Raw genomic sequence first — 57412 nt, 5'->3', positions numbered from 1 at the left:
GTGGCGGTGCTCAGTCAGTTGGCCAAGGGCCTGCAGGCGATGCATCGGCGCGATACCCTCCACCAAGATATTAAGCCCGACAATGTAATGATGGACGGTGATGGCAGGGTGCGCATTATCGACTTTGGCAGCTGCCATGTGGCTGGCTTAGCTGAGATCGCGGTGCCGTTAGAGCGTGATCATATTCTGGGTACCGCGCAGTATTCAGCGCCGGAGCACGTATTGCGCAAACCGCCGAGTGCGCGGGCTGACCAGTTTTCCCTGGCTGTCGTGGCCTTTGAAATGCTCAGTGGAACCCTGCCCTATGAGGGCAAGTTGGAGCAGTGCCGCAGCGCTGGTGATTACTCGCGCCTGCAGTACGTCTCTGCCAGTGATTACAACCCGCATATTCCGTATTGGATGGATCGCGCGCTAAAGCGTGCGTTGAGTATTAACCCCGACCTGCGGTATCACGACATCGCAGAGTTTATGCACGATCTTCATCACCCCAACCCCAGCTATCAGGCCAGGGAATTTCAGCCCTTGGTTCACCGCAACCCCCTGCGGTTTTGGCAGGGCGTCAGCGCCGTCTTGCTCGTGGCGCTGCTATGGAGCTTGAGCCGATAGCGAAGGGCTTTTGCTGGGCAGCGTGGCGGCATGCAGTATTGTGGTGCGCCAAACCAGTCGTTTGCACACATTTACAGGCAATATTTTAGGGCGCGGTCGTCTTGTTATGAGGCGCCGCTAAAGGCGCGTCGTCGTGTTTTGGGGCGGCTCTGGCTTTTTAGGTTTTTTGAGCGAGTTATTTTTCTCTAACGTATTGAAAATTATAAAAATAAATTAATTTTTTTGATCTCTCCGCGGCTGGCATACCGCTTGCTAAATATCCCTGCGATGGGCGACGTCGCCCAAACCGAATGCCCACAATAATAGGTGTTAGAGATAAACGGCGTTCTCAATTCGGCCTGATGGTCGTGGTGCTGCCGGCATTGTGTCGGCCGATAAAAAATAGTGTAGGAGAGAACTGCATGAGAGTTATTGCAAACGCCGTACTGCTAGGAGCCGTGGCGGCAACCTTGCCAGCCACCTCATTTGCCGATTCCCTTGCCGACGCGTTGGCAAACGGCAAGGTGTACGGTGACTTTAGGCTGCGTTATGAAGCGGTGAGCCAGGACAATGCCCTGGATGATGCCAGTGCCCTTACCCTGCGTAGCCGGCTGGGATATCAGACCGCCGCCTATCAGGGTTTTTCCGCGCAACTGGAGTTTGAGGATAGCCGCATCGTCGCGGGAGAGGGCGAGTTCAGTGCGCCGCCAGCCGGGTATAAAGCCGGGCAGTACTCGGTGATTGCCGACCCGGAAACAACCGAGCTGGATCAGGCCTTTCTGCGCTACCAGCACGGTGGGCTAACGGCCAAATTAGGGCGACAGGTCATCACCTACGATGGCCATCGATTTGTTGGGCACGTGGGTTGGCGTCAGGATCGCCAGACCTTTGATGGCATCTCACTTAACTATAAAGCCAACGATGCATTGTCGCTGAGCTACGCCTACTTGGGGCAGCGCAATGGCATCTTTGCCGAACAGGCGGATAAACAGGCCAAAGATCACTTGTTAAACCTGCGTTTCAACAGTGCGGTGGGCACGGTGACGGCCTATTCCTATTTGTTGGAACTGAATGAGGCGGGCGAAGATCGTCTCGATACCACTGGTGTGAGCGTGAAGGGGGCGAAGCCCCTGGCTGAGGCAAAGCTGCTATACCACGCTGAGTTCGCTCGCCAGCGGGCCGACACGCCGCTGCTCGATGCCGATGCGGAGTATATGCTGCTTGAAGCCGGGGTCGCCGCCGCGGGTTTAACCGCGAAGGTTGGCTACGAAGTACTGGGCAGTGACGACGGCAGCTACGGCTTTGCCACGCCCCTGGCGACGCTGCATAAATTCAACGGCTGGGCCGATATTTTTCTCAAAACACCGGCCGGGGGTTTAGTTGACCGTTACGCCTCGCTGGGCGGCAGTCTTGCCGGTGGGAAGTGGGCGCTGATTTATCACGACTACCGCGCCGACGATGACGCCGCGGGTGCCGATGCCTACGGCAGTGAAGTTAACGCGGTGTACAGCCGAAAATTTGCCAAACACTATTCGGTGGGAGTGAAGTACGCCGCCTACTCAGCCGATGAGCTGGCAGCCGATACCGATAAGTTATGGTTTTGGTTGGGCGCGGCGTTTTAACCCTGTTGCGCCCGCTTTTGCGCAATGTCATAGCCGGCCTCTGGCCGGTTTTTTATTGCTTGAGCGTATTAATGGTAGGCGCAAGCCAGCCGTAGAGCTTACTCGGGTGCAGTGATACCATGCCCAGCTAAATTCGACGGTCGAAGCACGAGCAATGCATATTCATATCCTTGGTATCTGCGGAACCTTTATGGGCGGGTTGGCCATTCTTGCGCGCGAGCAGGGGCACCGCGTTACCGGCTCTGATGCCAATGTGTATCCGCCGATGAGCACCCAGCTCGAAGCCCAGGGTATTGCGCTGATGGAAGGCTACGACCCGGCGCACCTCGACCCCGCGCCGGACCTTGTGGTGGTGGGCAATGCCATGTCGCGGGGCAACCCGGCCGTGGAATATGTTTTAGAAAGAGGTTTGCCCTATACCTCGGGGCCGCAGTGGCTGAGCGAACATGTGTTGCAGGGGCGCTGGGTGCTGGCTTGTTCCGGCACACACGGCAAAACCACCACCAGCAGTATGTTGGCGTGGATATTAGAGAGTTGCGGCTATGAGCCGGGCTTTTTGATCGGCGGTGTGCCCGCCGACTTCGGACTGTCTGCGCGTATCGGCAAGTCGGACTTCTTTGTGATCGAAGCCGATGAGTACGACAGCGCTTTCTTTGATAAGCGCTCCAAGTTTATTCACTACCGTCCGCGCACCTTGATCATCAACAACCTGGAATTCGATCACGCCGATATTTTTGATGACCTGCACGCCATTCAGCGTCAGTTTCACCACGTGGTGCGCACCGTGCCCGGCAGCGGCCGCATTATCACCCCGGCGAGCGTGCCCGCAATTGAAGAAACCCTGGCAATGGGTTGCTGGAGTGAGCGCGAGCAGCTGAGCGTTAGCGGCGATACTGCCGAGTGGCAGCGCGGTGAATGCAGCGAGGACTACTCGCAGTTTCGCGTGCTGCATCAAGGGCAGGATCAGGGGCAAGTGTGCTGGCAGCACACCGGCGAGCACAATGTGGCCAACGCATTGGCTGCCATCGCGGCGGCGCGGCATGTCGGTGTCCTGCCAGCTGACAGTATCGATGCGCTCAGTCAGTTCCAGGGCGTGAAGCGCAGAATGGAGCTGCTCGGCTGCGTAGACGGCGTGTCGGTCTACGATGACTTTGCCCACCACCCCACCGCCATTGAAACCACCTTGCAAGGCCTGCGCGGTCGTGTGCAGAAAAACGGGCGAATTATTGCCCTGATAGAACCGCGCTCGAATACCATGCGTATGGGCATCTACAAAGACCGCCTGGCAGCCTCGACGGCCTCGGCAGATCGCGTTATTTGGTATCAGCCACCCGGACTGGACTGGTCGCTTGACGGCGTGATCGCCAACAGTCCCGTGCCCGCCGAGTTAAGTCGCGACCTCGATGCCTGTCTCCAGCAGCTGGTCGCCATGCTGCGCAGCGGTGACCACGTGGTCATCATGAGTAACGGTGGCTTCGGTGGTATCCACCAGCGCCTGATGACGGCGCTTAATAACAGGGCCTAATTATGAAAGCGGTAACCTTGGCAATGACCGGCGCATCGGGCGCGCAATACGGTTTGCGCCTGCTCGAATGCCTGCTGGCCGCGGGCTGTCCGGTTCACTTTATGATCTCCAAGGCGGCGCTGTTAGTCGTGGCAACAGAAACCGACGAGCCCCTGCCAGCCAAACCCCAGGCCCTGCATAAACATCTGGTGGAGCGCTTTGGTTGCCCGCCCGATCAGTTGCAGGTGCACGGGCCGGAAGACTGGATGGCCGCCGTGGCCTCGGGTAGCGGCGCGCCAACCCGTATGGTGGTCTGTCCGGCAAGTACCGGCACCTTGTCAGCCATTGCCTGTGGCGCCAGTAATAATTTAATTGAACGCGCCGCCGATGTTGTGCTCAAAGAGCGGCGTCAGTTAATTTTGGTGACGCGAGAGATGCCCTTGTCGAGCATTCATCTGCAGCATATGCTCAGCCTCAGCCAAATGGGCGCGACCATTATGCCGGCGTCGCCAGGCTTTTATCGGCGCCCGACAAGCGTGGATGAGATCGTCGATTTCGTCGTCGCGAGAATATTGGACCACCTCGACGTAGCGCAAACGCTGCTGCCGCGCTGGGGTGAATAACGGCCGTTACCGGCCCGGACGCAGAGACCCTGCGCCCGATAATGACAATAAGGAAACACCATGACTGGGCGGCTTGCCAACGCATACCAGACACTGATTCTCCGCAATGCTACCTGGGTGTTGCTGCTGTTGATGGCGGTGACCGGATTCCTGGGTAGCCATATACCCGCGATGAAGCTCGATGCCTCCTCCGAGGCTTTGGTGCTGGAAGGGGATACGTCGCTGGAGTATTTCCGCGAAATCAGCAAGCGCTACCAGACCGAGGACTTCTTGCTGGTCACCTACCAACCCGAGGGCGACCTGTTCGCGCCCCAGCAGCTGGAAACCATCGCCAAGCTGCGTGATGACCTGGCGAAGCTGCCGCGGGTGTCGAGCATTAATTCTATTCTCGATGTGCCCTTGTTGCAGAGCCCGCCGGTGAGCCTGGGTGATGTCACCGCGGGTGAGATTCCCACCCTGGGCGACGGCACTGCCAATGTCGACATGGCGCGCGAGGAATTTGCCAACAGCCCTATTTATCGTTCGCTGCTGACCAGCCCCGATGGTACGACCACCGCGCTGCAGGTGAACCTGGAGCGCGACCAAAAATTCTATGAGCTGCTGGACGCCCGCGATGTGCTGCGCGCCGACGCGGCGCAGCGCCCCCTGACTCTGGACGAGCAGGCAAAACTCGAGGCGGCCGAGCAGGCCTTTGATGACTACGTCACCGAGATTCACGGCCGCCAGGAAGCGCTGGTTGCGCAGGCGCGAAGCGTGCTCGACAACTATCGCGACGGCGCCAAATTGTTCCTCGGCGGTGTGCCAATGATCACCGTGGATATGATCGACTTTGTAAAAAGCGATCTGAAAGTGTTTGGTACCGGGATATTGGTGTTCATTGTGGTCTTACTGGTGGTGATTTTCGGCAGCCCGCGCTGGGTGCTGATTCCGCTGCTGAACTGCGTGGCCACGGTCACCTTCATGCTTGGGCTGCTGGCCTTTATGGACTGGCGGCTCACGGTTATTTCCGCCAACTTTGTCGCGCTGCTGCTGATTATTACGCTGGCTATTACCATCCACTTGGTAGTGCGCTACCGGGAAATTTCGGCCCTGTCGCCGCAAAGCAGCCAGCTGCAGCGAGTGAGCGACACCGTTCGTCTGATGGCGCGGCCCTGTATCTACACCGCCCTCACCACGCTGGTGGCCTTTGCGTCACTGGTGGTCAGCGGTATTCGTCCGGTCATTGATTTCGGTTGGATGATGACCATGGGGGTGATGGCGGCGCTGATACTCAGCTTCCTGATTCTGCCCTGTGTACTGATGCTTTTGCCCGCCCGCGAAGAGAAAAACGGCGCCGGTGGCGAGGGCGCTTTTACCCGCTATTTTGCTGTTGCTACCGAGCGTTTTGGCGGCACCATTGTGGTGGTGTCGGTAGCCTTGCTGGCGGTGAGTGCCTGGGGTATCTCACAGCTTAAAGTGGAAAACCGCTTCATCGACTACTTCCACGAAGACACCGAAATTTATCAGGGCATGGAGACTATCGATGCCGAGCTGGGCGGCACCATCGGGCTGGATATTATTCTCAATCGCCCGAGTGAATCGTCCGCGCCGGCGGTTGCCGACGGTGCGCCTGCCGCCAATGATGCCCCTGTCGACAATGCCGCCGCCGAGCAAGCGGGCGAGGAATTCGATGCCCTGTTTGGCGACGCCGAATTCGACGAGGCTGACGACAGCTTTGCCGCTGAGCAGGGCGACGACTTTGCCGATGATTTCGCTGGCGACTTCGATGCGGGCTTTGACGATTTCAGTGCCGGCGACGATTTTGGCACCGGCGCTGCAAGCCCTCAGAGCGAGTGGTTTACGGTGGCGGGCATGCGCCGTATCCAAGAGGTGCACAACTATCTGGACAGCTTGCCCGAGACGGGCAAAGTACTGTCCCTGGCCACCTTCTACGAGCTGATGCAGATGATTATGGGGAATGTCGACGACCTGCAATTGGCGCTCGCTCAGCGCTCACTGCCGACGTCGATCAGCAGTATTCTGCTCGACCCCTACTTGTCTGCCGAGGTGGATCAGGCGCGGATTAGCCTGCGGGTGAAGGAAACCAGCCGCAGCCTGGAGCGCGATGCCTTTCTTAAGGAAGTGCGCAGGCACCTGATCGACGAGCTGGGTTTTGAGGAAGAGCAGGTGCGCCTGACGGGCTTGTTGGTGCTCTACAACAATATGTTGCAGAGCCTGTTTACCTCGCAAATTTTGACCTTGGCGGCGGTGTTCGTTGCCATCCTCGCAATGTTTATGGTGCTGTTCCGCTCATTTAGTCTGGCGATGATCGCGCTGACACCCAACCTGCTGGCCGCCGGTGCGGTGCTTGGTGGGATGGGGCTGGCCGGCATTCCGCTGGATATGATGACCATTACCATTGCGGCGATCACAGTGGGTATTGGCGTCGACGACACCATTCACTATGTGCACCGCTTCCGGGATGAATTCCCCCGCGACCGCAACTATCTGCAAACCATGTATCGCTGCCACGGCAGTATCGGCAAGGCGATGTACTACACCTCGGTGATTATCGTCTTTGGCTTCTCCATTCTGGCGCTGTCGAACTTTACCCCGAGCATCTACTTCGGCTTGCTCACCGGTCTGGCAATGATCGCTGCGCTCATGGGCGCGATGTTGCTGTTGCCGAAATTGATCCTGATGATTCAGCCACTGGGGCCGGAAGGTAATGCACGCTGAGCAACAAGATCACTACCCACTGTTTCCGCTGGGTGGTGTGTTATTTCCCGGTGGCCGCATGGCGCTGCGTATCTTCGAGCGCCGCTATCTGGATTTGCTGCGCAATACCCTGCGCGACGACGGTCACTTCGGCATTGTTCACCTGCACGCCGGCAGTGAGGTCGACGGTAAGGGCGATGAGCCGCGTATCGCCGCCGTGGGCTGCCAGGCCCGGGTAGTGGACTGGGATCAAACCGAAGACGGTTTGTTGTCGGTGGTGGTTGAGGGCGGCCCGCGTTTTCGCCTGCTGCACAGCTACCGCGACGACGCCGGGCTGAATCGCGGCCGCGTTGAATGGCTCAGCGAACAGGCGGATATTCCTCTGCCAGAAGAGGCTGAAGAGTTGTCTGCCTTGTTGGCGCAGTTGTTGGAGCACCCCCATGTGCAGCGCATGGGTTTCTGTGCCGAGGTGAGCGGTACCGGTGAGCTGGTCAACCGACTCGCCCAGTTACTGCCGCTCAGTCCAGAGGATGTGTATCCGCTGCTGGAGATAGACGAACCGCTGCACCGGCTAGACGCCCTGCACGACCTGCTCGAGAGCCTTTCACAATAGCCAGCCTCTGCATCGCCACCGATAGTGAGTGCCGCCGCATTCCGGTATACTGTGCGTTTTTTCCGCCCCAGCACGGGCGGGCAGTTCGCGCAGTATTCAAGGGGATTCGCGTCGATGGAAGTCAAACAGTATATGCAGCAACTCGGACAGCAAGCGCGCGCGGCTTCGCGGGTGTTGGCCGCGGCCGATAGCGGGGCAAAAAACCGCGCGTTGCTGGCCATTGCCGAGGCGGTAGATGCTGCCCGGCAAACCATTGCTGACGCCAACAAAAAAGATTTACAGGCCGGTGAAGCGGCGGGCCTGGATGCCGCATTATTGGACCGCTTGGCACTCACGCCAGCGCGTATCGACGGCGTGATCGAAGGCCTTCAACAGGTGGCGGCGCTGCCCGACCCCGTTGGTGCCATCAGCGACATGAACTACCGCCCCAGTGGTATCCAAGTGGGTAAAATGCGCGTGCCCCTCGGTGTGGTCGGCATTATTTATGAGTCGCGCCCCAATGTTACCGCCGAGGCAGCAAGCCTGTGCTTGAAGTCGGGCAATGCGGCGATTCTGCGCGGCGGCTCCGAAGCTATTCATTCCAATCAGGCGCTGGCGGCGTGTATTCGTCAGGGCTTGGCGGTGGCCGGGCTACCTGAAACGGCGGTGCAAGTGCTGGAAACCACCGACCGCGCAGCTGTGGGCGAGTTGATTACCATGCCCGAATACGTGGACGTGATCGTTCCCCGTGGCGGCAAAGGCCTGATCGAGCGGATTTCGCGCGATGCTCAGGTAACCGTTATCAAACATCTCGATGGCATCTGTCATGTTTACATTGACGATGCTGCCGATGCCGACAAAGCGCGCGCCATTGCCCTGAATGCCAAGGCCCAGCGGTTTGGCACCTGCAATACCATGGAAACACTGCTGGTTGCCGAAAGCCGCGCCGAAGAATTACTGCCCGGCATCGCCGAAGATCTGCAAGCCGCCGGTGTTGAACTGCGCGGCTGCCCGCGCACCCGCCAGGTATTGATGGGCGCCGTTGAGGCCAGCGAAGAAGACTGGGCGACAGAATATCTGGCGCCGATCTTGTCGGTGAAGGTGGTGGCCGGTATTGATGAGGCGATGGACCATATCGCCCAGTACAGCTCGGGCCACACCGAATCGATTGTTACTGAGAACTACACCCTGGCGCGTCGCTTCCTGCGCGAAGTCGATTCCAGCTCGGTAATGATCAATGCCTCCACGCGTTTTGCCGACGGCTTCGAATACGGCCTGGGCGCCGAGATTGGTATTTCCACCGACAAAATTCACGCCCGTGGCCCGGTCGGTCTAGAAGGACTGACATCGCAAAAATGGGTGGTGTTCGGCGACGGCCATGTGCGGAGCTAAGCACCCTTGACGGCAACTCTGCGCAAGCATTGTTTGGTATTTGGTGGCACCTTTGACCCCATTCACCACGGCCACTTGCGCTCAGCGATTGAGCTGCGCGAGCTGCTGCAGGCCGACGAGCTCAGGCTGATGCCCAGCCACCAACCGCCGTTGCGCGGCCGCCCCGGCGGCACGGCCCAGCAGCGATTGGAAATGGTGCAATTGGCCGCCGCCAATGAACCGGGCTTTGTTGTCGACGACCGCGAGCTCAGCCGCGATGGCGCGTCCTACACCGTTGACAGCTTGTGCGAGCTGCGCAATGAACTGGGCGACGGCGTTGGTTTAACGATGGTGATGGGCAGCGATGCCTACGCCAAACTGCACCGCTGGCACCGTTGGCAGTGCCTGCTTGATTACGCCAATGTCTGGGTGATCGAGCGCGCCGACCATCCACTGCAGGCCGATGGCGAAGTTGCTGCCGCAATGGACGCCCGCCGGCTCGCCAGCGTTGAGCAATTGCGCACGCGCGCTGCCGGTGGTTTTTTCAGCAGCCGCCTGATCCAATTACCTATTTCCGCCACCGATATTCGCGCCCGCGTTGCTGCCGGGCGCTCTATTCGCTACCTGCTGCCCGATGCTGTGGCAGAGCGTATCGCCCATTGGGGGCTTTATCAGAACATGCAAACAGGAACACAAAGTTAATGGCCGTTGAGCAATTGAAAACGCTGGTGATCGACGCACTGGAAGAAGTAAAAGGGCGCGATATTACGACGCTGGACGTACGCGGAATCAGCGGCGTAACCGACTACATGGTGGTGTGCAGTGGCACCTCGAATCGCCACGTTAAGTCGCTGGCAGACAATGTCTGGGTAGAAGCCAAGAAAGCAGGTTTTACCCCAATGGGCATGGAAGGTCAGCAGACCGCCGAATGGGTGCTGGTTGATTTTGGCGATGTGGTTGTACACGTGATGCTGCCCGAGGCGCGTCTGTTCTACGACCTTGAGCGGCTCTGGCAAGTACCGGCGGCAGACGGCGAATCAAGCGACGGCGGCGATGAGAGTTAGCCTGCTCTGTATCGGCGGCAAAATGCCCGACTGGGTTGAGGCTGGTGTGGCGGAATACCGCAAGCGCCTGCCTCAGGAAATCCAGTTGGATATTCGCGAGTTGCCGCTGGCCAAGCGTGGCAAAAACACCGATATTCGCCGCGCCATTGCTCAAGAAGGCGAGGCGATGCTGGCGGCCATTCCCCGTGGTGACAAGATTATCGCGCTGGATGTAAAAGGCCGCTCTGTTAGTACCGAGTCGCTGTCAAAATCCTTGGCGGCATGGCGCATGGAGGGCGATAACGTCAGCATACTGGTCGGCGGTCCCGACGGTTTGGCTGCGCCCTGTCTGGCGGCGTCCAGTGAAAAATGGTCGATGTCTGCAATGACCTTGCCGCACCCACTGGTGCGGGTTATGTTTGCCGAGCAGCTCTACCGCGCCTGGACTATCCTAGCTAATCATCCCTATCACCGTTGAGTCATGGCCACCATACCCCGACGCCAGACCCTAAAAAACACCTACCGAGAGCGCTATGTTTACCGGCGCCGAATGTTTGTGTGCATTGTGTTATTGATGGTGATGACCGGGGTGTTGGTGTCGCGCTACACCCAGCTTCAAATCCTCGACTACGACATTTACAAAACACAGTCTGACCGCAACCGCATTCAGCTGATGCCGATAGCGCCCAAGCGCGGCCTGATCTTTGACCGCAATGGCATACTGCTCGCGGAGAATATTCCCAGCTATACACTCACGGTGATTCGCGAGCGCGTTGACGAGCTGGATGAAACGCTGGCCATTATTGGCGAGCTTATCGAACTCAGCGACGACGATATCGAGCAATTTAAAAAACGCCTGCGTCGGCGTCGGCCCTACGAGGAAGTGCCGCTTAAGTTCCGCCTCAGTGAAAAAGAGATCGCCATTATTGCCGTCAACCGGCACCGCATTCCCGGTGCCGATGTCGACGCCCAGCTGGTGCGCCACTATCCTCAGGGTGAGTTATTTGCCCATGTGCTGGGCTACGTTGGCCGAATCAGTGAGCGCGAGCAAGATACCATCGACCCTGTTAACTACAGCGGCACCCACCACATCGGCAAAATTGGTCTGGAAAAATACTACGAAGACCTGCTGCACGGCACCGTCGGCTACCAAAATGTGGAGAGCAATGCCCACGGCCGAATTCTGCGCGTGTTAGAGCGCCACGATCCGCTGCCAGGCGGCGATATTCAACTGCATATTGATGCGCAGGTGCAGAAAGTTGCCTACGACGCCATGGCCGGACGGCGCGGCGCCGTGGTGGCCATCGACCCCAAAACCGGGGGCGTGATCGCCATGCTCAGCACGCCGAGCTACGACGCCAATTTATTTGTTGGCGGCATTAGCGGCAAAGACTACCGCGCCCTGCAAAACGACAACGACCTGCCGCTGTACAACCGCGCCTTACAGGGCCAGTACCCGCCGGCCTCTACCGTAAAACCGCTGTGGGCGCTGGCTGGCATGTATTACGGCGTGGTAACGCCAGCCACGCGCTACGCTGACCCCGGGTTCTTCAGTCTGCCCAACGACACCCGGCGCTACCGCGACTGGAAGCGCGGCGGTCACGGCGCCTCGGTGAATATGGATCAGGCCATTGCCGAAAGCTGCGATGTGTACTTCTACGAGCTGGCCTACAAGCTGGGTATTGATCGCCTGCATGACTTTGGCACGCGCTTTGGCTTGGGGGATGTCACTGGCATCGATAACACCAACGAGCGCGGTGGGCTGTTGCCGTCGCGGCAGTGGAAGCGCGACACCCGCGGCAGCCACTGGTACCCCGGCGAAACCATCAACGTGGGCATTGGGCAGGGCTTTATGTTGGCAACGCCGCTGCAGATCGCCGTGGCCACCTCGGTGCTGGCGTCGCGCGGTGAACTGCGTGCACCGCGGCTGTTAGCCGCCGTCGGTGGCGAACCGGTTGAGGCGCCGCTACTGGGCAAAATGGAAGATGTCCCCGAAAGTCAGTGGGATGCGATCCAGCATTCCATGGAAGAAGTGATTTACGACGTGCGCGGCACCGGTCGCTCGCTGCGCAAAGGCCTGCAATATCGCATGGCGGGGAAAACCGGTACCGCTCAGGTGATTAGTATTGCCGCCGGGGAAGAGTACGACTCGGAGTCCCTGGAAAAGCGCAAGCGTGACCACGCCCTGTTTGTTGCCTACGCCCCGTCGGAAGACCCGCAAATTGCCGTCGCCGTAATTATTGAAAACGGCGAGAGTGGCGGCGGTGTGGCCGGGCCAGTTGCGCGCGCGGTGATGGACGCGTATTTATTGAATTCGCCGGATGTGGCGAGCGGAGAGCAGCAATGAGCCAGTCCGATTTTCTGCGCCAGTTGCCCAGTGGCGCAGGTCCTATGTACAGCCAGCGTACACTGTCCCAGCGCCTGCGTATCGACCCGGTAATGTTGTTTCTGCTGTTGTTGTTAAGCGGTGTGGGTTTAATGGTGCTGTACAGCGCCAGCGATGAAAACGCTGCGGTGGTGTTGCGGCAGGGGCGCTTCCTCTCCGTTGCCTTTGTGGTGATGGTGCTGGTGGCTCAGCTTCACCCGGAACAGTTACAGCGCTGGGCGCCGTTTGCTTTTATTGGCTGTATTTTACTGCTGATCGCCGTGCATTTTATGGGGGTTGGCGCGAAGGGCGCGCAGCGCTGGCTGTCGCTTGGCGGCTTTCGCTTTCAGCCCTCGGAGTTGGCAAAACTGATTATGCCGATGACCGTGGCCTGGTACTTGTCGTCGCATCCACTGCCGCCGAGCTGGCGCTATACCGCGGCGAGTTTGGTGATTATTTTTGTGCCCACCGTGCTGGTTGCCACCCAGCCCGACCTGGGAACCTCCATCCTGATCGCCGCCTCGGGCATGTTCGTACTGTTTTTGGGGGGCATTAGCTGGACCTTTATCTTCTCCGCCTTTGGCCTGCTGTTGGCCGCCGCGTGGCCGATGTGGGAGTTTGTCCTGCACGACTATCAGCGCCGCCGAATCCTGACGCTGCTAAACCCAGAGAGCGACAAGCTGGGCGCGGGTTGGAATATTATTCAGTCCAAAACTGCCATCGGTTCCGGCGGCTTCGAGGGTAAGGGCTGGCTGATGGGCACCCAGTCTCATCTGGACTTCCTGCCGGAGAGTCACACCGACTTTATAATTGCGGTACTCGCCGAAGAATACGGCCTGCGCGGGGTGTTGCTGCTGTTGCTGTTGTACGCCTTGATCATTGGCCGCGGCATCTGGATCTCCACCCAGGCAAAACATTGCTTCGGTCGCTTATTAGGCGGGAGTATTATCCTAACTTTCTTTGTCTACGTATTTGTAAATATGGGCATGGTCTCCGGGCTGCTGCCAGTGGTGGGTGTGCCCCTGCCGCTGGTCAGCCAGGGCGGTACATCATTGGTGACATTGCTGGTGGGTTTTGGCATCTTGATGGGGATTTATGCCGACGAGCGATTGGTGCATCAGTAAACGCGCTATCGGCCGCTGTTCACGGGCCTTCAATAAAAGAGAGAATACACAGTGATTTTACGCAAATTGATTTCTTCGCCGCTGCGCTGCCTTGCTGCCGCCGTGGCTATGTCGACGCCGCTGCTGGCGTCGGCCGATTACAGCCAGCACGACAAGGCCACTGAATTTGTCGACAAAGTGGTCGAAAAACACAGCTTTGACCGCGACTGGGTGGTCAATATTCTGCAGCAGGCAGAAAAGAAGCAATCCATTATCGACGCCATGGAGCGACCGGCCGAGTCGGTAATGACCTGGGCGCGCTACCGCAAAATATTTATTCAGGACTCACGCATCAAGCAGGGCGTGAAATTCTGGCAGGAACACGCCGACACGCTGGCGCGGGCGGAAAAAGAATTTGGTGTTCCCGCTGAAATGATCGTTGGCATTATCGGTGTGGAAACCCGCTACGGCCGCAATAAAGGCAGCTACCGCGTGGTGGATGCGCTGGCGACTCTGGGTTTCGACTTCCCCCGCCGCAGCACCTTCTTCCTCGGTCAGCTGGAGCAGTACTTGTTAATGGTACGTGAGCAGGACTTTGACCCACTCAGCTTCAAAGGCAGCTACGCCGGTGCAATGGGTTATGGTCAGTTTATTCCCAGCAGCTATCGCGCCTACGCCGTCGACTTCGACGACGACGGCCAGGCAGACATAGTGAACAATCCCGTTGATGCCATCGGCAGCGTTGCCAACTACTTTGCCGAGCACGGCTGGCGCAAAGGTGAAACCGTGGTTACGCCAGCGGTATTGAGCGAGCCGGTAGATGAAACCCTGTTTAACGCGGGCCTGAAGCCGGTAAAAACCCTTGCCGAGTTGAAGCTGGGCGGTATCAGCAGCAATCAAGCGCTGGATGAAAGCATGAAGGCCACGGCAATGAAGTTCGACGGTGCCAAGGGCGACGAGTACTGGGTAGGGCTGAAAAACTTCTACGTGATTACGCGCTACAACCACAGTTCTATGTACGCATTGGCCGCGCACCAGCTCAGCCAAAAAGTGGCCGAGGCCTACCGCAGTGAAGTCGCGCAGAAATGACGCGACGCTTATCTTATGGCCTGCTGTTGTTACTGCTGCTGCAGGCCTGTAGCCAGCCGGCAATTCGTCAAAGCGGGCCCGTCGAACCACCGGTAACACCCACCGAGAACGACGGCGCCCCGCTGCACGACGTCGACCCAAATAGCCTCGCCGATGCCACGCCGCGCCCGGAAATCATCCGTATGGCCGGCAACAGCAACCCCTACAAAGTGCTGGGAAAAACCTACCACTTGGTGGACGACCACCGGGGCTTCAAACAGCGCGGCATCGCCTCGTGGTACGGCACCAAGTTTCACGGCAAAGCCACCGCCAATGGCGAGACCTACAGCCTCTACCAAATGTCGGCGGCGCATAAAACACTGCCCATTCCGGTGTATGTGCGCGTGAAAAATTTGGAAAACGGTCGCGCAACAATTGTTCGCGTGAATGATCGCGGGCCATTCCATTCAGACCGCATTATCGACCTCTCCTATGCTGCCGCGGTTAAGCTCGGCTTTGCGCGCAAAGGCACGGCCGCAGTGGAAATTGAGGTGATTGACACGGATAATATCGACGGCGCAGAAAAAGCCGCTGCCGATTACTATTTGCAGGTGGCCGCTTTCTCGCAACTGGACTCCGCCCAGGCCCTGAAAGATGCACTCGGCGTCGGGTTGGCCTACCCGGTATCCATCGCGAGCCAGGCGTCGTCGGAGCCGGTGATTCACCGCGTGCGCATTGGCCCGCTACCAGACTACGCAACGGCACAGGCGGCGCGCAAAGCGTTGCGCAGTCGCTGGTCTGGTGAACCGCAGTTACTGGTCGACGAGCGTCAATAGGGCGCCGTCGCGATAAATTAGCTAACGAAAACTCATCGAAAAAGGTTTTGTTTTGAAACGCTTAGTGTTGTTGATTGTCTCCGCCCTGGTCTTTGCCAGCCACGCTGCCGCCCAGCAAAGCCTGGTGCCAGCGCCACCGGCTATCTCCGCGTCTGGCTACTTGCTAATGGACGCCGACAGCGGAGAGGTATTGATTGAACACAATGCCGATGAGCGCCTGCCCCCCGCCAGCCTCACCAAACTGATGACCAGCTATGTGCTGTCCTACGAGCTGGAGCAAGGTCAGGTGAGCAACAGCGACCTGGTTACGATCAGCAAAAATGCCTGGGCGCAAAACCCCATCTTTGCTGGTTCATCGCTGATGTGGATCGAAGTTGGCAAGCAAGTCACCCTTGGCGATCTGCATAAAGGTGTGGTGATCAGTTCGGGTAACGACGCCAGTGTTGCCGTGGCCGAATACCTCGCCGGCAGCGAAGATGCCTTCGCGGGCATAATGAATCAGCACGCGCAAATGCTGGGTCTGGAAAACACCCACTTTGTTAACTCCCACGGCTTGCCGCACCCCGAGCACTACACCTCGGCACGCGACCTGGCCATTCTGGCGCGGGCGATCATCGACTTTCCCAATGAGTACGCGCTGTACAGCGAAAAAGAGTTTGTCTACAACAACATTCGCCAGAACAATCGCAACGGCCTGTTGTGGACGGACCCCAGCGTCGATGGCCTGAAAACCGGCCACACCAATGAAGCAGGGTACTGCTTGGTGACGTCTGCCAAGCGTGAAGGCATGCGCCTTATCTCCGTGGTAATGGGCGCCTCCAGTGAGCGGGTTCGCGAGCGCGAAACGCAAAAGCTGTTGTCCTACGGCTTCCGTTATTTTGAAACCCACCACCTGTATTCGGCCGGCACTGAGCTGACCAAGGCCAAGGTGTGGAAGGGCGGCAGTGCCGATGTGGCGCTGGGCGTGCAAGACGATGTCTATCTGACCATTCCCCGCGGCAAGGCCGACGACCTGGATGCGCAGTTAATTGTTAACGAGGTGCTTACTGCGCCCATCGCCGCCGACAGTGAATACGGCGAGCTGCAAGTAAGCCTGGACGGCAAGTTGGAAGTGAGCGTACCGCTGGTGGCACTGGAGTCGGTGGAAGAGGGCAGCATCTTCAAACGCCTGTGGGACAGCATCGTGCTGTTCTTCCTGAGCCTGGTGTCGTGAGGGTAAAAGCATGACGCAGCAAGAACCACCGAAAATTGAATTCCCCTGCGACTATCCCATCAAGGTGATTGCCGACAATCACGAGGAAGCGCGGGGCAAGGTACTGGCGGTGATGGAACAGCACGCCGCGCCACTGGCCGAAGGCTGTGTTACCGAGCGGCTGAGCCGCGAAGGGCGCTTTATGTCGCTCACCGTGACCATTGTGGCCACCGGCAAAGACCAGCTTGAGCGCATCCACGTAGACCTGAAGGCGACCGGCGTCGTTAAAATGGTAATGTAGTGAGCGAGAAAATCCTCTATCAGCGCCGCTTGGCCGGGCTGCAAGACTACCAGCCAGTGTGGCAGGCCATGCAGGCCTATACCGATCAGCGCGATGCCGACAGTCCCGATGAACTGTGGTTTTTAGAACACCAGGCGGTATTTACGCAGGGGCAGGCTGGCAAGGCCGAACATATTTTAATGCCCGGCGACATTCCCGTGGTGCAAGTGGATCGCGGCGGCCAGGTTACCTACCACGGCCCCGGCCAGTTGGTGGGCTATGTGCTTATTGATCTGCGGCGGCTCGGTATTGGCGTGCGTGACTTGGTTACCGCCATTGAGCAAAGCATTGTCGACGCCCTTGCCGAGCTGTCCATTGCCGCTCACCCGCGTGCCGACGCCCCCGGTGTTTATGTGCAAAGCGGCGCTAAAATTGCCCAGCTGGGCCTGCGTGTGCGGCGCGGTTGCAGCTTTCACGGCTTGAGCCTGAATGTCGATATGGACCTGTCGGTGTTTCAGCGCATCAACCCCTGCGGCCATGTCGGTATGGAAGTTACCGACATTCTTCGCCAGGCTCCGCAGCAAAACAGAGACATGGTAAGGCTGATGGACAGCCTGTCGCGTCAACTAGCCACGCGTCTGGGCTACAGCAGTAGCCCCGTGCTGGACGACAATCAACTACCCGAGCTGTAGTCGCAGCCCGGCAGAGGTAATAGCAATGAGCGAGACAAGCCAAGGCCAAAAACGCCCCGCCGCCAAAAAAGTGGTGCAGGGCGAAAAACTGCGCGGTGCCGAAAAAGTCGCCCGTATTCCGGTCAAGGTCATTCCCTCGGTCGAACTGCCGGTTAAACCGAGCTGGATTCGCGCCAAGCTGCCCGCCAGCCCGGAAATCAGCCGTATTAAGCAAATTCTGCGCAAACACAAACTCGCCTCGGTATGTGAAGAGGCTGCTTGCCCCAACCTGGGCGAGTGCTTCAGTGGCGGCACCGCCACCTTTATGATCATGGGCGAAATCTGTACCCGTCGCTGCCCCTTCTGCGACGTTGCCCACGGCCGCCCCAATGCCCTGGACGAAAACGAGCCTCGCGAGCTGGCCGAAGCCATTGCTGAAATGCAGCTGAAGTACGTGGTCATCACCTCGGTAGACCGCGACGATCTGCGCGACGGCGGTGCCCAGCACTTTGCCGACTGCATTCGCGAAACCCGTCAGCGCAGCGAAGGTATTCGCATTGAAGTGCTCGTACCCGACTTCCGTGGTCGCATGGACGTGGCGCTGGATATACTCGAGCAAGAAGCGCCCGACGTGTTCAACCACAACCTGGAATCGGTACCCAGCCTCTACAAAAAAATCCGCCCGGGTTCCGACTACCAATGGTCGCTCGACCTGCTCAAAAAATACAAAGAGCGCCGCCCCGACGTGCTTACCAAGTCCGGCCTGATGCTTGGCCTCGGTGAAAGCGCCGACGAGCTGATTCAGGTAATGAAAGACATGCGCGCCCACAACATCGACATGATCACCCTCGGGCAGTACCTGCAACCCAGCCGTGACCACCTACCCGTGGACCGCTTTGTTACCCCCGAAGAATTCGACGAATTCGGCCGCATCGCCGAAGAACTCGGCTTTAAAAGCGTTGCCAGCGGCCCGATGGTGCGTTCCTCTTACCACGCCGACAAACAAGTCGATCTTAGCCTGCTGAAGTAACTCAGCCCTCAGCAAGCAAGCCGCTCAAGGGGCTGCGCACACCGTGCGCGCCCTGCTTGAGTACGTGGGTATAAATCTCCGTTGTCTTAACGTCGCTGTGGCCCAGTTGCTGCTGAACCGTGCGAATATCCGCGCCTGTCTGCAGTAAATGGGTGGCGAAACAGTGGCGCAGAGTGTGCGACGTCACATTCTTACGCAGTTTGGCGCGCAACGCGGCGGCGCGAATATATTTGTTAAGGGCCGATTCGTCGAAATGATGGCGCCGAATCAGTTTTTCATAGGGATCGATGCTGAGTCTACTGGCGGGGAAGAGATACTGCCACGCAAGGCTCTTGTTGGCGTTGGGGTACTTTCTTGCCAAGGCATCAGGCATCCATACGCCAGCAAAACGCGTGTCGGCTATATCCGCTATTAAGTAGCGCTCAACAACGATTATCTGTCGGCGTAGCGCGGGTATGAGTTCAGGCGCTAACGTCACCAGACGATGCTTGCCCCCTTTGCCCTGCCATATCTGCAGTTGCAAATTATCGAAGTCGATATCCTTAACGCGTAGGCGCAATAGCTCCATACGGCGAAGGCCAGAAGCGTACAGCATAGACACCATCAGTTTCGGTGTGCCCTCCAGTGTATTGAGCAGGCAGGCGACCTCCTTTCTGGTCAATACCACCGGCAGTTTGCGTTGTGGCTGAGCGCGTCGAAATTGAGCAATACTCCCTAAGGGTTGTTCGAGGTATTGGTTATAGAGAAACGCCAAGGCGTTGAGCGCAATGGCTTGCGTTGCCCCGGAAACGCGACGTTCACAGGCGAGATAATTAAGAAAAGCCTCCACCTCTGCGCCAGCCAACTCTGCCGGGTGGACCTTGCCATTAAAAATAATGAAAGACTTGATCCAGTAGCTATACGACTTTATCGTACGTAGGCTGTAGCGACGCACTAGCATGTGCTCCCGCAATGACCGAAGGAATGGTGAAGCGCTCATAATGACAATCCCTGTCTTTAATCTGTATGTACATACAGTATATCCCGTTGCATCCTTCTTGCCAGTGAAATGGCCCTGTTATTGGTCGCGACAAAACCAGGGTTCAAAATACTCTATAAAAAACAATGCATTAATAAAGGGTAGAAAAAGAGCCGGCGTGATAGATGGCCGCCCGATAATATTTATTATGTGGCCGCAGGCCACATAAACAGGCTGTTATACGTTTTCTTGAGGGCTACCGGGTTTGAAATTTGGCACGTCCAATCCAAACATTATTGACACCATCGGCATAGAGAATGGCTGTGTCGTCTTGAGTCTGATTCAAGGAGTCAGTGTCGATGAAAGCAGCATACGAGATCTACAGTATAAATTTAATGTCTATCTTTCCTATATCTTAGATGGCCAGCTAGAAGAGGAATATCCCCACTTTTCGAGTAATTCGGCAAGAATAGATCTTTTGTTTCAATACGAGCCCACAGGCATTGCAAGGGATTTCATAGATAAAGCGGTGCATCAATGTGCCAGCGAAGGAGTAGGAGTAAATTTAGTTGTCGGAGCAGTCAACGTATAACAAACGGCTGTTGTCGCCCCTTCGGGGCTGGGACGGCCTTTCCGCCGCTTCGCGGCTACAAGCCCGCCCCAAAGCCGGGCGTTATACCCCTTTGCAAAAGGAGTGCTAGTTCATGGCAACTAAAAAAGCACCAACCAAAACGCAAGCTAGCAAGGCTGGGAAGACCCTCAGCACCTCTAGTAGCTCTAGGGCAAAGTCCGCAGCTGCAAAGACACTGGCGAAGAAATCCGCCACCGCCCGCAAGGTGCACTCGGCGCCGAAATCAGGGCCAGTAAGCCGGGCCAACGTGAAGAAAGCCGTGAAAACGGTTTCCTCGAGCAGAAAGACCACGACTTCGAAGCGGAAGTAGCATGGCTAGTACAGACTATGCTTCGAGCGTGTTTTTCAACTGTCCATTCGATGATCGCTACGAGGAACTTCGGGATGCCATGGTGTTTGCAATCTACGATTGCGGGTTCGTCCCGAGATGTGCACTGGAAGAAGATAATGGCGGCGATGTTCGATTCGATAAGATCAAAAAGCTAATCGAGGATTCAAAGTTCGGTATTCATGATATTTCTAGAACCGAGCTTGATCAGATCGATGAGAATACCGCTTTGCCTCGCTTCAACATGCCGTTGGAGTTGGGGGTATTTATCGGCGCGAAGCGCTTTGGTGACGCTCGACAGAGAAGCAAGAATTTACTAATCCTGGACCGTGACCCGTATCGATATCAGATATTCATTTCAGACATTGCGGGCCAAGACATACGAAGTCATGGAGATGACGCGAACAACTTGATCTCACATGTCAGGAACTGGCTCAATACTGCATCGGGCCGGAAAACGATCCCCGGGGGGCAAGAAATTCAACGACGTTATCGAGAGTTTCGGGAGCAGCTACCACATCTAGCTGCTGCTTTGCGCCTCGAACTAGAAGAGCTCACCTACAACGACTATTCAAACATTGTTTCAGAGTGGCTTCAGGAAAACGCGTCATGACGGGGTATAACAAATCGCTGCAGCTGACGTTTGACCCGCCACCTACTTTTGCTGCCGCAAAAGCAGGCGCCGCCTCAAACGCAGCTGAGCTCAGGCGTTATATTTATTAGAGAGTTCATCGCATGGGAACCACGATAGAGGATATTCAATACGAAGAAATGTGGAGTGAGCTTCATCATGAAGCAGTAATGAAGAATGAAGCAAAAAAGCAATGTATCTATATTTTTGTTGAGGGTGAATCTGAAGAAGCAGTATTCCAGTCATTGTTGGAGAGTTGCGGTTTAGATTTTGAAACTGATGGAATTGTTATTGCGAATTACAACGGTATCGGAAATCTAAAACACTCTATTAGACTTCTCAGAAAAACGTTAAGCCATGATCGTCCAATTGTCGTAACTTTTGATGATGATCTTGAAGGTAAGCGTATATCTAATATCATCAATGACCCACTAATAAGTGCGTTTAAAATACCTTCTAGTCCCGTCGTAACATATGGTAATGGTGAAAAAGGTGGTTCATTTGAAGAAAGCTTTCCTCCCGATTGCTTTATATGCGCGAGTTTCAAGCCGCGCGCTATCGATAGTAATCTTCTTGGAAAAGAGACTGAATTTAGAAATGTATTTGACCCAAGTAAGCCTTGGGTCGCTCAGTTGGCAAACTTCATAAAATTAAATGGAGGTAATCCGGGCTCAATTAACAAAGTAGAAATAGCTGAAAACATGGCATCGTCCTGCTTAACTATACCCAAAACGTTCGAAGAGTTAGCTGCACTAGTTAGTCAAACTAGACAGGCCTATCCGGTAGCACATCCAGATGATGTCGAAGTTAAAATATAACAAGGCCAAGCACAAGCGCCCATGCAAAAAACGCATGGGCTGGACCTCGCTGACGCTCGGCCTGTGTTGGAGGCGTTAGTACATGAGAGAGATCATATGGATATTGCACTAATATCAGCTTCGTACGAAGGGCTAAAAATAGGAAAGGCCGCTCTACAGTCTCTATTTGACGCAAAGGTAGATTCTGAAGCCAAGGAAAAAATTGATCTCGTACTGCAAAAGCTGGGTGATGCGCAAGATACGTTATTCTCCATGAGAGAGGAATTGTTTAGGCTTCAGGAAGAGAATGAAAGGTTGCGCCGACAGGCCGCGAGCATGGCTCAATGGGATGAGATTAAAAGCAGGTATATTCTCCAGAGCACTGAAGGCGGAGCAATCGTCTATGTCTCTACAGGCGATCCACAGCATTATGCTTGCCCTAGCTGCTTCAATTCTAAAGAACTCCATTTTCTTCAGGATCGGCACGTTATGAGTGGGGAGTTCAAATGCACTGGGTGTGATAGCACATACCCTGTGAAAAAGGAGAGATCGTTTAGTATGCCTTCCACACCAAGGCGCCGCTGATGAAAAAAAGTACTAACAAGATAAGGCAGCGCGACATAAAAACCTCCGCTTCGCTCCTGTTTTTTTGCGCCTACTTATGGCGTTATCAGCTCGTTCAATGAATAAGAATATCGCAATTTTGGGCGTCGCAGTCTTAGCTATTATGGGTAGCATCTATTTCACGCTTGCAGTTGTGTACGATAAAGAACGTTTCAATCCCGGAACTGCATATGAAGCGGAAGCGCAGGCTTGCACCGTGGACTCAGATTGTTCATCAGTAGATCTTTCGTGTGATATTGGTTGCGAGGTTGCCGTTTCGATTTCAAACAAGGACCGATATTTGGAACTTCGTAAGAAGCACTGCGATATAAATCCACCAAAGGTTTTCATAGATATTTCGTGTGGCGTTTCTTTGCCACGTTGTGTGGGAGGTTCGTGTCAAATGGTTATGTCCAAGCATGAAGACTCATAACAAGCGGCAGCAGTCGCCGCGCAAAAGGCCGCGCGGCTGGGACGGTTCACCCGCCGCTTCGCTATGGGTAAACCGCCCCTGTGCCGGGCGTTATGCAGTCATTTGAACTGAACATCAAGCTCGCCATCGGAGTCCTAGCTGTTTGCTTGGCTATCGGCGCGCTTACATATTTTCAGTTCGAGTCAGGCGCGGGCGAAACAACATACGTCGAAGGGGAAATTGTTTCCTATACTAGGCATTCATCGGGAAAATCGGCTGCTGATCCGGCATTCTACGTGCGGCTACCCAGCGGTGTTCAAGTTTTTGTCCGAGATTGGGGGCAGTTGCCAAATACGTATCGTGGCCGTGTTGTTTTGTCGGTACAAGAGGGCATGGTAAGTGGTAGGAAAATTTACAATATCAATGCAGCTCGCACTAAAGAACTGCTGCATAACAAGTAAAGGCACTGGACGTCAAAACCGCCGCTTCGCTCTGGTTTCGCCGCCAGTGCTTTAGGCGTTATGTGTCCAAAACATAAAGGAGGTAGCCCCCATCATTTCGTTACTAGCTAAATCCTTTCTTACAAGCTGGCCATCTACTGAAAAGAGGCGGTAGGCAACCAGCCGCCGTAAGGAGGTGATTAAGCATGGCAACGAAAAGCAAATGCAGGCCAACGCGCACAAGCAAAAAGCCTGGGCCAAAAACGGTGAAGGTCTCCGGCCATACCCGTTCCAAGCCTAAGTCATTGCCAAAGTGCAAGTAACCTGAAATTGGCTTTGGTGGGGGCTACCTCCTTTATGTTTTCAATCATGCATTCACACATAACAAGCGGCGGCAGTCGTGGCCTTCGGCCACTGGGACGGCGTGCTGCGCACACCGCCCCTGCGCCGGGCGTTAGCTGTAAAGAGGGTTCGAGTGAATCTCAAGCAAATGGGTGTAAAAGAGCTCTTGCAGTTGCAAGCATCTATTACGAAAGAGCTCAAAAGTCGTGGAGTGGTAAGAACTCAGAATAATCCGCTGGGCGATTACACTGAGTGGCTCGTGGCAAAAGCTCTGGATCTTGAGCTCGAAGCCAACTCCAAAGCAGGCTATGACGGCGTAGATAAGAACGGCACTCGCGTCCAAATAAAAGGGCGTAGAGTTACACCTACAAATAACTCGCGTCAGCTTAGTGCTATCCGAAAGTACGAGGAAAAAGACTTCGACGAATTGGCGGCAGTAATCTACGACGAAAACTTCAACGTCATTGAGGCATTGTTAATCCCGCATGAGGTCGTAGGTGAATATGCCTCATTTCGAGAGCATGTAAATGCTCATATTTTAATCCTCAAAGGGCCAATTCTTAGTGACCCTAGAGTTAAATGTATAAAGCAGGCGGTATGCAGCTAACAAGAAGGTGCACGCGACGAGCGCGTGACCAAGGCGTTATAAGTCATGAGTAGCACGTCGAAGTTTTATGGATCGCTAGCGGTATTAGGTGCCGCATTGTCTTCACTGGATGTTCGTATCGCACTCGCATACGGCGTCACTGGTCTTCTGGCCCTGGTATTTGTGCAGGTTAGCGCAATGCTAAAAGCAGGCAGTTATACATCATTTATAGCGAGCGCGTTCTCAGAAAAAATTGAAGGCAGTAAGCGTTTTTACGCTGTATCCGGTCTGGCAATGATAGTGGGCGCATTTATCGGCATCTTTATCAGGTTTGCGTGGTTACAAAATGCCTTATAACAAGTTGCAGCACTATGCCCCGCTAGCGCGGGGCCGGACAGCCAAAAGCTGCGCTTTTGTCTGCCCGTGTGCAAGGCGTTATATGGCTTTAGAGACTCTAGCCTTACTGGCAACGTTTCTTCTCTTGGCAGGGTGCTCCAGTCAAGAAGATCACACAGTTGTAAGCGACAACACGCTCAATGATTTAAAAGAGCTTACGGAAGTCGCCGAGTATTTTTACGAAAACCCCTCGATTGAAGAAACAATTGTTAAAAAGGTAGAGGGTATGATCTATCGGAAGGTTATCGGGGTGGGAACATTGCAGCCCCAAATATCTAAACTAAATGGAGCTTCGCTAAAGGGGTTGTGTGTAGTAGTAGTATTGTCAAGAAATCCCCGATTTGGAAAAGCGCTGGGCGATGGGCAGCTCAGTCAGCTTGCGATTAGTTATTTAAAAAGTATCGAGTCGAAATTGAAAGAACGTACCAATGAGCTTAACGAAACGATATTCACAGATAGTGATTGCGCCATATAACAAGGCGCGCAACCTGGACGGCTTCGCCGCCGGTTCGCTTGGTCGTTATGGATACCAATAGATGAATCGTGAGCGCGCTATAGTCAAAGTTTTTATAGTAAGCATTTTGCTCGTGTTTGGCGGGGGCGCGGCTTTGTATAACCAAGCAATGAGGCTCCTATCTCTCCATGAAAATGGAGTAGTCGTCAGAGGAACTGTTGTCGGGCTACAGTCGGTAAAAATTGGCTTTCCGTTTAATAAGCATTATTTAGTCCAAACGGAGGCTGGAATTATCTCGGTGCCAGTTCTGATCTCTAAAGAACTGGAGTACGACGCAAAGGTAACGGTCTTGTATGACCCGCGTGACCACGACAATGCTATAGTTGGGGTCAAGGGCAATGATCTGTTTTCATATTTTAGTAAGCGCAAGGAAGCATGGAATATTCTTTTTCTCACTGCGTTTGTAGCCTTAGGGCTGTACGGACTTTCGGCAACAATCTCCGCCATAACAAGGGCGCGCAGTTAGCCGCTAAAAAGCGCGGCAGGACAGCAAAAACTCCGCACCTTTTTGTGCAAACGCTCCGCTTATTTTTGCACAAAAAGCCGCTCCATTTTGTCTGCCCCTGGCGCCGGCGTTAGTTGTAAACCATGAATAAATTTTACCTCATACTGATTTCTCTGATTATTTCCGGCTGCGGAAAGGAAAATGAACTAATTGGCCTACGAGCAGGGGGATTTAATCTTGCTAACTCGGATCAACAATCGGCTGTTTTAAGGGAATTAAATAAATCTGGTATACCATTTAAAGTAACAGATGGCCGTGTGTGGTACCTCCAGAAAGATGTTGCTGAAGTTCGTCGTATCAAAAGGCGGATAACTATGCGGGAAGATGCATCACCATATGATATGGATTCAGAAGTTGCGGTGTCTGAGCTTCACCTTGAGATATAAGCGAAGCTTTGAAAATGCAGGCGTTCCATACACAGTTAAAAGTGGTAATGGTTACTTCAATATCCAATGGCGAGTTACCTACGCTGAAAAAGTTGACCAAATAGTTGAGGATGTCGGGTTTGAATTTTACGAGATATCAACAAACAACTAACAAGCGCAATCATTCGGAACGCCTTTAAGCTGCTTCCGCTGCGCTCCATCAACTTAAAGTCGTCCGGTGTTGCTGGCGTTAAACATCATTATGGAAATTCACCACTACATTACAGTCGGTGCAATATCTCTCTGACACACATTGTGAGATCGCTAGTCCGTACGAATAGAAACCCTATAGTGGCTGCCAGCGGCGGCATTGGCGTCGGCTTTCTATATGGTGTTGTTTCCTGATCGCTGGCCTAATTATCGCCAGAATACAGGAGTGCAGCCATTTGAATCTAAAGTCTATTTAGCAGTCTTTGGTATGTATTTCGTTGTCAGCATACTGCAGGCGGCAAGAATGGCCTGGGGGTTCACCACAAGAAGGTTGACGCTCGTCCAAATATCACACTTGGAGGGCGAGTGTTGTAAGCAAGAGGGAGCGTTAGCGAAAATGTTTAACCGAGCAGAGCAGAACTGCCCATCCCGTAGTGTGGGCCTCCATTTTGGGGTCTCGTCCCAGCTGAAAGGATAGAACGTTTATGAATGAGTTATTCGAAAATATTTCTCCTGTTGTCTTTGTAGCGTTCTTCGCATTTGTTATGTACTCAATGTTTTCTAAGAAAGGAAAAGGAATAATGATGGGAGGAAACATCGTTGATACGGCAAATGATGAGATCGTTCAGTCTTCAGGCATGCTGACCACTAAGATTCGCGCCCACGTTATTCAATCAAAATCGGGAGAAAGGCATCTCGGATTAGAGATTTCTGAGAACGTTAAGCTCGGCGCTAGTATGAAGTCGGTAAAGCTTTCAAAGCAGGAGGCCGAGAGGTTAATCGGGATGCTCAATGAAGTTGTGTCCAAAACTTAACATGCCAAGGCAGCAAACGCCCGGGGGAAGTTTTCTATGGACAACGCGCGGCGCGGACGCATTAGTAGTGGCGTCTACTTTTTGAAGGGGTCTCCCTACGCAGTTCCGCCTTCCCAGTTGTGAGCGTGATGGCTACACCGATAGAGAATTATTATGAAACTAGGTGTTTTGCTTTTTGAAGGATTCGAGCTATTGGATGTCTTTGGCCCACTAGAAATGTTTGGGCAAATCGATGATTTAGACATTTATATGGTTGCTGAAAAAGCCGGCGCAATAACTTCAGCTCAAGGCCCAGCCGTGATGGCCCAAGAAGAAATTTCAATAAAGTCAGATTATGACATTATCCTGGTTCCCGGTGGCATAGGAACGCGGAAAGAGGTGGAAAATACCGGGGTTATTAATTGGATTTCAGGCCAAGCTTCAAGGGCAAAGTATGTTGCCTCTGTATGCACGGGTAGTGCTTTACTCGCAAAAGCCGGAGTACTTGACGGCAAAAATGCAACCACCAATAAACTCGCATTTTCATGGGTGTGTTCTCAGGGGTTGAATACCAACTGGATTGGCAAAGCTCGCTGGGTTCAGGATGGGAATATCTTTTCTTCGGCAGGCGTGTCAGCTGGAATTGATATGTCCTTAGCGTTAATTGACGAGATATGGGGTAAACGTAAGGCCGAATCAATTGCGGATTGGACAGAATATCAATGGAACTCAGATCCAAACGATGATGTTTTTGCAGAGAAACAGGGCTTGTAACGTAGGGCAAAAAGGTCAATGTTGGTGGGCTGCCTGCATACCGCTTAGATTTGTTACGGCAGCCCCACATTGAGTCGTTATATTTCAGGGAAGCTATGAGCAAAGAAAACGGAGAGTACCGCATAAGTGATGATCGAAGTGATGTGCAACTTGATAAGGTTGAAGCACTTCTAAGGTCATCGTATTGGGCTAAAGAAAGGCCGCTGGAGACCATGATGGTCTCAATAGAGAATAGCATTTGCTTCTCGTTGCTTCACAAAGGTGAACAGGTCGGCTTTGCGCGAGTCGTCACTGATTTCGCTTCTGTAGCCTATATCGCTGATTTAATAATTCATCCGGATCATCGTGGTAGGGGCCTTGGAAAGTGGATGTTCGGTGAGATCACCAACGATCCGCGTTGGAGCGCGAAGTTTCAATTTCTTGCAACCGATGATGCTCATGGGCTGTATGAGCAGTTTGGGTTTTCTGGCAGTAGCAAGTTAATGAGCACAAAAATATAACAGGCGTTAGCCGCTGCCGCTGTGGTTTCTGCGGTTTGAAGGCCCGCCGTTTGCTGGTGTAAGTAGATTCGCATAACATCATCGACATCGATTTGGGCGCTTGCTCGTTCTACACACTCTATACAGACCTTGGTCCGCTAATGTCATGAAAAGAACTCATCGCCGCGTTGGTGCGCCATGCCGCTGACCAGACGCCGTATTCTCGGTCTTGTGCCTGCCGTTGCGGGCGTATCTCTGCTGAACGCATGTGGTGGTGATGCCGGGCACGGCGGATCGTTTTTGGTGGATGATGAAACGCTGTTGCCGCCGCTGGGGGCGGGCGATGCGGCGTCGGTATTTCCCTCGTCGGTGGCGAGCGGTGATCCTACACCCTCGGGCGTTATTCTCTGGACGCGCCTTGAGCAATCGGCAATCGTGCCTGATCAGGATGTGCTTTGGGAAGTGGCCGAGGATGAACGCTTCTTGCGTCGGGTGGCGGCCGGGCGCGTTCCGGTGTCGGTATTATCACCGGAGAGTGATAACGCTCTGAGGTTGGACGTAGATGGGTTATTGCCCGCCAACCGATTCCTTTATTACCGCTTCGCCCACGCTGGCGTGTCCAGTCGCGCGGGGCGGCTGCGAACATTACCCGAATCGGACGATGAGGTTGCGAGCCTTCGTTTGCTTGTGGCGTCTTGTCAGGACTATACCCTCGCGTATTTCCATGCCTTTGGCGAAATGGCGCAGCGAGAGGCTGATTATGTCCTGCACATGGGCGATTTTATTTACGAAAGCGCCATCGTGCCGCTACGGCCCATAAACCTGCCCTCGGGTGGGCAATATGCGAGCTCGCGGGAAGACTTGCTGACGATCTATCGCACGCATCGTAGCGACGCGAACCTGCAAGCGCTGCTGGAAGCGCACACGCTGATCTGCACTTTTGATGACCACGAGTTTGCCAATGATCTGTACTTCGACGGCGTGCGCCCACGCGGTCCCGATCATCCGCTGGACAGTGATCCGGAGGCGATGACCCAGTATGTGCGAGAGGCGTTAGATGTCTGGTACCACTATTTACCGGTGCGAGTGCAGTACGCGCCCGAGGCGGCTTTTCCTAATGTGATGACCGCGCAGCGGAGCTTTCGTTTTGGGCGCCTGGTTGAGCTTGCAATGACCGAGCTGCGAATGCACCGCTCACCGCACCCCTGTGGAGAGGGCAATTTCGGAGAGCGTCAGCTGGTTGTTGAAAGTCATTGCGAGGCCCGGCACGACGAAGGGCGCACCTTGCTGGGCGACGTGCAGAAGCAGTGGCTGTTGCAAACACTGACCACTAGCAGTGCGCGTTGGCGGGTATTGGGGTTGCCGATTCCGTTTTCACCCATTTCTATCGCGCAGTTGCCACCCACGGTGTACGAGGTTGATCACTGGGACGGATATACCGCTGAGCGAGCAGAGCTGTTGCACGCGCTGCGCGACACCGAAAATTTGGTGGTGCTGGCTGCCGACTTGCATGCATTTGCGGCGGCGACATTGCGTGACGGCTACCCGGATGGCCCCGCTGTCGGTGCGGAATTCACCACAAGCGCAGCGGCCGCGACGCCGATCGCGACCATTAACCCGCCAGCCAATGTATTCCTGCAAAGCCCCTTTATATTGGCAAATAACCCGCATTTTTCATTTTGGGATGGCACTCGTAATGGCTGGCTTGAAGTCGAGTTTAGCGATCAGGCTTGCACCGTTGCCGTACGTGCGATGCAAGCGCAGATTCCAATACCCAACCCCTCAATCGAAACGGCGCGCTTCACCGTAACAGATGGTGTTCCCGGCCTGGCTTAACGTTGGGCAGTGCGCTTTCCGAGAGACTGGGTGCGAGCAGTGCGCGCGGATACATTCACAGGGCCGCACCAACTGTTAAGTCGTGTTGTTGCGTGGTGCGCAACATGCTGTGGTCTGTGTATGATTAAATCATTCCGTTACGAAGGACTAAAGCGGTTTTACTTGACTGGCAACACGTCGGGTATACAAAGAGATCACGCCAAGAAGCTGCGTATGCAGCTGGCTGCTCTGGATACGGCCACTTCGGTAGAGAATATGGATATCCCCGGTTTTCGGCTTCACCCATTGAAGGGGCAAGACAAAGGGCGATGGTCGATTCGGGTTAACGGAAATTGGCGCATGACCTTCGAGTCTACAGACGGCAGTGCCTACATTCTTGATTATGAGGGTTATCACTGATGACTACGCATAGCCCGCCGCATCCTGGTGAATTCATTAGGGAGGTGTATCTGGAGCCCTTCGGTATCAGTTCCCGTCAGCTTGCGTCTAGTCTAGGGGTCTCGCCCTCCACGTTGTCTCGACTGCTGAAAGGGGATAGTGGAATTAGCCCTGAAATGTCTTTGCGGCTGTCCAAGGTACTGGGGCGTACTCCCGAGAGCTGGCTGGCAATGCAAGATATGTATGACCTGTCGGTGGCTCGCAGCACGGTCAATCTGGATGGCATTCGCCCTCTGGATTTCGAAGCAGCTTAACGAGCGGCTGTTTTCCGAGGTTGAGGATCAGGCCCCTGCGCTTGGCGCTACGGCATGCCGAAAAGTGAGGCATTAGCGATGTTATGAAAAGTCACTATTTGCCAACGCCGACAGGCCACACGTTCACGAGACGTGAGTTAATTTTACTCGGTATTGGGGCGTCGCTGCTGCCTTCCGGTTTGGCAGCTGCTGATACCCGTCGGGGATTACTGCAAGCGACGCCGAGGCAGACGGCGGGGCCCTTTTACCCTAATTGGAGCCAGGCGGATCGCGATGCCGATTTAACCAGGGTTACCGGTCGGGGTGAGAGCGCCAGCGGCGAGCTTATTCAGGTGTCAGGCCGGGTGCTGACCCCTGATAACAAACCTGTTGAGGGCGTATTCGTCGAGGTTTGGCAGGCCAATGCTCAGGGGCGTTACGCTCACGAGGCCGATAGTAATCCTGCCCCTATTGATCAGAATTTTCAGGGCTGGGGGCAAATGACCACCGATGCCAATGGCGCTTACCAGTTCACAACCATCATGCCCGGGCCGTATCCCGTTAGCCGCAGTTGGTCGCGGCCGCCTCATATTCATTTTAAGCTGCAGAAACCGGGGTTTAGTACGCTGACAACGCAGATGTATTTCGCGGGCCATCCCCTGAACGATCTGGATGCGCTGCTATTGCAGCATGGTGCTGAAGAGCGAGATCAACTTATAGTCGCGTTTGATGACCGCGGTGTGTCCAATGGTAATCGGCCGGTTCGGTCGGGCGTTTTTAATATTGTGCTCGAAGCGTAGGTATAGTGGCGTAGAAACGGACATGTGGCCTTTTCCTGGGGCGCTGCGCCGGTAGTAAGTGCCTACATTTGAATACATCCTCTCTTATTCACCCTGTCGTGGCCATTGAGTAACCCCGTTTACACACCAAGCGGGCTATCGACGTTCGCTATAAAACGTTGAGGTGAACCTGGCGCCGCTAAGTGTATTGATTAGTCTCTCCCAGCGGGTTATTTTGGCGATTTTTAAGGAAGCGATAGTCATGCATGGAATCTGGCGCTCAAGCCTGTTGTCGGTAGTTTTGGTTTCTCCCCTGGCCTGGGCAGAATCGCCCCTTCAGTCTGCGCCCTCGAATGAGCGGGTGGTGCGTGGAGTATTCAGTGCCGCCGTCACCGATGGCGGGGATGATCTGGCCAAGGTGCAATTTAAAAATGCCGACAGCGAAAAAATTAAAGCGGGCGGCCTGTTAATGGTCGGCGCTGGGGTGCTGGTGGCACCAAGCGACAGCCCTTTCTCTTACCAGCTAACGCTGAATTATCACTTTGACTCGATAACAGCAAAGAATGGCGATGCCAGTTTTGACCGTATGCCTATTGAGGCGCTGGTATTTTACAACAGCGGTAAACACCGCTTTGGCGCGGGGCTGACGCATCACCTTTCACCAGAGGTGGAGTTTGACTTTGACGATGCCCCGCGTGAGACCGTCGAGTTTGACGATGCCACCGGCGCGGTTATTGAATATAACTATGCGGTGTCGCCGAGTATTTGGCTTGGGCTGCGCTACACCGCCATTGATTACAGCCCCAGCGACGTTGATGGCGAGGACGTCGACGGCGACCATGTTGGCGTAACCTTGCATATTCCCTTTCACTTCTAGCGCTTAGCGTGGGCCAGTGCGCGGCCATTGGCGGCACTGGCACCAATTAGGATGTTGAGCGACGTGCCATAGGAGGGCGACGATGATCACCGTTATCAACAGTATTCAGCTGCCTGAGCCGATTAGCGTGGCCGAAGCGCGCGCCTTATTTTTGCAAACGGCCCCCCAGTACCAGCAGCTGCCAGGGCTGATTCGCAAGGTGTATACCCTGTCGGAAGACGGCGCCACCGTTGGCGGAGTGTATTTGTGGCGCAGTCGGGAAGCGGCGGATGCCCTCTATACCCCGCAATGGAAAGCGCGGGTGGCTGAGCACTACGGCGCGTCGCCGACACTGGTTTATCTGGAAAGCCCTGTGGTAGTGGACAACGTTAGCGGTGAGGTCATCAGCGACTAACGCGTTGTGCATCCGCTGCGCCTGTTCCTTTGAGGGCTGGTAGTTTGCGTGGTATATAGTGCCCCTGCTTTGATTAAGGACGGGATATATGCGCATAGCTTCTTGGAACGTGAACGGTATTCGCGCGGTAATGAAGAAAGAGTTTCTGGAGTCGGTGGCGACGCTGGATGCCGATGTTTTATGCCTGCAGGAAACCAAGGCGCAGGACGACCAAGTGGCCGCGGCGCTGGAAACCCTTGAGGGTTACCACATTTACAGCAACTCGGCGGAGCGCAAGGGCTATTCGGGCGTGGCCATTCTGAGCCGCAAAGCGCCGCTGCGAGTGTTCGCGGATATCGGCATTGATGAGCACGACAAGGAAGGGCGCGTGCTCACTGCTGAGTTTGACGACTTTTACCTGCTTACCGTTTACACCCCCAACTCCGGCAGTGAGCTGGTGCGCTTGCCGTATCGAGAGAGCTGGGATCGTGATTTTCTGGCCTATGTGAACAAGCTCGGTGAAGACAAGCCGGTACTTATGTGTGGCGACTTTAATGTTGCCCACACTGAAATGGATATCGCGCGCCCCAAGCCCAACTACAATAAAAGCGCGGGTTACACCCAAAAGGAAATCGACGGGCTGGACCATATTCTGGCGGCCGATTTTGTTGATACCTATCGCGCCCTGCATCCGGAAACGGTGAAATACAGCTGGTGGAGCTACCGTGCCGGTGCCCGTGGTAAAAATATCGGCTGGCGGATCGACTACTTCCTCGGCAATCGCGACTTTGTCGAGCAGCGAGTGACGGCGGCGGAGATCTGGAATGATATTCACGGCTCCGATCACTGCCCGGTCAGTGTGGATTTAAGCTAGTCGGGGCAAAAACAGGGCCAGTGATGATACGAGGGCGACAGGGCAATGGCATCTGAAGCGGAAAAAGGCCGTGTGGAAGTCAGCATTTTCTGCCGCTTTGCCAAGGCCGCAGGCCTGGATTACCGCGACGTTGAAAAACAATTGCCGGAGGGCGGCAAGCCGGATATTCGCTGTCGGCTCAATGAACACGTTACCTATTTTGAATTGACCGAGGCCTGCTCGGAAGACCTGGCCAAGGCGATCGCCGGGGCAGGGCGCGTTGACCGCGAGGCCCTCGCCCGCCTTACCGACTACACCTCTGCGACCTACCTGAAGAAAATTGCTAAGCGCTACCAAGTGAGCGAGCCCGTTGAGCTACTGATCTACAACATTGGCCGCACGCTGCTGCCCGATAAGGTGATTATCGACAATCTGCGCAAGCTCGCGCAGCGTGATAAAGGCCAGTTTCGCCGTGTGTGGTATTTCGGCGACAGTGTTGTTCAGCTCTAGCGTGGTGATGTGCAGGGGGAGTTGTCATGGAAAAGGCTGGGGCGGGCTGGCGTTGAGGCGACGTAGATGATCTATCCGCTGTCGGGAATATTGCTCGGGCCGGTCTTATTGGCTCAGGGGCGCTATGTGCGCCGTACTACGCCGCGTCTGCCCGAGGCCGCGGGGCCGCGCTCGGGGCAAATGGGCGACAGCGGGCAAGCGCTGCGCTTGTTGTTGGTGGGCGACTCTGCGGCGGCGGGGGTTGGCGTTGCCCGTCAGGAAGAGGCCTTGCTGGGCCAGTTGGTCGCCGGGCTTGCGCCGTTGCGGCCGCTACATTGGCGCCTGCTGGCGCGCTCCGGCGATACTTCCGCACAGTTATTGGCACGTTTAGCCAGCGAGAGCGCTGACGCCGCCGACGCTGTGGTGGTATCTATTGGGGTGAATGACGTACTTGCCGCCACTGGGCGGGGCCGGTGGCGCAGCAACATTAGCGAGATTATCCGCCTGCTGCGCGAGCGCTTTGCCGCCAAGCATATTTATTTTTCCGCGCTGCCACCCATGCACGCCTTTCCTGCATTGCCGCAACCTCTGCGTTGGTGGTTGGGCCTGCGCGCCCGGCAATTAAATACCGAGCTGAGACAGCTTGTTGAGCCGCTGGCAGACTGCAGCTACGTTCAGGTGCCTTACACCTTGCACCCAGCGGCTATCGCCGAAGACGGTTTTCACCCGGGTGCGGCGGCCTATCGGGAGTGGGCGCGCCACCTCATTAACGACGTGGGCCTGGGCTGCTGTGACTAAACTGCGCCGTTGCGGCTGTAGCGGACAGAGAAGCTCTTTATTACTCGAAGACTGATCCATATGGGTCTACGCTGGGTACTGTGAGGTGCGGGCTTGCGGCAACCGGCCGCTTAATTGCCAACCAGGCGCCTCCGTGGGGACCTGAGTGGACGACAGCATCATTATTCACGACCGTTTTTCCTGCAATGCCTGTGCTGACCAAGGCGACCTCGGCTTTGATTTTTCCATGGCGTTTCAGCCGATTGTCGATTGCCAAAATCGCCGTTTATTTGGTTATGAAGCGCTGGTGCGAGGCTTACATGGGGAGCCAGCCGGGGCGGTGATGGCGGAGGTCAGCGACGACAATCTATATCTGTTTGATCAGCTGTGCCGGGTGAAGGCCATTGCGCTGGCGGCGGAGCTGGAGCTCACGTCCATCCTCAGCATTAATTTTCTTCCCAATGCGGTATACAAGCCCGAGCGCTGCATTCGCACCACGCTGAGTGCGGCGAAGGCGCATAACTTCCCCCTTGAGCGAATTATGTTTGAGTTCACGGAATCTGAGCAGGTGCGCGACAGTGGCGTGGTTAAAGAGATTGTGGAGTACTACAAGCGCTCTGGCTTTTTAACGGCAGTTGATGACTTTGGTGCGGGCTATGCCGGTTTGGGGCTGCTGGCAGACTTTCAAACCAATCTGGTCAAATTCGATATGGCGCTGATTCGCAATATTGAGCGGGACTATCCGCGCCAGCGCATTGTTGTGAACTGTCTTAAGCTCTTTGAGGAGCTGGGTATTACCGCCCTGGCAGAAGGCGTGGAAACCCTTGAAGAGATGCGCTGGCTTACGCAGGCGGGCGTGCGCTTAATGCAGGGCTACCTGTTTGCCAAACCCGGTTTTGAGTCACTGCCGCGCGTAGATATGCAGCTGCTGGACGCGTGACGCCGCGCATTTTCCTGCCCCCGGCTATTGTCGCCGCTTCCCGTCAGCCTTTCACGGCGACGAAATTGCGGCTTATGCTCCCCGTTTTCCGCCGCTCTACTATGCTGAAATCAGTCTTTGCATTTGACACTGCACGTTAAGTCTATAAAGTGACATAGCGGTTTGCGCGGCTAGGCGGTTGCGTCAGCCGGAGCGTGGAGGAGGACACCCGTGAATAATAAGATAATGTTAGTCGTTTTTACCCTACTGCTTGCCGCGTGCGGCGGCGGTAGTTCAAGTAGCAGTAACTCGGGTGGCAACCCAGATCCCGGCAATGGTGGTAACCCCGGTGGCCCCGGAACGGTCGATGACCGCGTAAGCCTGCAAGTGCTGTCGAACCGACCTGACCTAGTCTCTGCTGGCGATGTGTTGGTAGAGGTGGTTGCGGAAGATGCTGCCGCCGTCGACGAGCTGGTACTGCTGCGCAACAACACCGATGTGACTCAGCTGCTGCAAGCTGACCCGGATAATCCGCTGCGCTTGTTGGCCCTGGTTGATGGCCTGAGCGTCGGCGAGAACACCCTAAGCACGAATATTGGCAACAGCCTGACGGTAGTAAACCACCCCTCTGGCGGCCCCGTATTTACCGGCCCGCATATCCAGCCCTGGAAGTGTCAGGACAGCGCTGTGGACGAAAACTGTAACCAGCCTGTTGAGTACCGCTGGTTGTACAAGTCCAGTAACTCCCTGCAGGGCGGCTTGCAGGCTTATGACCTGGACAATCCGCCCGATGATGTGGCGATGACCACCACGGATAACGGTGAAACGGTGCCGTTTATTGTGCGCCAGGAAATTGGTTATCAGGCCCGCGATCAATACACGATATTTACGCTGCAAAAAGTCGGTGAAGACTGGACGCCAATGCAGCCGCAGTCACAGTGGAACCGCCGTCTGTTGGTGACCCACGGCGGTAACTGTCGCGGTGACCACGACACCAGCTCGGCGCGCACCGACGATTACGCTGGCACCATTCCCGGCAACCCGCTGATTGAGCAGTCCTATATTACTGCGCTGGGGCTGGGTTGGTCGGTGCTGTCCACTGCTCAGCTGAACCTGGGTCACAACTGTAATTTGAGCTATCAGGCCGAGTCGCTGCTGATGGCAAAAGAGCGCTTTATCGAGCAGTACGGCGAGCTGCGCTACACCGTTGGCACAGGCTGTTCAGGCGGGGCGATTACCCAAAACATGATCGCCAATGCCTACCCCGGCCTGTATCAGGGCTTGCTGACCACCTGTACCTACCCGGATGTGATGAGCACCGCGACCCAGTTTGCGGACTACCACATTTTGTTGAAGTACTTCGACTTTAACGTCGATACCACCGAGCCCAGTACGCCGGAAGACCTGATCGCTCATGTGGAAAACATCGTCGGCGCGCAAGTTGCCCGCGATGGCACGCCGTTTACGGTGCTGCAGCAGAACGCCATTTACGGCCACCTTAATGGCATAGTGAATGCCTCGCTGGCCGACTCGGCGTTGTTCGCCGAAGCGGTCGACCCTGCGTCTAACTGCGGGGGAGTGAGTGCGGAAGAGCGCTTTGACCAGGACACAAACCCCGGCGGCGTGCGCTGCGATGTACTGACCTTTATGCAAAATATGATCGGTGAGCGCGAGCGCTTCCCCGCCGAGGACCCCCGCGACCGCTGGAGCCAGATTGAAAAAGACCTGGGCTATGCGTTCTCGGGTTTTCCGCTGGGCAATGAAGGGGTGCAGTACGGCCTAACGGCCCTGCAACAGGGTATTATTTCGCCGGCGCAATTCCTGGCGCTCAACACCAATATTGGCGGTGTTGACCCCAGCCTGAATGTGACCCAGGAGCGTTTAAAGCCGGACTACCCGGCGCTGCCCAATGCTTACCGCACAGGCATTATGAACACCATTGTGAACATGGATACGGTGCCCATCATTAATATGACCGGCCCAGATCCCGGTGCCGCCCACGACAGCGTGCACGGTTACTGGGTGCGCTGGCGCCTGGAGCGGGAGTTCGGCCACCGTGACAACTTTGTGCACTGGGGGGGGCTGACACCGCTGGTTGGCGACCTGAATTATATGAATCAGTCGCTGGTCGCGATGGCCTCCTGGCTGGACGCCATTGAAGCCGACACCAGCGATGCGCCACTGGCACAAAAAATTATCGCCAATAAGCCCGACGATGTGCAGGACCAGTGCAATGGCATTCCCGGTGAGATGTGCCCGGAAGAGTTGATGCTGGTGTTCGGCACGCCGCGCACGGTGGCCGGCGCCGATAAATATGGCGACCAGGTGCAGTGTGAACTCCGGCCTTTCAGTCGCAACGACGACTACGGTCTGGGGAATGTAATGTGGCAGGAAAGCGATTGGCAGGCGCTTGAGCAAACCTTTGCGACCGGCGTTTGCGACTGGACCAAGCGCCCGCTGGAATGGCAGCGCACGATCACTTGGCTGAAATACCAGGATGCGCAGGGCGATGTGATTACCGGTGGCGAGCAAATGACGCCCGCTGCCTTCCCGGCCGGTTGGGCGAGCCCGGCGTTTGCCAAGACCTGGGAGCCAGGCTGGCAGCAGTAAGCCGACAGTCGTAACAAGGCGACCTCAGGACGGGCGGGATAGTGAATCATCCCGCCCGTTTCTGTATGGTGTGCGCTCTTTTTTGTGACTGCGACTCGCCTCATGCCCGATCACCACTATTCTGAATTGCGCCTCCTCAGTGCCGATGGCACGCCACTATTTGCCCGTGAATGGCGTCCGGCAGGGCCTGCCAAGGCCTGGGTAACCCTGAGCCACGGCACCAGTGAACACTCCGGTCGCTACGCCCATGTAGCGAAGGCATTTAACGATGCGGGCCTTGGCCTGGTGATGGCCGACCTGCGCGGCAGTGGCCAGAGCCCAGGAAAACGCGGCCATATCGAGCGGTTCTCGCAGTATTGTGACGATGTTAAGGCCGCGATCCGGCACACCCAGAGTCATCAGCCTGCCGTGCATTTTCTGGGTGGGCACAGCCTGGGGGGCTTGATCGCAGCCAGTATTGCGACTGAAAACCCCGAGGGTATCGATGGCGTATTTTTAAGCTGCGCCGCTTTTCAGTTGGGTTTTGCGCCCGCGCCCTGGAAGCTGGCGCTGAGCCGCGTACTCGCCTCACTGTGGCCCAGCCTGCCTATTAGTAACGAGATTGATGTCGCCCAGTTGAGCCGCGATGCCAGCGTGGGGGAGAGCCAGCAGCGCGATCCTTATAACCACGGCAAAGTGACCCCCAGTATGTTTTTGGCGTTCATTCATGCCCAGCAGCAGGTGATGCAGAATGCGCCGAACATTGAGTTGCCGATGCTGGTGATGCATGGCGGCGCTGATGCCATCAGTGCCTGCGAGGGCAGCGAGCGGTTCTTCGCCAAATTGCGCAGTGACAATAAGGCGCTAAAGATCTACGACGGCATGTACCACGAGATTTTTAATGAACTGGGCAAAGAGCAAGTGTTTAGCGATGTGCTGGATTGGATGGCCAAAGTCGGCGAGCAATAAGCGCTATCTTGTCCGTCCTTCGCATCCACCGAATGGGAATAACGCGCTATAGTGCTAGCCGTTTTTGCTCAACAGTAAGGAAGAGATATGTTCAGTCATGTAATGGTTGGTGCGAATGATGTTGCTGCATCAAAGCGTTTTTACGATGCGATTCTCGGTGCCTTGGGCTATGAGCCGGGAATGATGGACGAGCGCGGCCGCTGTTTTTATTTCACCGCCAGCGGTGTATTCGCCATTACGCCACCAATTAACGGTGAGCCCGCCTGTCATGGCAATGGCAGCACCATTGGTTTTGCCGCGAGCAGCCCGGAACAAGCCGATGCCTGGCATGCTGCCGGCGTGGCCAATGGCGGAACATCTTGTGAAGATGCGCCGGGTGTGCGCGAGGGCGCAATTGGTAAATTGTACCTCGCTTATCTGCGTGACCCATCTGGCAATAAGGTGTGTGCGCTACACCGCGTGGAAAGCTAGGTCTGTTAGTCGGCGCTAGGCCAGCCCGAGGCTGGCCAAACTGGCGCTGACCATATTGCGCTTGCTCATATGCATGAGTGAGAGCAGGGCGTTGGCGTCTTCGCGTCCGAGCAGTTTGCGCGTTATCTGGCGCTCGCTAAGGCCAGAGCGGTGCAGGGCTGCCACCTCATCGCGAAAGCCGCGAATATGGTCCAGTTTTTCCTGCAGCACGGCTTTGCCATTGCTCACCACCGCGCGGTGAGAGCAGAGCAGCGTGTCGAAGTCGAGTGATAGCACTTTCTCCAGACTGTCGATCCACTCGCCCACATTGTCTTCAATGGTCATGTATTTCAGCCGGCTGGAAACATATAAATCGCCTGAAAATAGCCAGCCCTCATTGGGCTCTAAGTAGCACACCAGGTCGGAGGTATGGCCGGGGGTGTGAATGGGAATCAGCCGGTGGCCACTGCTGGTGTCGATATGCGTAGGCAGGGTTGCGGGCTGGCAAGCGGGAACATTACCAAAGGTCATTCGACGGATCGCCGACAGGCGCATGCCCGCTTTTAGCCTGTCGTGATTATTCGGGTGGCTGTAAAGCGCGGCGCCGTGTTCGCGTTGAAAATAGTCGGCATTGCCGCTGTGGTCTTCGTGGTGGTGGGTCAGCACCACTTGGCGAACGGCAATGTCGGCGAAGTGCCCGCTCAATGCCTCGCGCTCGCGCGACGGCCCGGTATCGATGACGGTGTCGCCCAAACGGTAGACGATGCAACTGGCGGTAAGGTGGTAGTCGCCGTGTCGGTTAACACGGCCCAGGCGTATGCCCTCGATGCCGTTGTGAGAAATGCTGTGTATCAGTGCCATAGGTCTTATCCATTATTTGCGCCTAGCCTATCATTACAGGAGCCATGGGTTAACTTAACGGCTCGTAATGATGTGCGGTGCCGAGCCGGATAAGGGTGAACCCCGGCTTATTTTGCCAGTGCATTCTGGGCTACTATGTCGTCGCCAATAACAATAGAGAAGTTCCTTGAAGGTTTTAATTGTTGATGACCATTTGATGTTTGCCGAGGCCCTGGCGCTGACCCTGCAGGCGAAACTGCCCGGCTGTGAGGTGGGGCAATACGGTTGTGCGCAGGCGCTATTGGGCGATGAGGCGGCGTTGGCCGCTGCCGATTTGTTGATCGTCGATGTGGCCATGCCGGACCTGGATGGACTGTCGCTGTTGCGGATTTTGGCGAGTTCGCGGCACACGCTGCGGGTGTTGTTATGCTCTGGCGCCATCGATGAGGACGTGGTGGAAAAATCCCAGCGCCTGTCGGTGGATGGTTTTGTCGACAAGTCTGAGGCCGCCGCCGAGTTGGTGACGGCGGTGACGAAGGTCATGGCTGGCGAAGGCTATTTTTCGGAATCCTACCGGCTGTTGGCCAGTCAAACCGCCGCACCCAGTATTAAGCTCAGCCGCCAACAGGGGGCGATATTGGCCCTGCTTCAGCAGGGGCAAAGTAATAAGGAAATTGCGCGCAGTCTGTCGGTGAGTTTGAACACCGTGAAAACCCATCTGCGGCTGCTGTTTGATAAATTGGATGTGCCCAACCGTACCGCCTGCCTGGAAAAAGCCCGCTCTCTTAAGCTCTTGTAAACGTATCTGGCGCGCACAGCGAGGCGATACGCTGCAGCAGCTCGGGCAGGGCAACGGGTTTGAGTAGCAGGGCGTCGGCGTTGAATGTTTGTTCATGCTGCCCGCGGCTATTGCCACTGAGCACGATTTTGGGCACAGGCTGTGGCCATCTCGACGTTAGTGCAGCAAATACATCGTTGGCGGTGTCGCCATTGGCGAGCTGACCGTCGCTAATCATGACATCAGGGTTCATCTCGCCGGCGCCAGGCAGGTCGGCGAGCGCTTCTGCCAGACTATTAAAGGCGTAGACATCGGCGCCCCATTCCACCAGCGCCATCGACAATGCGTCGGTGATACGTGGGTCGTCGTCCACAACAATAATGCGCAGCTGGCGCCCAGGCGGTAGAGGAGCCCCTTCACTTGCCGGCGCCGCACTGGGTTTTTCCGCCAGCGGCAGTGCGACGGTGAAGCGGCTGCCTTGGCCGGGAGTGGAGTCCACGTGCAATGTGAGCCCGCACAGTTCGCAGACGCGGCGGACAATGCTCAGGCCCAAGCCCAGCCCATCTTCGGCGTCATTGGATCGACTGGCTAGCTGGGTAAATTCCTTAAAAATACTGTCGTGGCGCATCGGGTCAATGCCGATGCCGGTGTCACTAACGGTGAGTTCGAGCTGTTTTTCTGTGTGGTGGCTACTAAGCCGAACGGTGCCGCGCTCGGTGTATTTAACGGCGTTGCCAATCAGGTTGCGCAATAGCTGGTCAAATAACAGTGGATCGGTGTTAAGCCAGTATTGGCGCTGCACATCATTGTGTAGTGCCAGGCCTTTTTGTTGGGCCTGAGGTAAGCACTCATTGATGAGCTTGGCGAGGTGCTCATCCAGACTGAAGGGCTGGGGTTTGGCGGAGAAGTGCCGGCTTTGCAGGCGGGATAACAGCAGTAATTGCTCCAGCAACTCCCCGCCGGAGGCGATGGCAGTGAGGATTTTTTCGCTGAGCTCACGGCTCGGTGCATCGCCCTGCTCGTTAATCAGCGAGGCGTAAAGCGACGCGGCTTGCAGTGGCTGGCGCAGGTCGTGACTGACCGCCGCCATAAATTGATTCTTGCTGCGATTGGCGCGCTCGGCGTCGCGCCGGGCGATATCGGCCTCGATGCGCAAACGAATATTGTTGAGCTGGGCTTTGTGTATGAACAGGCTGAACGCGGTCAGTGAGCACAAGGTGAGTAAGGGGATGCCTTTGATGAACCAGCTTTGCTCTGCGTGAAAGCGGATCAGATAGAGCGACAGAGAGATAAACAGCGGCGTAATAAAACTAATGAAGATATCGGGGTACACGCCCATGGACACCGAGGGCGTGGAGCTGATCAGGGTAATAACAAGCAGGAAGACTAAAATTTTCTCGGTGCTGGCGCCGTGAAAAAATAGGTAGGGCGCAACGCACCAGAGTCCGCTCCACATCAGCGCCATACCAATATTGATGGCGTGCCACTTCTTGATTTTGCCACTTTCACTGTCGCGGTGGCGTTTGTAGAAGCTGACGACCAGCAGTGAGACGGCGCTGGTTGTTAGCACCAGCGTCGCCCACAACAGTGCATCAGCCCGGCTCATGGCGCCGTTAAACGGCAGCAGCAACGCCAGGGCTATGGCTGCGGAAACCACAATACGAGACCCCACTTCCGCCATAAACAAATTGTGCCGTTCGCGGGTGATCTGACTTTCCAGCGGGAGGTCGGGTAAGTAGTCGTTAGCAGGTGCTTTCATTGGGGCATCGTTCAGACAGGGGCAGATCATAGTGTCGCAGCCTGTCATTCTGTTGGCTTCGCCCATCAGAGTGAAGTTTTATTTTTATGGCTTTGCTTAAATTTCATCCGACGACAAGTGTTCCTGTTAGGTGACTGAGAGATTTAAGCACGATGAAAAGACCCGTTTTTTTCCAAGCAGCCCTGGCGGGCGCAATGTTCACCCTCGCTGCCTGTGGCGGTGGTAGTGGTGGTGGCAGTACCACCAGTGTGCCGGAGGGCACGCCGGGAAGTGTTGAGCGCCTGCTCTTTCCTTTGAACAGCACGTCAATTCCCAGTCAGTTCGACATGTACGCCACTGACGGCAGCGCTGAGGGCACGGGCTTGCTGAAGGACTTCAATGAAGGGCAGCCGGCTATACAACAATTTAACGACGGTCGAAACCCGATACTTTTTGATGATGGAAAGTTCTATTTTAGTGCCCAATCCCCCAACGAGGGGCGTGAGCTGCGGGTCAGTGACGGCACCGAGGTCGGCACATCAGTGCTAGTGGATATCGAAGGCAGTAGCGGTCCGCTGGATTTGCAGTGGATGGATGGCAAGCTGGCGTTCAGCGCGGGTACAACGGGCTTCGCTCGGGAGTTGTTTGTTTACGATCTCGACGCGGAAACGCTGACAGAGATTGATGTGGGTGGCGTGGCCTCAAAAAACATTCAAGGCATGCAAACGGTCGGCAACTCAATCTTTATCCTTGGCCGAGGGGTAACATCAGATAGCCGTAATGTTCCTGCGCTGTATGTGAGCGATGGCAGCCAGGAAGGTACGCAGCTGGTGTTTGTTGAAGGTGAGCCGGTTGGTGGTGTGGCCGTAAAGCAACCGACCGAGTCGCTGGCGGTGCAGCGCGCTGAAGCGCCAGAAAATGCGCCCCATGTGCTGAGCAATGGCGACTTCTACCCGACGAATATTCAATGGTACAACCTGACAAGCTTCGCTGGACGGCTGTTCTTCTTGGCCAGCAGTGACCCCAACAACCAAAACTCAGTGGTACTGTACAGCGTGGCGGAAGACGGCAGTGATGTGCGCCGCGAGCTGGGTGAGGATGTGACCTTCGTTCGGAATGTAACGGTGGTGGGCGATACGCTGTACTTCTACGCTGACCGCAGTATCAATGCCGCTAACTTCACCCGCCATGTCTACGCCTATGACGGCACCACGCTGCATGAGAGTGGTGATTTCCCCGAGGGGCTGTTTGCCTCGAATTTTTACGCCACCTCGCTGGGCTTGTTCGTTGTGACCACCAACAACGTGTATCGCACTGCGCTTGAAGACGGGGAGTTCACCTTTACGCCCATGCACCCCGGCGACACTATGACCACCTACACGGGCGTGAAATCGCGGACGCAGTTCGGTGAGCTGTTCACCGAAGTTGAGGGCACCATTTACTTCGTGGCTGACACCGTTATTGACGGCACGGCGGTTGGTGAAGAGCTGTGGAAAACCGACGGTAGCGCCGAAGGCACCTCACTGGCGCTGGAAACTAACGACCTGACGAAGGGCGATAATCTGTCTTCAGCGCCACGGCCGCTGTTGGCTCGCTATGCAAACGCGCCCTTAGTAAGCGGCGAGGTGGCTGGTAAGTTGTTTTTCTCAGCCTATGACAACTCGGCGACACCCACCCTGCATGCCTACATGACAGACGGCACCGCCGAGGGCACGGTTAAGCTGCTTGAGCTACCCAACCAAAGTCGCCGGGGCCTGTAGCGTAAATTTCGAGTGGCCAGATAGGGATGCGCCACTGGCAGGGACTGCTCTAGGCACGGATGTCGGCAGGGAAGCACATTCACCCAAACACCGCAGGTGGTTCTCCGCCTGCGGTGTTCTTGTTTTATAAAATACTGAGAAGGCCCGTGAGTTTGTCAAAGGGCTTGTAGGGCGCGCGTCGCGGCAGCACCCACAATGGCTATAATAACCCGCTGGCACAATTGATGAATGGAGGCCTTATGAGACGAGTTCAGCGGGCGCAGTCGCCGTGGTGGCTGTGTGGGCTCTTATCACTCGGGATGAGCCTGATGCTGGTCTCCCTGATTCAGCCCGTGGTGCTACCGTGGTGGGCGTGGCTGCTGATGTTTGTTGTGGTGGTGGCAGTGCTGCGGCGCGGTTATGTCACGCGCAGCGAGCTGGAATGGCGGCAAGGCGAGGGCGAACCTGTGCTTGCGGGGCTGCGAATTTTTGACCGCTATAGCGTCGTGCCGCTATCGATTGCGACGGACCAGATTAATGCGGTCTACCTCGTCCACTACGCGTCGCTTTGGCAGTGCCCGCGCGCTCGCGCCGAGGACGAAGCCAACCCCTACCATCGACCGTATCGGCAGATGGGCTATATCGGCCCGGGTTTGGTATTGCGATACCGCTTGCCTGCAATGGCGGGCGACCCCTCGACGCTGCGCAGTGTGCAATTGCCGATGCCGGAAGCGGCTGATGTTGAGCGGGCGATAAGTCGCGCGCTTAGCCAGCAATAATTGGCTGGCCAGCGAGGCCGGTGATAAGTTCGGTGAACAGCAGGCGAGGTGATTCGTCGCTCTGGCCTTTTTGCGCGGCATCCAGGCGGCCGGCGAGTTGCAGCAGGCGAGAAAGTGAGCCGACGCTGTGTTGGCCTAGGCAGCGCTTGTAAAGATTTTTACGCTTGTCCCACACCCGCGCACCGTCGAGTACACGATCGATGCCATTGCCTTGTTCAATGGCGGCAGCGCAGTTGTAGAGGCTGCGCAGCTCGCGGCTGATGGCGCCGAGCATGGGAATTTCTTCGCTGCCTTCGGCTACCAGCCCGTTGTACATGTTCAGCGCATAGGCGGCGTTACCGGCGAGGGCGGCGTCGATCAATTTGAATACATCGTAGCGGGCGCTGCTTGCCACGGCGGCGGCGACAGTCTCAACACTGACGGCCTGCTCGCCGAGTAAAATTTTTAGCTTTTGAATCTCTTGGTCTGCGGCGAGCAGATTACCCTCCACTCGGTCGGCGAGCAGCTCGGCGGCCTCGCGGTCAGCACTCATACCATTGTCTTTAAGCCGCTGCTGTATCCAGCCGCCGAGCTGGCGGCGGTCTACCGGCCAAATTTGCATGACGGCGCCCGCTTGGTCGATTGCCTTTACCCATTTGGCATTGAGGCTGCGGCTGTCGAGACGGCCACAGGTGATAAGCAGAATATTGCTGCCGTCGGCGTGTTCTAAATACTGTTGCAGGGCAGCGGAGCTTTTCTGGTCCATGCGCGCGCCGCCGAGACGCAGCTCTATCAGTTTGCGGTCGGCAAATAGTGATAGGGATTGGCCCGCTTCCAGCAAGGCATTCCAGTCAAAACCGCGCTCGGCCTCCAGAACGTCGCGCTCGGCGATGCCTTGTTGGCGGCAGTGCTGACGGATGGCGTCGGCGCATTCCTGCTGAGTGAGCAACTCATCGCCGCTCAATAGATACACGGGCAGCAGCTGCTTGGTTAACTGGCTGGCAAGTTGCTCAGGGCGCAGTCGCATTGGCGGGGTCCGCTGGTAGCTGTCGCGACCAGTATTCAAGCTGCTGGGCGAGACGGATACTGAGTTGTTCACGCATTTCGGCGCGCACAATGCTGGATTCCGTTTCCTCGCCGACGGGGTTGTTGGCATCGTTTACGACGAGCCGGCGCTGTTCCAATACAACGGGGCCTTTGAGCAGCTGGCCCTGGGGGCTGAACAGGCTAAGGCGGGCGCGTTCGAACAGGGCGTATTCGGCATCGCGCGCCTCGCGGTCGAGAGCGATACTGCGCTTGTCGTAGCGCAACAATTGAACTTCGGCGATAAGCTGAGCTTGGCCGCGTTTGCGCGTGGTGCCCACCTGGTTGATTTGCAGTTGCCGGCGCAGGGCCTGCTGTAACTCTTGGCTGTCGCGACTACCGCCGACATAAATCGGTTGCAGCGTGCTGGCAATGCCGGTGCTGCCGCGCAGGGCAAAGCCGCAAGCGCTTAGCAGCAACGTGGCAGCAATGAGTACGAGCGCATTAATTCGCAACGATATTCACCAGTTTTTTGGGTACGACAATTTCCTTGCGGATAGTCAGGCCGTCGATAAATTTCTGCACATTTTCCTGGGCCTTGGCCATCGCTTTAATGGTGTCGGCATCGGCGTCGGCAGGTACTTCCATTTTAGCGCGCACTTTACCGTTTACCTGAATCACCATTTCGATACTACTGCGAACCAGGGCCGATTCGTCAACGGTTGGCCAGGAGGCGTCAATCACGGCTTCGCTGTGCCCCAGTTGCTGCCACAATTCGTGGCTGATATGCGGCACGATTGGCGACAGCAGGGCAACGGCGGCTTCCAGGGCTTCGCGTTCAACGGCGAGGCACTGATCGGTGTTGCGCTCAAAGCGCGACAGTTCGTTGACCAGCTCCATGACGGCGGCAATGGCGGTATTGAACGTTTGGCGCCGGCCGAAGTCGTCGCTGACTTTGGCAATGGTTTCGTGCGTTTTACGACGCAGGGCCTGCTGGTCTGCTGTCAGACTGCCAGTGTCGAGCGTCGGTGCGGTGCCAGCGTCCAGGTGGTTGGCTACCAGTTTCCACAGGCGACGCAGGAAGCGGTTGGCACCTTCAACTGCGCTGTCAGACCATTCCAGACTTTGCTCTGGAGGGGCGGCAAACATGATAAACAGGCGCACAGTGTCGGCGCCGTATTTTTCGATGAGTGCCTGCGGGTCGACGGTGTTGCCCTTGGACTTGGACATTTTTGCGCCGTCTTTCAACACCATGCCTTGGCAAAGCAGTTGTGTGAACGGCTCGTCGGAGTGCACCAGCCCTTCGTCGCGCATCAGCTTGTGGAAGAAGCGTGCGTACAACAGGTGGAGAATCGCGTGCTCAATACCGCCGATGTACTGGTCGACGGGCAGCCAGTAATTGGCGCGAACGGGGTCGAGCATGCCGTCCTCATAGTCGGGGCAAGTGAAGCGAGCGTAGTACCAGCTGGACTCCATAAAGGTGTCGAAGGTGTCGGTTTCACGCTCGACTGCCTGGCCGTTCAGCTCATCTTTGCGCCACTCCGGGTCGGCTTTGATGGGCGATTGCACTCCGTCCATTTCCACATCTTCGGGCAGTAGGATGGGGAGTTTGTCCGCGGGCACGGCGATCTCGCCGCCGTCCGGCAGGTTGAACACCGGAATGGGGGCGCCCCAGTAGCGCTGACGGGAAACGCCCCAGTCGCGCAGGCGGTAGTTCGTGGTGACGCGACCTTTGCCGAGTGCGGTGAGTTTGTCGGCGATGGCGGTAAAGGCCTCGTCGAAATTCAAGCCGTCGAATTCACCGGAGTTGATAAGCGGGCCTTTCTCAGTGGCCGCCGCTTGGCTGAGGTCGATATCGTCCGCCGCAATCACTTGCTGAATAGGCAGTTGGTATTTCTGCGCAAATTCAAAGTCGCGCTGGTCGTGCGCCGGCACCGCCATGACGGCGCCAGTGCCATAGTCCATCAACACGTAGTTGGCGATCCACACCGGTACCGGCTCGCCGGTGATGGGGTGGAGAGCGTTGATGCCGGTGGCCATGCCTTTTTTGTCCATGGTGGCCATGTCGGCTTCAGCAACTGAACTGTGGCGGCATTCGTCGATAAAGGCCGCCAGTTCGGCGTTGTTCTCGGCCAGCGCCAGGCTAATGGGGTGCTCTGCGGCCAGGCTGACATAGCTCACGCCCATTAGGGTGTCGGGGCGGGTGGTGTAGACCTCAAAGTGGTCGTGGCCGGCGACGGCTTCGCCCAGGTCAAAGCGCATTTGTACGCCCTGAGAGCGGCCAATCCAGTTGCGCTGCATGGTGCGCACCTGCTCTGGCCAGCCGTCCAGCTGGTCGAGGTCGTTCAACAATTGCTCGGCGTATTCGGTGATTTTAATAAACCACTGAGGAATTTCTTTGCGCTCCACCGGGGTGTCACAGCGCCAGCAACCGCCATCGATAACCTGCTCATTGGCCAGTACGGTTTCGTCGTTCGGGCACCAGTTCACCGCAGAGGTTTTTTTGTAGACCATGCCTTTTTCGTAAAGGCGGGTGAAGAACCACTGCTCCCAGCGGTAGTAGTCGGATTTGCATGTGGCGAATTCGCGCTTCCAGTCGTAGCCGAAGCCCAGCTGCTGCAGTTGGCCGCGCATATAGTCGATATTTTCGACGGTCCATTTTGCCGGCGCGGTGTTGTTTTTCACCGCGGCGTTTTCTGCCGGCAGGCCGAAGGCATCCCAGCCCATTGGCTGCAGAACATTTTTACCCAACATGCGCTGGTAGCGCGAAATAACATCGCCAATGCTGTAGTTGCGAACATGGCCCATATGCAGCTTGCCGCTGGGGTAGGGGAACATGGCCAGGCAGTAGTATTTTTCGCGGCTGTCATCTTCCACGGCAGTGAAGCTACCGTGTTCCTGCCAGTACTGCTGTACGCGAGCTTCAATGTCGCGGGGGGTGTAATGTTGGTCCATTGGCGATGTCGGTCTCTGGGGTTGGCAAGCGCGGGGCTCGGCGATACAAAGCCCAGCATTTTAACAGCTTGTCGCGGCGTCGCCCATGCGAATTCGCAAGCATTTAGCTGCCTTGCTGTGGGCGGCGGCGCAGCGCGGTAAGCGCCAGTGCAAAGCACAGGGCGATAATGGGTGTGGACTGGGCGTAATTAAACGGTGTGCGGCCGCTGCGGGCGTTTACCTCGCCGGTCATCGTGGTGTGAGTGAAAGACGGAATGCGCGTGGTGATATGCCCGCGGTGGTCGACGATGGCGGTGATACCTGTGCTGGTAACGCGGATGAGTTCTCGGCCATTTTCCAGTGCCCGCATCTGCGCCATTTGCATGTGTTGGGCGGGGCCAATCGAGTCGCCAAACCAGGCGTCGTTGCTGATGGTGAATAAGACGTCTGCGTCTCTTGCGCCACGCGCCACGAGGTTGGGATACACGATCTCGTAGCAGATCGATGGCGCAAATTGCCAACCCTTGGCGGAGAGGGGGCGCTGGTCGGCGTCGCCACGACTAAAGCTGGACATGGGCAGGTCAAAAAAGCCGATCAGACCGCGCAGCAGGCTACCGAGCGGAACGTATTCACCGAAAGGGACCAAACGCTGTTTGTGGTACAGGCCTTCGCCGCCATTGATGACCATTGCCGAGTTGTAGATGTCGTCGCCCTGTTTAGTGGGAACGCCGGTGATCAGCGCGGTGTTCGAGGCGGCAGCGCGCTCGCGAATATAGTCAAAGAAGGTTTCGGCGTTGCGATACAGGGCGGGAATGGCAGCCTCTGGCCAAATCACCACATCCACCTGGGGCCACAGTTGTTCTGAGGTAACATCGTAGAGTTCGAGGGTGTCCCAGTAATGGCTATAGGCCCACTTCTTTTCTTGAGTGATATTGGACTGCACGGCGCCAATGCGAAGGGGGGGGTGCTGGGTGGCTTGCGTCCATTCAATCGTTTGCAGGGATGCGCCGAGGCCGAACAATGCGATGCAGCCAGCTATTGGCAGCCAGCGACTGGTTCTGTGTTTGGTGGTGAGCAGATGGCTTACCGCTGCGCCGCTGAGGGCCACCACAAAGCTTAAACCGTACACCCCAACAACGGGTGCCCAACCGGATAGTGGGGTTTCCAACTGGCTGTAGCCAAGGTAGAGCCAGGGAAACCCGGTGAGAAACCAGCCGCGAAACCACTCAAATATCACCCAGGCGGCGGTAAAGCCCAGCAGCCGGCCGCCCTTGCCATCGCGCAGCCAGCGGCTGTACACATAGGCGAACAGCCCGGTGACGAGCCCCAAGCCCAGGCAAAACAGGATGGTCATAAGCGCTGAGAGCAGGGCGGAGGTATTGCCGTAGACATACATGGCGACATAGATCCACGACACCCCGGCAAGAAAGCTGGCGCTGCCAAACAGCCAGCCGCGCAAAAAACCTTCCTTTGCTGAGCAGTCATCCAGGCACCAGGCCAGTGCCGCCATCGCCACTATGGCGAGTGGCCAGTAATGAAAAGGGGCGAGAGACAGGGTGATAAGTGCGCCGGCTAGCGGCGCAATAATCCGTTTCATGGGCGGTGGGGGCTCCGGGGCGCGATCGGTCGCTGGGTCAGGGGGTAAGTGCCTCGTCGGCGGTACTGGCGATCAGGTATTCGGGGCGCGGCGTTTTGTCCGGATAGCGCAGGCTCAGTGGCTCGGGGACGCCGCGTTCGTCTATCAGATACACGTGTTTGCGCTGCAGTGAGCGGGCTTCGCGAACGCCGCAGGAGTGGGCGATAACCCCCACTTCATGCATTAGGTTTTTGGCATAGTTGGCCACCCGGGCAGCTTTGTCGGCGGGCACAAGGCCACGCTGTAGCTCCGGGTCGTGTGTGGTGATACCGGTTGGGCAGGTGTTCTTGTTGCACTGCAATGCCTGGATGCAACCCAGGGCAAACATAAAGCCGCGGGCGCTGACGATAAAGTCTGCGCCAACGCAAATCGCCCAGGCTGCCTCGGCGGGGTTGATCATTTTGCCCGAGGCGATCACTTTTACCCGTTCGCGCAAGCGGTACTCGTTGAGCTTGTCGACCACCAGCGGCAAGCTGCGGCGCAGCGGGAGGCCGACATAGTCGATCAAACTCTGCGGGGCTGCGCCCGTGCCGCCGTCGGCGCTATCGACGGTGATGAAGTCGGGGGCAAATTCCAGCCCGCGGCGGTGAATGGCTTCGCCTAGCTCGTCCAGCCAATCGCTGAAGCCCAGCACCATTTTGAAACCCACCGGCTTGCCGGTAACGCGGCGGATGCGCGCCAGGGTGTCGAGCAGGTCGTCGATACTGCGAATATCCGGGTGGCCATTGGGGCTGATGGAATCCTGGCCAACGGGGATGCCCCGAATGGTGGCGACCTCTTCGGTGACCTTGCCGCCCGGCAGAATGCCCCCTTTGCCGGGCTTGGCGCCCTGACTGAGTTTCAGTTCGAACATGCGTACTTGCGGGTGGCTGGCAAGATCGGCCAGGCGTTGGTCGCTGAGTTTGCCCTCGGCATCGCGCACGCCGTATTTAGCGGTTCCTATTTGGCAGACGATGTCGCAGCCCGCTTCCAGGTGATAGGGGGTGAGCCCGCCTTCGCCGGTGTTCATCCAGATTCCGGCTTGGCGCGCGCCGGCGGCCAGGGCCTGCACTGCCGGTTTGGAAATGGCGCCATAGCTCATGCCGGAAATATTGAATATGGCGGCACTGCTAAAAGGTTCGCGGCAATAGCCTTCGCCAATGGTTACGCTGTGGGTGGGTGCGGCGTCTTCACTTAACGTGGGGAACAGGCAGTTCATAAACAGCACTTCGTTGCTGTGGTTCAGTGGTCGCGTAGAACCGAAGGCGACAGTGTTGTCGATATTTTTTGCGGCGCGGTATACCCAGGAGCGTTGGGAGCGATTGAAGGGCAGCTCTTCGCGGTCCATGGCAAAGAAATACTGGCGAAAGAATTCGCCGAGGTGTTCGAAGAAATAGCGAAAGCGACCGATCAGCGGGTAGTTTCTGCGAATGGCGTGCTGGGTTTGGGTGACGTCGCGGTAGTAGAGCACGGCGAGGTAGATAAGCCCGGCCCCGATTAAACCCACGATTACCAATGCGCTGTAGCTAATAATGCTGTGGGCAATGGCATTGAGTGACGCAAGTGTGCTGCTGTCTGGCATAAAACTCCCCTCTTGGGCGGCGCTGCCCGGCTATTGTAGACCGTAAGCGCGAGGGGAGTTCAAGTTTTTACGCGTCGTCCTTGGCCAGCTCGCGCATGCGCAGCAAATGAATCTGGCGATGGTCGGCATTGACCACTTTGAATTCGAAATGCTCCAACTGGGCCACTTCATTGCGGCTGGGCAGGTGGCCGAAGGACTGCAGTAGCAAGCCACCGATGGTGTCGAATTCGTCGTCGCTTAAATTTGCATTGAAGTAGGTGTTGAACTCTTCAATGGGCGTGAGCGCTTTTACCACGAAGTCGTTATCGGCGATCTTGCGGATCGGCAGGTCGTCTTCCTCGTCGTATTCGTCTTCAATGTCGCCAACGATCTGCTCAAGGATGTCCTCGATCGTAATCAGTCCTGCGGCGCCACCGTATTCGTCGATGACAACGGCCATGTGGTTGCGCTTTTCGCGGAAATCACGCAGCAGCACATTCAGGCGTTTGCTCTCTGGTACCAGGGTGGCGGGGCGCAGCACGGTGCGCAGGTCGATGTCGTCGGTGTTGCCGGTTTTCCACAGCAGGGGCAATAGATCCTTGGACAGCAATATGCCCAGGACCTCGTCCAGTGTGTCGCCGATAACGGGGTAGCGGGAGTGGCCGGTTTCCATGATGATCGGCAGCAGTTCGCTGAGGGGTTGCTCGATCTTCAGCACCACCATTTGCGGCCGGGGAATCATGATTTCCCGCGCCTGCATTTCGCTGATATGCATGGCACCTTCGACGATGCTGGTGGCGTCGTCGTCAATCACTTCATTCTGACGAGCAACGGCTAATACATCGAGCAGGTCTTCGCGGGTTTTGGGTTCAGAGGAAAATGCATGGGCAATTTTTTCGATCCAGGATTTGTCACCCGGATCGCTGCTAGATCGGTCTTCGCTCATGATTTTGTGTGCTGTCCTCGCTGTGGCCTAGTCGCCCGGCGCTTACTGCGCCTCGTAGGGGTTATTGATATTGAGCTGCTTTAACAGCGCAGTCTCAAGAGATTCCATTTCCTCGGCTTCATCATCGTCAATGTGGTCAAAACCGAGTAGGTGGAGTGTACCGTGAATTACCATATGCGCCCAGTGATCGCTTACCGCCTTGCCCTGCTCATGCGCTTCGCGTTCAACCACTTGCCGACAGATAACCAGGTCGCCGAGTAATGGCAGCTCAAGCTCGGGGGGCAGGTCGGCGGGAAACGACAACACATTGGTCGGGGCATCTTTGCCGCGGTAGTCGCGATTGAGGGCCTGGCTTTCCTGCTCGTCGACCAGGCGAATGGTCAGCTCCGCCTGATCGCGGCGATTGGTGAGTGCGGCGCTGGCCCAGTCGCGCAGTTGCTGCTCACTGGGCAGTCCCGGCTGCGGGTCGCAGGCCACTTGCAGGTCCACCTCCAGTTCAAGTGGGTTGCCGTCAGCCATTGCTAGCGAGCGGTCTCGTCGTCAAACGCGGCGTAAGCTTCGACAATTTTCTGTACCAGCGGGTGGCGAACCACATCCTTGGCCTGAAAATAGGTGAGGCTGATCCCTTCGACATCGTCGAGAACCTTCATTACATGGGTGAGACCGCTGGGTGTGCCGCGTGGCAAGTCGATCTGCGTGGCATCGCCAGTGATGACGGCTGTAGAGCCAAAGCCAATACGGGTGAGGAACATTTTCATTTGTTCTACGGTGGTATTCTGGCTTTCATCAAGAATGATAAAGGCATCATTGAGCGTACGGCCACGCATATAAGCCAGCGGGGCGACTTCAATAACATTACGCTCCATAAGCTTTTCCACTTTCTCGAAACCCATCATTTCAAACAGGGCATCGTAGAGAGGGCGCAGATAAGGGTCGACTTTCTGGGATAAATCGCCGGGTAGAAAACCGAGTTTTTCACCGGCTTCAACCGCCGGGCGGGTCAGCAGAATACGGCGCACTTCCTGACGTTCCAGCGCATCTACAGCGCAGGCAACTGCCAGATAAGTTTTACCGGTACCCGCCGGGCCAATACCAAAGGTAATATCGTGATTTACCACATTGGCCACATACTGCGCCTGATGCGGATTACGTGGCTTAATAACGCCACGCTTGGTCTTGATATTGATTTCCTTGCCGTACTGGCCGGATTCTTCGCGCTCAAGGCAATTGGCTTCCTGAATGGCAAGGTGAACCTGCTCAGGCGGCAAATCCGGTATCAGCCCTTTAATTGGCTGCGTCTCGATGTACAGTAACTTAAGTAACTCACCGGCCCCTCTGGTTTGCTGAGGCTCTCCAACAATCTTAAAAAAGTTGTTGCGGTAGGTGATTTCGACGCCCAGTCGACGCTCAATTTGCTTGATGTTATCGTCGAACGGACCGCACAGGCTGGATAACCGTTTATTATCTTCAGGTTCCAGCACGACTTCATTACTTACCAGTTTACTCAAGTTGCTTTACTGCCTCTTAAATTGAAGGTTGAAATTGGCTTACACCAAGTTCATCAGGCAGCTCGGCCTGATGCTTGGCTAAAATACTTTGTGGTGATACGGCTACGCGCAGGCCCATATCGGCCTCGCGACGAACCACTTCGCCACGTAGTGAATTACTGAAGACATCGGTGATTTTAACATCCACAAACTCACCAATCATATCCGGCGTACCCGGGAAGTTAACTACCCGGTTATTCTCGGTACGCCCCTGTAACTCCATAATGTCTTTTTTCGATGGGCCTTCCACCAGGATGCGCTGCTCGGTATCCAGCATATTGCGGGCAATGCGCAGTGCCTGCTGGTTAATACGTTGCTGCAGCAAATAAAGACGTTGTTTTTTGGTGTCTTCGCTTACATCATCCACGGCATCTGCCGCCGGTGTGCCCGGACGGGCCGAGTAAATAAAGCTGAAGCTCAGGTCATAATCCACTGCCTGAATTAAATCCATGGTGGCTTCGAAGTCAGCATCGGTTTCGCCAGGGAAGCCGATTATAAAGTCAGAGGACATGCTGATATTCGGGCGCACTTTACGTAATTTGCGGATCTTTGACTTATATTCAAGGGCAGTGTGGCCGCGTTTCATTAAATTGAGAATGCGATCCGAACCGCTTTGCACCGGCAGGTGCAGGTGATCAACCAGCTCCGGTACGGTTTCGTACACGGCGATAATGTCGTCGGTAAATTCCACCGGATGTGAAGTGGTGTAACGAATACGGTCGATACCATCAATGGCGGCAATCAGTTCCAGCAGTTCGGCAAACCGGCAAACAGAGCCGTCGTGGTGCTCGCCACGAAACGCGTTTACGTTCTGACCCAAAAGGTTAACTTCACGTACGCCTTGTTCGGCCAGCTGTGCGACTTCCAGCAGTACGTCGTCCACCGGGCGACTCACTTCTTCACCACGGGTGTAGGGCACTACGCAGAAACTACAGTATTTGGAGCAGCCTTCCATAATCGACACAAATGCCGTTGGGCCTTCAGCACGCGGCTCTGGCAGGCGGTCGAACTTTTCGATTTCCGGAAAGCTGACATCCACTACCGATGTCTCGCCAGCCTGGATTTGGTTAATCATTTCAGGCAGACGGTGCAGGGTTTGCGGTCCGAAGATGAGGTCGACAAACGGCGCTCGCTGACGAATGTGGTCGCCTTCCTGCGAGGCCACACAACCGCCCACACCAATGATCAGATCCGGGTTGGTCTTTTTCAGATTCTTCCAGCGGCCCAGCTGATGAAATACTTTTTCCTGGGCTTTTTCGCGGATAGAGCAGGTGTTGAGCAAAATAACATCGGCCTGCTCCGCTTCTTCGGCCAGCGAATACCCGTGAGTTGAATCGAGCAGATCGGCCATTTTTTCCGAATCATACTCATTCATCTGGCAACCCCAGGTTTTGATGTACAGCTTTTTACTCATAACAATTCGATAATCACGTTGGGCTGGCGCCAATACTCAGGATAATTAAGCTAATCCCGGGCGCGCAGCGATATTGGTCAAAATAGCCGCGTATTTTAACTGTTATAGACCCCGATCGCCACCCTTGTGAACCGGTCTGAGCGGGATTTTAGCGCTTTTTCGATCCAGCCCAAGGCAAGTTTACGTAACAGCGTAAACTTCATGATTTATTGCTAACGCACTGATATAAAGCGCATGTTAGATTTAACCCCTGAGTTGGGGCATAATCGCAGAACATACACAGGGTTCCTATATGTTTGATTTTTGTATTAATGGTGCCGGCATGGTGGGCGCCGCCACGGCGTTAGGGCTGGCACAGCAGGGTTATCAGGTAGCGATTGTAGAACAGCGTCCGCCGCAGCCTTTTGAGGCTGCCCAACCGCCGGATTTACGTATGTCTGCCATCAGTGTGGCGTCGGTAGATTTACTGCGTGCGTTGGGGGCCTGGCAACATATTGAAGCAATGCGGGTTCGCTCTTACAGTGAGTTATCCGTGTGGGAGCGGCCGGATTGCCGAACCGATTTTTCCGCCAGTGATGCCGGCTTTGAAC

Annotated in this window: 60 protein-coding genes (1 of these 60 cut by a window edge); 48 read left to right on the top strand and 12 right to left on the bottom strand. The window is 55.9% G+C overall.

What is annotated here, in order from left to right; translation table 11 throughout:
- The 18 genes from B3K78_RS05375 to lipA form a co-directional block, all read left to right on the top strand.
- A protein-coding gene (locus B3K78_RS05375) for a bifunctional protein-serine/threonine kinase/phosphatase (RefSeq protein ID WP_286694610.1) crosses the window boundary here: on the top strand, positions 1–606 show its 3' end. Its footprint begins 1089 nt before the window's first position; only the last 606 of its 1695 coding nucleotides appear in the window; its start codon lies beyond the left edge, outside the window; the stop codon is at positions 604–606.
- Between the two features lie 401 nt (positions 607–1007).
- Entirely contained in the window at positions 1008–2207 is a 1200-nt protein-coding gene (locus B3K78_RS05370) for an alginate export family protein (RefSeq protein ID WP_286694609.1), read from the top strand.
- 154 nt (positions 2208–2361) lie between these two features.
- A complete protein-coding gene (mpl, locus tag B3K78_RS05365) occupies positions 2362–3732 on the top strand; it encodes a UDP-N-acetylmuramate:L-alanyl-gamma-D-glutamyl-meso-diaminopimelate ligase (RefSeq protein ID WP_286694608.1) in 1371 nt (456 codons plus the stop codon).
- A gap of 2 nt (positions 3733–3734) precedes the next feature.
- Positions 3735–4334 carry a flavin prenyltransferase UbiX gene (locus B3K78_RS05360; RefSeq protein WP_286694607.1) on the top strand — a complete coding sequence of 200 codons (600 nt, stop codon included), beginning with the start codon at positions 3735–3737 and terminating at the stop codon, positions 4332–4334.
- A 60-nt stretch (positions 4335–4394) separates the two neighbouring features.
- On the top strand, positions 4395–7052 hold the full coding sequence (locus tag B3K78_RS05355; RefSeq protein ID WP_286694606.1) for an efflux RND transporter permease subunit: 2658 nt from the start codon (positions 4395–4397) through the stop codon (positions 7050–7052).
- A complete protein-coding gene (locus B3K78_RS05350) occupies positions 7042–7644 on the top strand; it encodes an LON peptidase substrate-binding domain-containing protein (RefSeq protein ID WP_286694605.1) in 603 nt (200 codons plus the stop codon). The genes B3K78_RS05355 and B3K78_RS05350 overlap by 11 nt, the downstream gene beginning before the upstream one ends.
- A gap of 51 nt (positions 7645–7695) precedes the next feature.
- Positions 7696–9015 carry a glutamate-5-semialdehyde dehydrogenase gene (locus tag B3K78_RS05345; RefSeq protein ID WP_084498004.1) on the top strand — a complete coding sequence of 440 codons (1320 nt, stop codon included), beginning with the start codon at positions 7696–7698 and terminating at the stop codon, positions 9013–9015.
- 6 nt (positions 9016–9021) lie between these two features.
- A complete protein-coding gene (gene nadD / locus B3K78_RS05340) occupies positions 9022–9696 on the top strand; it encodes a nicotinate-nucleotide adenylyltransferase (protein WP_286694604.1) in 675 nt (224 codons plus the stop codon).
- Positions 9696–10058 carry a ribosome silencing factor gene (gene rsfS, locus B3K78_RS05335; protein WP_286694603.1) on the top strand — a complete coding sequence of 121 codons (363 nt, stop codon included), beginning with the start codon at positions 9696–9698 and terminating at the stop codon, positions 10056–10058. Before nadD ends, rsfS begins: the two co-directional genes overlap by 1 nt.
- Positions 10048–10515 carry a 23S rRNA (pseudouridine(1915)-N(3))-methyltransferase RlmH gene (rlmH, locus tag B3K78_RS05330; protein ID WP_286694602.1) on the top strand — a complete coding sequence of 156 codons (468 nt, stop codon included), beginning with the start codon at positions 10048–10050 and terminating at the stop codon, positions 10513–10515. Before rsfS ends, rlmH begins: the two co-directional genes overlap by 11 nt.
- A gap of 3 nt (positions 10516–10518) precedes the next feature.
- Positions 10519–12384 (top strand): penicillin-binding protein 2, encoded by a 1866-nt coding sequence (gene mrdA / locus B3K78_RS05325; protein WP_286694601.1) that lies wholly within the window; start codon positions 10519–10521, stop codon positions 12382–12384.
- Entirely contained in the window at positions 12381–13526 is a 1146-nt protein-coding gene (gene rodA, locus B3K78_RS05320; protein WP_027873963.1) for a rod shape-determining protein RodA, read from the top strand. Before mrdA ends, rodA begins: the two co-directional genes overlap by 4 nt.
- Before the next feature lie 54 nt (positions 13527–13580).
- Positions 13581–14594, top strand: a complete 1014-nt coding sequence (gene mltB, locus B3K78_RS05315) for a lytic murein transglycosylase B (RefSeq protein ID WP_414711284.1) — start codon at positions 13581–13583, stop codon at positions 14592–14594.
- The gene (locus tag B3K78_RS05310) at positions 14591–15409 is read left to right on the top strand and encodes a septal ring lytic transglycosylase RlpA family protein (RefSeq protein WP_286694600.1); all 819 of its coding nucleotides are present in this window, start codon (positions 14591–14593) and stop codon (positions 15407–15409) included. Before mltB ends, B3K78_RS05310 begins: the two co-directional genes overlap by 4 nt.
- 52 nt (positions 15410–15461) lie before the next feature.
- Positions 15462–16622 carry a D-alanyl-D-alanine carboxypeptidase family protein gene (locus B3K78_RS05305; RefSeq protein ID WP_286694599.1) on the top strand — a complete coding sequence of 387 codons (1161 nt, stop codon included), beginning with the start codon at positions 15462–15464 and terminating at the stop codon, positions 16620–16622.
- A 10-nt stretch (positions 16623–16632) separates the two neighbouring features.
- Complete coding sequence (locus B3K78_RS05300) at positions 16633–16902, top strand: HP0495 family protein (RefSeq protein WP_027873959.1); 270 nt, start codon at positions 16633–16635, stop codon at positions 16900–16902.
- A 68-nt stretch (positions 16903–16970) separates the two neighbouring features.
- Entirely contained in the window at positions 16971–17573 is a 603-nt protein-coding gene (gene lipB, locus B3K78_RS05295) for a lipoyl(octanoyl) transferase LipB (RefSeq protein ID WP_414711283.1), read from the top strand.
- A 25-nt stretch (positions 17574–17598) separates the two neighbouring features.
- Positions 17599–18582: a lipoyl synthase gene (gene lipA / locus B3K78_RS05290; protein ID WP_286694597.1), complete on the top strand. Its 984-nt coding sequence runs from the start codon at positions 17599–17601 to the stop codon at positions 18580–18582.
- A gap of 1 nt (position 18583) precedes the next feature.
- Here lipA and B3K78_RS05285 read toward each other — a convergent pair whose 3' ends face one another.
- Positions 18584–19561, bottom strand: coding sequence for an integron integrase (locus B3K78_RS05285; RefSeq protein ID WP_286694596.1), 978 nt, complete (start codon positions 19559–19561; stop codon positions 18584–18586).
- Between the two features lie 244 nt (positions 19562–19805).
- Between B3K78_RS05285 and B3K78_RS16865 the strand changes: the two genes are divergently transcribed.
- The 26 genes from B3K78_RS16865 (at position 19806) to B3K78_RS05160 (ending at position 39950) form a co-directional block, all read left to right on the top strand.
- Positions 19806–20132 (top strand): DUF6572 domain-containing protein, encoded by a 327-nt coding sequence (locus tag B3K78_RS16865; protein ID WP_414711282.1) that lies wholly within the window; start codon positions 19806–19808, stop codon positions 20130–20132.
- A gap of 350 nt (positions 20133–20482) precedes the next feature.
- Positions 20483–21112, top strand: coding sequence for a hypothetical protein (locus B3K78_RS05280; RefSeq protein ID WP_286694595.1), 630 nt, complete (start codon positions 20483–20485; stop codon positions 21110–21112).
- A 122-nt stretch (positions 21113–21234) separates the two neighbouring features.
- Positions 21235–21948: a TOPRIM nucleotidyl transferase/hydrolase domain-containing protein gene (locus B3K78_RS05275; protein WP_286694594.1), complete on the top strand. Its 714-nt coding sequence runs from the start codon at positions 21235–21237 to the stop codon at positions 21946–21948.
- A 96-nt stretch (positions 21949–22044) separates the two neighbouring features.
- The gene (locus tag B3K78_RS05270) at positions 22045–22512 is read left to right on the top strand and encodes a hypothetical protein (protein WP_286694593.1); all 468 of its coding nucleotides are present in this window, start codon (positions 22045–22047) and stop codon (positions 22510–22512) included.
- Positions 22513–23055: 543 nt separating this feature from the next.
- Complete coding sequence (locus B3K78_RS05265) at positions 23056–23403, top strand: hypothetical protein (RefSeq protein WP_286694592.1); 348 nt, start codon at positions 23056–23058, stop codon at positions 23401–23403.
- A gap of 454 nt (positions 23404–23857) precedes the next feature.
- Complete coding sequence (locus B3K78_RS05260) at positions 23858–24331, top strand: DUF6998 domain-containing protein (RefSeq protein WP_286694591.1); 474 nt, start codon at positions 23858–23860, stop codon at positions 24329–24331.
- Between the two features lie 45 nt (positions 24332–24376).
- Positions 24377–24667 (top strand): hypothetical protein, encoded by a 291-nt coding sequence (locus B3K78_RS05255; protein ID WP_286694590.1) that lies wholly within the window; start codon positions 24377–24379, stop codon positions 24665–24667.
- 82 nt (positions 24668–24749) lie between these two features.
- Positions 24750–25181, top strand: a complete 432-nt coding sequence (locus B3K78_RS05250) for a hypothetical protein (RefSeq protein WP_286694589.1) — start codon at positions 24750–24752, stop codon at positions 25179–25181.
- Positions 25182–25242: 61 nt separating this feature from the next.
- Positions 25243–25686: a hypothetical protein gene (locus B3K78_RS05245; RefSeq protein WP_286694588.1), complete on the top strand. Its 444-nt coding sequence runs from the start codon at positions 25243–25245 to the stop codon at positions 25684–25686.
- 122 nt (positions 25687–25808) lie between these two features.
- On the top strand, positions 25809–26111 hold the full coding sequence (locus B3K78_RS05240) for a hypothetical protein (RefSeq protein WP_286694587.1): 303 nt from the start codon (positions 25809–25811) through the stop codon (positions 26109–26111).
- A gap of 674 nt (positions 26112–26785) precedes the next feature.
- Positions 26786–27115, top strand: a complete 330-nt coding sequence (locus tag B3K78_RS05235) for a hypothetical protein (RefSeq protein WP_286694586.1) — start codon at positions 26786–26788, stop codon at positions 27113–27115.
- A 153-nt stretch (positions 27116–27268) separates the two neighbouring features.
- On the top strand, positions 27269–27868 hold the full coding sequence (locus B3K78_RS05230) for a DJ-1/PfpI family protein (RefSeq protein WP_286694585.1): 600 nt from the start codon (positions 27269–27271) through the stop codon (positions 27866–27868).
- A gap of 95 nt (positions 27869–27963) precedes the next feature.
- Entirely contained in the window at positions 27964–28368 is a 405-nt protein-coding gene (locus B3K78_RS05225; protein ID WP_286694584.1) for a GNAT family N-acetyltransferase, read from the top strand.
- 177 nt (positions 28369–28545) lie between these two features.
- Positions 28546–30183, top strand: a complete 1638-nt coding sequence (locus tag B3K78_RS05220) for an alkaline phosphatase D family protein (RefSeq protein WP_286694583.1) — start codon at positions 28546–28548, stop codon at positions 30181–30183.
- Positions 30184–30303: 120 nt separating this feature from the next.
- Positions 30304–30582: a type II toxin-antitoxin system RelE/ParE family toxin gene (locus B3K78_RS05215; RefSeq protein WP_286694582.1), complete on the top strand. Its 279-nt coding sequence runs from the start codon at positions 30304–30306 to the stop codon at positions 30580–30582.
- On the top strand, positions 30582–30875 hold the full coding sequence (locus B3K78_RS05210; RefSeq protein ID WP_286694581.1) for a HigA family addiction module antitoxin: 294 nt from the start codon (positions 30582–30584) through the stop codon (positions 30873–30875). The genes B3K78_RS05215 and B3K78_RS05210 overlap by 1 nt, the downstream gene beginning before the upstream one ends.
- Before the next feature lie 83 nt (positions 30876–30958).
- The gene (locus tag B3K78_RS05205) at positions 30959–31654 is read left to right on the top strand and encodes a dioxygenase family protein (RefSeq protein WP_286694580.1); all 696 of its coding nucleotides are present in this window, start codon (positions 30959–30961) and stop codon (positions 31652–31654) included.
- Positions 31655–31895: 241 nt separating this feature from the next.
- Positions 31896–32510, top strand: coding sequence for an outer membrane beta-barrel protein (locus B3K78_RS05200; RefSeq protein ID WP_286694579.1), 615 nt, complete (start codon positions 31896–31898; stop codon positions 32508–32510).
- Positions 32511–32592: 82 nt separating this feature from the next.
- Positions 32593–32904, top strand: a complete 312-nt coding sequence (locus B3K78_RS05195; protein WP_286694578.1) for a YdhR family protein — start codon at positions 32593–32595, stop codon at positions 32902–32904.
- Positions 32905–32992: 88 nt separating this feature from the next.
- Positions 32993–33757, top strand: coding sequence for an exodeoxyribonuclease III (locus B3K78_RS05190; protein WP_286694577.1), 765 nt, complete (start codon positions 32993–32995; stop codon positions 33755–33757).
- Between the two features lie 45 nt (positions 33758–33802).
- Positions 33803–34246 carry a hypothetical protein gene (locus B3K78_RS05185; RefSeq protein WP_286694576.1) on the top strand — a complete coding sequence of 148 codons (444 nt, stop codon included), beginning with the start codon at positions 33803–33805 and terminating at the stop codon, positions 34244–34246.
- A 66-nt stretch (positions 34247–34312) separates the two neighbouring features.
- Positions 34313–35023: an SGNH/GDSL hydrolase family protein gene (locus B3K78_RS05180; protein ID WP_286694575.1), complete on the top strand. Its 711-nt coding sequence runs from the start codon at positions 34313–34315 to the stop codon at positions 35021–35023.
- A 145-nt stretch (positions 35024–35168) separates the two neighbouring features.
- Positions 35169–35942 carry an EAL domain-containing protein gene (locus B3K78_RS05175; protein ID WP_286694574.1) on the top strand — a complete coding sequence of 258 codons (774 nt, stop codon included), beginning with the start codon at positions 35169–35171 and terminating at the stop codon, positions 35940–35942.
- Between the two features lie 210 nt (positions 35943–36152).
- A complete protein-coding gene (locus B3K78_RS05170) occupies positions 36153–38531 on the top strand; it encodes a DUF6351 family protein (RefSeq protein WP_286694573.1) in 2379 nt (792 codons plus the stop codon).
- Positions 38532–38633: 102 nt separating this feature from the next.
- The gene (locus B3K78_RS05165) at positions 38634–39479 is read left to right on the top strand and encodes an alpha/beta hydrolase (protein WP_286694572.1); all 846 of its coding nucleotides are present in this window, start codon (positions 38634–38636) and stop codon (positions 39477–39479) included.
- 87 nt (positions 39480–39566) lie between these two features.
- Positions 39567–39950, top strand: a complete 384-nt coding sequence (locus B3K78_RS05160; RefSeq protein ID WP_204997225.1) for a VOC family protein — start codon at positions 39567–39569, stop codon at positions 39948–39950.
- A gap of 15 nt (positions 39951–39965) precedes the next feature.
- Here B3K78_RS05160 and B3K78_RS05155 read toward each other — a convergent pair whose 3' ends face one another.
- Positions 39966–40790, bottom strand: coding sequence for an MBL fold metallo-hydrolase (locus B3K78_RS05155; RefSeq protein ID WP_286694571.1), 825 nt, complete (start codon positions 40788–40790; stop codon positions 39966–39968).
- A 166-nt stretch (positions 40791–40956) separates the two neighbouring features.
- On the opposite strand from B3K78_RS05155, the gene B3K78_RS05150 reads away from it, so the two are divergent.
- Positions 40957–41568, top strand: coding sequence for a response regulator transcription factor (locus B3K78_RS05150; protein ID WP_027874621.1), 612 nt, complete (start codon positions 40957–40959; stop codon positions 41566–41568).
- On the opposite strand, the gene B3K78_RS05145 is transcribed toward B3K78_RS05150, so the two are convergent.
- Positions 41555–43306 (bottom strand): ATP-binding response regulator, encoded by a 1752-nt coding sequence (locus tag B3K78_RS05145; protein ID WP_286694570.1) that lies wholly within the window; start codon positions 43304–43306, stop codon positions 41555–41557. The two genes, B3K78_RS05150 and B3K78_RS05145, sit on opposite strands and share 14 nt — an antisense overlap.
- A 152-nt stretch (positions 43307–43458) precedes the next feature.
- Between B3K78_RS05145 and B3K78_RS05140 the strand changes: the two genes are divergently transcribed.
- Positions 43459–45045 carry a hypothetical protein gene (locus tag B3K78_RS05140; RefSeq protein ID WP_286694569.1) on the top strand — a complete coding sequence of 529 codons (1587 nt, stop codon included), beginning with the start codon at positions 43459–43461 and terminating at the stop codon, positions 45043–45045.
- Between the two features lie 239 nt (positions 45046–45284).
- Positions 45285–45803, top strand: a complete 519-nt coding sequence (locus B3K78_RS05135) for a hypothetical protein (protein WP_286694568.1) — start codon at positions 45285–45287, stop codon at positions 45801–45803.
- Here B3K78_RS05135 and holA read toward each other — a convergent pair.
- From holA to miaB, 9 genes are all read right to left on the bottom strand, one after another.
- Entirely contained in the window at positions 45790–46809 is a 1020-nt protein-coding gene (holA, locus tag B3K78_RS05130) for a DNA polymerase III subunit delta (RefSeq protein WP_286694567.1), read from the bottom strand. The two genes, B3K78_RS05135 and holA, sit on opposite strands and share 14 nt — an antisense overlap.
- Positions 46793–47320, bottom strand: a complete 528-nt coding sequence (locus B3K78_RS05125; protein WP_286694566.1) for an LPS-assembly lipoprotein LptE — start codon at positions 47318–47320, stop codon at positions 46793–46795. Before B3K78_RS05125 ends, holA begins: the two co-directional genes overlap by 17 nt.
- Complete coding sequence (leuS, locus tag B3K78_RS05120; RefSeq protein ID WP_286694565.1) at positions 47310–49760, bottom strand: leucine--tRNA ligase; 2451 nt, start codon at positions 49758–49760, stop codon at positions 47310–47312. Before leuS ends, B3K78_RS05125 begins: the two co-directional genes overlap by 11 nt.
- A gap of 103 nt (positions 49761–49863) precedes the next feature.
- Positions 49864–51336, bottom strand: coding sequence for an apolipoprotein N-acyltransferase (gene lnt / locus B3K78_RS05115; protein ID WP_286694564.1), 1473 nt, complete (start codon positions 51334–51336; stop codon positions 49864–49866).
- A gap of 37 nt (positions 51337–51373) precedes the next feature.
- A complete protein-coding gene (locus B3K78_RS05110; RefSeq protein ID WP_286694563.1) occupies positions 51374–52936 on the bottom strand; it encodes an FMN-binding glutamate synthase family protein in 1563 nt (520 codons plus the stop codon).
- 67 nt (positions 52937–53003) lie between these two features.
- A complete protein-coding gene (locus B3K78_RS05105; protein WP_204997236.1) occupies positions 53004–53861 on the bottom strand; it encodes a CorC family transporter in 858 nt (285 codons plus the stop codon).
- A 42-nt stretch (positions 53862–53903) separates the two neighbouring features.
- The gene (gene ybeY, locus B3K78_RS05100; RefSeq protein WP_286694562.1) at positions 53904–54380 is read right to left on the bottom strand and encodes an rRNA maturation RNase YbeY; all 477 of its coding nucleotides are present in this window, start codon (positions 54378–54380) and stop codon (positions 53904–53906) included.
- 2 nt (positions 54381–54382) lie between these two features.
- Entirely contained in the window at positions 54383–55369 is a 987-nt protein-coding gene (locus B3K78_RS05095) for a PhoH family protein (RefSeq protein ID WP_286694561.1), read from the bottom strand.
- A gap of 16 nt (positions 55370–55385) precedes the next feature.
- Entirely contained in the window at positions 55386–56822 is a 1437-nt protein-coding gene (miaB, locus tag B3K78_RS05090; protein ID WP_123325605.1) for a tRNA (N6-isopentenyl adenosine(37)-C2)-methylthiotransferase MiaB, read from the bottom strand.
- A 292-nt stretch (positions 56823–57114) separates the two neighbouring features.
- Here miaB and B3K78_RS05085 point away from each other — a divergent pair.
- A partial coding sequence (locus B3K78_RS05085) for an FAD-dependent oxidoreductase (protein ID WP_286694560.1) occupies positions 57115–57412 on the top strand: 298 nt, incomplete at its 3' end.

It is taken from the genome of Spongiibacter sp. UBA1325 (assembly GCF_002306875.1).
Lineage (GTDB): Bacteria > Pseudomonadota > Gammaproteobacteria > Pseudomonadales > Spongiibacteraceae > Spongiibacter > Spongiibacter marinus.
Note: the sequence above shows the minus strand (reverse complement) of the source record. Positions and strands in the feature narration are given on the sequence as shown.

Bases quoted from the DNA above. Each gene is read 5' to 3' on its own strand.
- B3K78_RS05370 (WP_286694609.1), top strand. From the start codon at position 1,008: ATGAGAGTTATTGCAAACGCCGTACTGCTAGGAGCCGTGGCGGCAACC.
- mpl (WP_286694608.1), top strand. From the start codon at position 2,362: ATGCATATTCATATCCTTGGTATCTGCGGAACCTTTATGGGCGGGTTG.
- B3K78_RS05360 (WP_286694607.1), top strand. From the start codon at position 3,735: ATGAAAGCGGTAACCTTGGCAATGACCGGCGCATCGGGCGCGCAATAC.
- B3K78_RS05355 (WP_286694606.1), top strand. From the start codon at position 4,395: ATGACTGGGCGGCTTGCCAACGCATACCAGACACTGATTCTCCGCAAT.
- B3K78_RS05350 (WP_286694605.1), top strand. From the start codon at position 7,042: ATGCACGCTGAGCAACAAGATCACTACCCACTGTTTCCGCTGGGTGGT.
- rsfS (WP_286694603.1), top strand. From the start codon at position 9,696: ATGGCCGTTGAGCAATTGAAAACGCTGGTGATCGACGCACTGGAAGAA.
- rlmH (WP_286694602.1), top strand. From the start codon at position 10,048: ATGAGAGTTAGCCTGCTCTGTATCGGCGGCAAAATGCCCGACTGGGTT.
- mrdA (WP_286694601.1), top strand. From the start codon at position 10,519: ATGGCCACCATACCCCGACGCCAGACCCTAAAAAACACCTACCGAGAG.
- rodA (WP_027873963.1), top strand. From the start codon at position 12,381: ATGAGCCAGTCCGATTTTCTGCGCCAGTTGCCCAGTGGCGCAGGTCCT.
- B3K78_RS05310 (WP_286694600.1), top strand. From the start codon at position 14,591: ATGACGCGACGCTTATCTTATGGCCTGCTGTTGTTACTGCTGCTGCAG.
- B3K78_RS05300 (WP_027873959.1), top strand. From the start codon at position 16,633: ATGACGCAGCAAGAACCACCGAAAATTGAATTCCCCTGCGACTATCCC.
- lipB (WP_414711283.1), top strand. From the start codon at position 16,971: ATGCAGGCCTATACCGATCAGCGCGATGCCGACAGTCCCGATGAACTG.
- lipA (WP_286694597.1), top strand. From the start codon at position 17,599: ATGAGCGAGACAAGCCAAGGCCAAAAACGCCCCGCCGCCAAAAAAGTG.
- B3K78_RS05285 (WP_286694596.1), bottom strand. From the start codon at position 19,561: ATGAGCGCTTCACCATTCCTTCGGTCATTGCGGGAGCACATGCTAGTG.
- B3K78_RS05280 (WP_286694595.1), top strand. From the start codon at position 20,483: ATGGCTAGTACAGACTATGCTTCGAGCGTGTTTTTCAACTGTCCATTC.
- B3K78_RS05275 (WP_286694594.1), top strand. From the start codon at position 21,235: ATGGGAACCACGATAGAGGATATTCAATACGAAGAAATGTGGAGTGAG.
- B3K78_RS05270 (WP_286694593.1), top strand. From the start codon at position 22,045: ATGGATATTGCACTAATATCAGCTTCGTACGAAGGGCTAAAAATAGGA.
- B3K78_RS05265 (WP_286694592.1), top strand. From the start codon at position 23,056: ATGCAGTCATTTGAACTGAACATCAAGCTCGCCATCGGAGTCCTAGCT.
- B3K78_RS05255 (WP_286694590.1), top strand. From the start codon at position 24,377: ATGAGTAGCACGTCGAAGTTTTATGGATCGCTAGCGGTATTAGGTGCC.
- B3K78_RS05250 (WP_286694589.1), top strand. From the start codon at position 24,750: ATGGCTTTAGAGACTCTAGCCTTACTGGCAACGTTTCTTCTCTTGGCA.
- B3K78_RS05245 (WP_286694588.1), top strand. From the start codon at position 25,243: ATGAATCGTGAGCGCGCTATAGTCAAAGTTTTTATAGTAAGCATTTTG.
- B3K78_RS05240 (WP_286694587.1), top strand. From the start codon at position 25,809: ATGAATAAATTTTACCTCATACTGATTTCTCTGATTATTTCCGGCTGC.
- B3K78_RS05235 (WP_286694586.1), top strand. From the start codon at position 26,786: ATGAATGAGTTATTCGAAAATATTTCTCCTGTTGTCTTTGTAGCGTTC.
- B3K78_RS05230 (WP_286694585.1), top strand. From the start codon at position 27,269: ATGAAACTAGGTGTTTTGCTTTTTGAAGGATTCGAGCTATTGGATGTC.
- B3K78_RS05225 (WP_286694584.1), top strand. From the start codon at position 27,964: ATGAGCAAAGAAAACGGAGAGTACCGCATAAGTGATGATCGAAGTGAT.
- B3K78_RS05220 (WP_286694583.1), top strand. From the start codon at position 28,546: ATGCCGCTGACCAGACGCCGTATTCTCGGTCTTGTGCCTGCCGTTGCG.
- B3K78_RS05215 (WP_286694582.1), top strand. From the start codon at position 30,304: ATGATTAAATCATTCCGTTACGAAGGACTAAAGCGGTTTTACTTGACT.
- B3K78_RS05210 (WP_286694581.1), top strand. From the start codon at position 30,582: ATGACTACGCATAGCCCGCCGCATCCTGGTGAATTCATTAGGGAGGTG.
- B3K78_RS05205 (WP_286694580.1), top strand. From the start codon at position 30,959: ATGAAAAGTCACTATTTGCCAACGCCGACAGGCCACACGTTCACGAGA.
- B3K78_RS05200 (WP_286694579.1), top strand. From the start codon at position 31,896: ATGCATGGAATCTGGCGCTCAAGCCTGTTGTCGGTAGTTTTGGTTTCT.
- B3K78_RS05195 (WP_286694578.1), top strand. From the start codon at position 32,593: ATGATCACCGTTATCAACAGTATTCAGCTGCCTGAGCCGATTAGCGTG.
- B3K78_RS05190 (WP_286694577.1), top strand. From the start codon at position 32,993: ATGCGCATAGCTTCTTGGAACGTGAACGGTATTCGCGCGGTAATGAAG.
- B3K78_RS05185 (WP_286694576.1), top strand. From the start codon at position 33,803: ATGGCATCTGAAGCGGAAAAAGGCCGTGTGGAAGTCAGCATTTTCTGC.
- B3K78_RS05180 (WP_286694575.1), top strand. From the start codon at position 34,313: ATGATCTATCCGCTGTCGGGAATATTGCTCGGGCCGGTCTTATTGGCT.
- B3K78_RS05165 (WP_286694572.1), top strand. From the start codon at position 38,634: ATGCCCGATCACCACTATTCTGAATTGCGCCTCCTCAGTGCCGATGGC.
- B3K78_RS05160 (WP_204997225.1), top strand. From the start codon at position 39,567: ATGTTCAGTCATGTAATGGTTGGTGCGAATGATGTTGCTGCATCAAAG.
- B3K78_RS05155 (WP_286694571.1), bottom strand. From the start codon at position 40,790: ATGGCACTGATACACAGCATTTCTCACAACGGCATCGAGGGCATACGC.
- B3K78_RS05145 (WP_286694570.1), bottom strand. From the start codon at position 43,306: ATGAAAGCACCTGCTAACGACTACTTACCCGACCTCCCGCTGGAAAGT.
- B3K78_RS05140 (WP_286694569.1), top strand. From the start codon at position 43,459: ATGAAAAGACCCGTTTTTTTCCAAGCAGCCCTGGCGGGCGCAATGTTC.
- B3K78_RS05135 (WP_286694568.1), top strand. From the start codon at position 45,285: ATGAGACGAGTTCAGCGGGCGCAGTCGCCGTGGTGGCTGTGTGGGCTC.
- holA (WP_286694567.1), bottom strand. From the start codon at position 46,809: ATGCGACTGCGCCCTGAGCAACTTGCCAGCCAGTTAACCAAGCAGCTG.
- leuS (WP_286694565.1), bottom strand. From the start codon at position 49,760: ATGGACCAACATTACACCCCCCGCGACATTGAAGCTCGCGTACAGCAG.
- lnt (WP_286694564.1), bottom strand. From the start codon at position 51,336: ATGAAACGGATTATTGCGCCGCTAGCCGGCGCACTTATCACCCTGTCT.
- B3K78_RS05110 (WP_286694563.1), bottom strand. From the start codon at position 52,936: ATGCCAGACAGCAGCACACTTGCGTCACTCAATGCCATTGCCCACAGC.
- B3K78_RS05105 (WP_204997236.1), bottom strand. From the start codon at position 53,861: ATGAGCGAAGACCGATCTAGCAGCGATCCGGGTGACAAATCCTGGATC.
- ybeY (WP_286694562.1), bottom strand. From the start codon at position 54,380: ATGGCTGACGGCAACCCACTTGAACTGGAGGTGGACCTGCAAGTGGCC.
- miaB (WP_123325605.1), bottom strand. From the start codon at position 56,822: ATGAGTAAAAAGCTGTACATCAAAACCTGGGGTTGCCAGATGAATGAG.